This is a genomic window from Sporolactobacillus sp. Y61, assembly GCF_040529185.1.
Taxonomy (GTDB): Bacteria; Bacillota; Bacilli; order Bacillales; family Sporolactobacillaceae; genus Sporolactobacillus.
Genome location: NZ_CP159510.1, coordinates 403,701 through 461,371 on the forward strand (window position 1 = coordinate 403,701; position 57,671 = coordinate 461,371).

The following is a 57,671-nucleotide window of genomic DNA, read 5'->3' on the forward strand; positions in this document are numbered from 1 at the left end:
TGTAACAACCGGGATCATCCTTCTTTCTCCACTTCCGGCCAGTCCTTGCAGACGTCAACCCAGGCTTTCCCTTTCCATATGAATAAAGCTCATCTATAGTCAGTTCAATAGCAGAATTACTGCTTCCGCATGCCGGAAAAACGGTTTTAAACCTTTTGAGCGACTCATCCATATAGACCGGCCAGTCATGTTTTACAGCAAACGGGCAGACACCGCCAATGGCATGTCCGACAAGATCCAGCGTTTCATCCGCAGAAAGCATGTGCGCTTTAAAGCCAAAAGTTTTACGGAATTTTTTATTATCAATCCGCGCATCACCTGCCGTTACGACCAGCATGGCGCCTTCCTTATTTTCACCACGAAAGGCCAGTGTCTTCGCAATGCGTTCCGGCTCGACATGCAGATGTTCGGCAGCAAGGTCAACGGTTGCACTGGAGAGCTGGAGTTCTATAATATCCTTATCACGGTTGAATGGTCGGAAATAGGCTTTAACATCTTCTAATGACACAGAGATCCCTTCTTTTCGTCATGTTTATCATTCAGTTTACCAAAAGAGTCCATCATGTCAACGATAAGCCCGCTAATAGATGCAATTACTTTTACGCCCTGATCCTTCTTTCCTTTGCAATATGGCTCAATCTATATTAAATTAAAGTTACAATAGACAGGAATAGACGCCTCCGAATCCGCGACGTGGTGAATTTTAAAAGAAGGGGTTGCATATGACAGAGATCCTGAACGGGAAAGAAATCTGTAGTAAGTACAGTGATATTGAAAACGATTCATTTGGAACGGAAGATCATCAGTTTGCCCTGACCAGAGTAGATAAGAAAGATCTGTATGATGCCCCATGCTCTTTCAGCAGTAACGGAAAAAATCTGATGACGTACGAGGAATGGAAAAAGCACCCGGAAAATTATGATGGATATCACACGGATAATGTAAAACAAATGGTTGAATACATCCGTGAAGGCGGTCATCTTCCGCCGCTTATTGTCAATAAGGAGCTCGGGCTCTATGACGGTCAGCACCGTTTAACCGCATACAGCATGATTTCTGAGATTGAAAAAATCGATATTTATAAAGAAATCTGAATGTCTGTCACATGTTGCACATTCCCGTAATCAGAAAAGCTGCCTCCCGAATATACCGGGAGGCAGTTTTTTACACACTAAAAATTCTATGGAACATCGTGTTATTCTTTATCTGCATGCCGGATGCCACGGGAACTGCGGGCACCACCAGGGACGTGGCGGTCCCGGCGGACGCGGGGGACGGCCGGGCCACGGAACGCCGGGCGGAGGAGTCGGACCGAGATAAGTGAGACCGGACATATCCGTGTAGTGTTCCTGATGAGAAACCCAGCGACGCTGTCCCGGCAGAAAAACATTCATTTGAACCATACCAGTCGATGGATTAACGGACAGCAGCTGAATCGTCATCATGCGTCCATAGCTTTCCAGTCTCGTGCGATAAAAATGACCCCGTCGCCCTCTTCTTATTTCATTTTGAATGGCTTCCGGCGGCACAAGAAAAACCTGCGGCTGTTCACGTGCAACTTCCCCTTCAATCGGCCATACCGGAATTTCTTCTCCTGTGTGATGCTGTTGCGGAAATGCATTCATCTTTTTATAAACACCTGCCCAACTATTTTGTAATAGTCTATGCTGCAGGTTTGCATTCGGTTGGGCATCCGCCTGCGCGGATGAGCTGTGATCTGATGAAGATGATGAATCGTTTACTTGATTAAACCGCCCGCTTCACATTTCCCATGTCACGCAGATGTAAGAGGCCCATTGACCTGCTTCTTTTGTCAGATTTCGAGATAAATATATGAAAACTTTTACAATAGATTCATTGTTCATAAAAATATCAATCTTATACTTTTTTATGTAGCATAAATCATAGAAAAGGGGTAAATCATGAAAAAACTTGTCGCCTCAGTACTCAGTCTGGCTCTGCTGATTCCTGCTGCGGGCAGTGTCTATGCACAGCCCGGATATCACAAAAAAGTAAAGGATGTCGAATTTGTCGGAATGGCCGCGCCACAGACAGATGCGGAACGTAATGACCTGATGTACTCCGATGCCTCAATCAGGGTGACTGATCCGAACGGCCATCAGCGTACGGTTGATTTATCGTACAATCTTCTATTCAAACCCGGAGATGTGATTAACGGAAAGATAACCGGAACAACGGTGGATGCCGAGGGACACGTCATCACAGACGACTCAGGCAGACGCTTCATCTCCACAGCGCCTGACAGCAACTCACTGATGAAAGTCGCCGGTAAGCTTTACCTGATCAACCACTTTGAAAGTATTCCCAGTAACAGGGAAAAAGGACGTCTGCCCAACGCTGTCTATCTGAACCGGGTGGAACAGGACAAAAAAACCGGGAAATTGACCGTTACCGATATCACGCCGGTTGACTTTTCAGCCGATGGTGGTATCTGGACCCCCTGTGCCGGCATTCTGTCTCCGTGGAATACCCACCTCGGTGCGGAAGAATATGAACCGGATGCCCGGCTCATGAACGGAATCCGGACAACTCAGCGGTTACACAATTTGCCCGCAACTATTACAATGATCCGCAAAAAATCGGGAATCCTTATCTCTACGGCCATCTTCCTGAAATTACCGTGAATGCAAAGGGCGAAGCGACAGCAATCAAGCACTACAGCATGGGGCGGCTGTCGTTCGAGCGGACCACAGTAATGCCGGACAACCGCACCGTTTACATCGGTGATGACGGTGGCTACACGATGATGTTCATGTACATTGCTGATCAGGCCAAAGATCTCTCCGCCGGTACGCTTTATGCTGCAAAATGGATCCAGACCGATGCAAAGGATGGCGGCGCAGCAAACTTAAAATGGATTAAGCTGGGACATGCTGCTGATAAAGAAATCAAAGAACTCGCTCAGAGCCTTACATTCAGCGACATTTTTGAAACGAGCAGTGTTCCCGCCGATGGATTCACCCCCGTACGCACAAGCAGCAGCGGCGGTAAAACCGAATATCTGAAAGTCAGACCAGGCATGGAAAAAGCCGCCGCTTTTCTTGAATCCAGAAGATACGGCGCGATCAAAGGGGCAACTTCAGAATTTAATAAAATGGAAGCTGTTGAATATAACAAGACAGACAACAAAGTCTATATGGCGATGTCTTATATCGAAAAAGGAATGCTTCAGGGTAACACCGATCCGGTTGACGATATCCATGTAGATAAAATTTCCGCCGGAGGTGTTTATGAACTCAGTTTGACAAAAGGGCAGAAGGACAGCGAAAGCCATCAAATCGACAGCAATTACGTTGCCGGATCGATCGATGGACTGGTTATGGGAGAAGATCTTGCGGCTGCTGATGAAAACGGTAATACAGCAAACGTTGATAAAATTGCCAATCCGGACAATATCGTTTATTCGGGCAGCATGCGCACCCTTTTCATCGCTGAAGACAGTTCGATGCACAGCAACAACTTCGCCTGGGCTTACAACATCGATACGAAGAAATTGTCTCGAATCGTCTCTGTCCCCGGCGGAGGAGAAGCAACCGGTCTGCAGCTTCAGCAGAATCTTCATGGATATACGTATCTCATGGTCAGCTCACAGAATCCGGGGCACGTCGGATATCTGCAGCTGCCACAGCTTACCGGTCGATAAACAGATAACTGTCATTCTCTGAACCGGACCGGAACCCATGAGATCTCAGAAAAACTTGCCGACTGGCAAGTTTTTTTCACAGTCAGAGTGATCCCCGCTTCGTCTAAAAAGTGCATGACGAATAGGGTATGCGACAGTCAGAAAAGACAGATAATGGTAGTATATCTATATCACCAGGGGAAAATCCAGGGGGGACTGTTGATGAATGAGTATGAATTAAAAGCCTGGAAGGAAATTGAGGACTGGAAGCGACAGATTTTAAAGCGATCCGGATTGCTCAGCCGGGTGTCGAAAAAAGTGCAGACAAAAATGAACAGTTACATTCCGGAAAAAGTCCAGAATGCGATCACTGTCGCCATTAAAAATATGGTCCGGGCAACTCTGACCGGTTCCCACTTTACGACAAAGAAAAATCAGTCGTACGGACTGACTCTTGAAGAAAAAGACCAGCGCGTGAAGGAAAAAATGGAAACCTATCGGAAAACGGCCATCATCGAAGGTGCCGGAACAGGCGCCGGGGGCTCTTATTGGGTCTTGCTGACTTCCCGCTCCTTTTGTCGATTAAAATCAAATTCCTTTTTGACGCAGCTGCCGTTTACGGGTTTGACACCAGTAAATATGAAGAACGGATCTTCCTCCTGCAGATTTTCAGGCTGGCCTTTTCCAGCGATCACGTACGCCGCGAAACGATGAAAATCATTGAAACATGGGACAGCCGTAAAAATGAATTTCATGATATGGACTGGACAGAATTTCAAATGGAATACCGGGATTATATTGACTTTGCCAAAATGATGCAGCTCGTGCCCGGTATCGGTGCCGCTGTCGGAGCCTACGTCAACAACAACCTGCTCGACCAGCTTGGAAAAGCAGCGATGAATTGTTACCGGATAAGAATTTTGACTGCACCAGCCTATAGCTAACCGGATTCCGTCTTTTTTTCGTAAAAATTTCTCCTTCATGAAAATATAATAAAAAGCGAAGAGACGGTGATCTGTCTCTTCGCTCTTTTTCATTGCATATAAGCCTTATTTATACAGCAGGATTTTACCCACCGTTCCGTCATTGCTCTGTCCAATGACGCGTGCTTTCAGTCCGAAAGTCGGGATATTGCGCCCGGCGTCCGGAAGAACCGAACCTGTAAAGTCGGCACTATCGTCGAACAGTGGATCGCGTTTCGTAAAGTTATCCTTAAGCGTCGAGCCGTCAATTGCGGTGTAATCGAGGAACATCTTACTCGATTTTTCCAGGCTGAACGCGGCGTCATTCATCTGATAGCGTGTGCCGCCTAATGCGCCGTCGCTCCAGCGGTTTACACGCTGATCGGCATCAACCAGGCCCAGATAGCCCTCACCGGGATGAACGCCGGTCCAGTTTTCGCTGTAAGCATCATCGACATACCAGATCAAGAGACCCGGATCATAGCTCATCAGGCTGGCCCCGCGGCGAATGTGACCCAGTCCGGCATCGACACCACTGTGCGTGCGCCATTCAAGCAGATAATACTGATTCGAGTAGAATTTACCTTCATCCTTCTTGAATCCGTCAAGGGCAAAAGCCGGTTCTCCTTCCGCACCGTCGGTCACAACCGGGCTGCCGTCCGCAGTCACTGCAATATCATCCACATAGAAGCCGGGATAGGAAACCGCGACATCAGACCAGTAATTGAAGCTCAGTTCAATTTTCTGACCGGCGTAGGCTGAAAGGTCGAAGGTCGCATCGACCCATCCGCCGGAGGTCCCGGTTATGCCGTTCCCCGGATTCTGCTGATTGGGATCACTGGTCGTTGTGATGCTGCCCGGTATCGATTTCCCGTTTACTTTAACTGATGCGTAATCCCAGTCCGGTTCAATATCATACCAGGTTTTGAACGTCAGTTGCGCACTTGTTGCACCTGTCAGATCAACGGTCTTCGTCATTGAGTTATTGAGATTGTCTCCGCTGCCGCTGAAGTATTCATACTGGCCGCTCGCCGGAGTATTGACAATTGTTTCTTTATCCGGCAGGTCGACCCGAACGGCATCACTATTCGTCCCCTTAGTCGCTGCCTCATCCAGAAGGATTGCCGTTCCCTTGTCTGTGATATCACTGGCATTAACCGTTTTCCCGCTCAGCCAGTTGCCGCCGTGCAGGTTTTGCAGCATCTGTTTGGCATACGGGCTGAATCCGGTCGGCTCAGCACCGGGGATTTTGCCGGCCCAGCTTCCTGCCGACATGATCGACCAGTATTCAATCGGTTCGCCGGCTCCGGAGTAGATCGTATCATATTCATCAGGCAGGCCTAAATCGTGGCCGTATTCATGAGAGAATACACCGGCTGCACCATCTTCAGGCTCAACGGTATAGTCATAGGCGACCAGGTAGCCGCCGAACCGGTCACTGTCCGAATGTGCACCGGGGATCGGCAGAAGGTAGCCCTGGTCATTGACCAGTACCCAGCGATGCGACCAGATCGCGTCGGCACCGAGTTTTCCGCCGCCGGCTTCTTCACCCACGCCTGAGTGAATGACCATCAGATGGTCAATAATGCCATCCGGTTCTGCGTGCACGCCATCACCGTCATAATCGTCACGATCCCAGACATCATAATCACTGAGGTCAATGTTTGGATCCTGTGCCGCTTTAGTCAGTGCCTCGTAAATCAGTTCGCGCGGACGTGCATCGCTGCCCGTTGCCGGATCATTGCCACCATAGTAGGCCGCCGGATGATCGGCTGTATACCAGCCAGCTACCGTCCCTTTCACCGAATAGCTTCCGCCCGACTGCTGTTCATAGAACTGGCGCATCGAGACCAGCTTTTCACCGTTCGGTCCTGTATAGCCGTCTTTACCGAAGATCATATTCTGGAAATGGTCGAGAGGATATTCCGGATAATACATATCGGTTTCCGACGGATCAATCGTGCTCTTCGGGTTATCCGGATAGTCAATGGCCAGAACAAGGGCCTTATCGGTACGTACCGGTCCATCATAATTTTCCTTAGAGATCGGATCAACCTTATTTTTCTTTGCCTGACCCAGCTTGTTCCCCTTACCCGAGGTCAGCCCGTTATCTTTTACAGTCTCATTTGCATCATTAAAACTGATCCCTTTCGGCAGCTTGTCCTTTGTCTCCTTCTTTGCGCCTTCACCCCGTGCCTTCAGATATTTCTGCAGTGCTTTATCTGCATCCGCACGGCTTGCCTTTTTCGGGATCTTCCCTTCTTTCTTCAGCATATCGATAATCTTTTCATCATTGGCGATCCCGAGATCGAATGATGAACCCTGACGGTCGGATACATAACCTGTTTTTTCCGGTACATATGTATCCTCGGGCGGAGCTGTTGAAAAGCCCCACAGGGTAAAGGAACTCAGACCGATAACCGCCGCCATCGCGGCCGCCGTGAATGTCTTTCTCCTCATAGATGATTCCCCCCATAATATTTCTATAATTTTGAAAACCGCTTTCCCGTATGTATTCTTTATTTCTCTATATTTTCCTTCTTTTTCGACAAAAGTCCGTCATAAAGTCCTGCATATTTTTTATGCAATGCTCCTTTAGTCTTAATTTTCGACCGCATTTTTCTTCATTCAGGCAGAAAAAAACTGCCCCGGTGGAGGCAGAAAAACAGGAAAAAAGATTCAGGTTCAGATCATCATTACAGGATTTTACTCAGAAAGGCTTTCGTGCGTTCTTCCTTTGGATGACTGAACAGTTCATGTGGCTCATTTTCCTCCACAATATAACCGCCGTCCATAAACAGGACGCGGTCGCCGACTTCCCGGGCAAACCCCATTTCATGTGTCACGACGACCATCGTCATCCCATCCCGGGCCAGTTTCTTCATGACATCCAGTACTTCACCGACCATTTCCGGATCCAGTGCCGAAGTTGGCTCGTCGAACAGCATCATCTTCGGTTCCATGGCCAGCGCACGGGCAATCGCAATCCGCTGTTTCTGACCGCCGGAAAGTGAATCCGGATAGGCAGAGGCTTTGTCTTCGAGGCCAACTTTTTTCAATAATTCGATTGCTTTATCATGAGCCGCCTCTTTTGATACCTTCTTAACCTTAAGCGGGGCCAGCATAATATTTTGAAGCACGGTCATGTGCGGGAAAAGATTGAACTGCTGAAAGACCATGCCGACTTCAGCACGTATTTTGTTAATATCCGTTTTTTTATCGGTAATATCGACACCTTCTATGTAAATATGTCCGGACGTGATACTGTCCAGCAGATTAATGCACCTCAGAAAGGTGGATTTTCCGGCACCGGATGGACCAATGACAACAACGACTTCCTGTTTGTTAATTTCTACATTGATGTTCTTTAACACCTGATTATGACCAAATGTTTTTTTCAGATTTTCTACTTTGATCATCATTCTGTCGACATCTTCCTTTCCAGTTTGCTGACGAGCGCATTAAGTGAAAGGGTGAGAATCAGATAGATCAGTGAAATCGTCAGGTATGGTTCCCAGACTCTGAAATACTGAGCCCCCATCTGCTGCGCCCAGTAGGTCAGCTCCGGCGCAGCGACTACCGACACCAGCGATGAATCCTTTAGCAGTGCGATAAATTCGTTGCCAAGCGGAGGCAGAATTCGGCGTACCGCCTGAGGCAGAATCACGTAGCGCATCGCCTGATAATGTGTCATGCCGAGTGAACGGGCCGCTTCGGTCTGCCCTCTGTGAATTGACTGGATCCCTGATCTGAACACCTCGGCGATATAAGCAGCAACGTTCAGTGACAGGGCAACAACACCAGCAACAACACCGTTGGACTGCCCGAGAAACAGGGGAACCACCCCAAAATGAACAATCAGAATCTGCACAAAAAGCGGTGTCCCGCGAAAGAAGGCCACATAACAGATAAACGGCCAGGACAGCCATTTATTTCTCATCATTTTCCCGAGACAGATAATCAGGCCGAGCACCGTTCCAATAAGGATACCGGCGACAGAAAGCCCGATAGTAAGCAAAGTCCCGCTCCAGAAATACGGGGCATAATCCCCAATCAGGTCAAAACGGAAATCCAATCAAAACTCCTCCTTTAACTTAAAAATTGCGTAACACGTAGTCGCGTTACGCAATTTTTAACAGTCTGAACCTGTCAGCCCCTTACTGCTGAGCTTTCAACTGGTCAATGTCCGGCTCAACTTTGAACCATTTCTTATATATTTTGGCATATGTTCCGTTATCAAACAAGGCGTTGAGCGCCTTGTCAAATTCAGGCTTCAGTTTACTGTCCTTCGGATACATCATGCCATAGAATTCCGGTTCAAATGCATCTGCATCTTCAACAACCTTCAGATTTTTGTCTGCGTTGTTCTTTGCATACTGTTCAATCACCGTGTTATCCGCAACGACTGCGTCGGCACCACCGTTATTCAGTTCCATAATCGCCAGGTTAATGTTTTTATACTTCTTCACTTTCGGATTATTTTTGCCGACAATTTTTTCAACGGCTTCCTGACCGGTCGTTGCTGTCTGAACAGCAATCGTTTTACCCTTCAGATCGGCTCCGGACTTAATGTCGCTGTCTTTCGGAATCAGGATTTTGTTTGTTGAGAGAAAATAGGCGTTTGAAAAATCGTAGGACTGCTTCCGATCAGCATTGATCGTAATGGCCGAAATGCTCATATCGGCTGTTTTATTTTTCAGCTCAACGAACAACGGATCCCAGCCGACATTGACCAGCTTGTACTTATATCCGGCTTCTTTTGCCAGTGCCTTCATAATATCAACATCAAAACCAACCATCTTGCCCTTATCCATGTATTCGAATGGAGCATACTGTGCATCATTAACAATTCTCAGTGTTTTTTTCGCCGGTTTTTCCCGGAGTCACCGGAACTGCTGCCACCTGAAGCACAGGCCGAGAGAATCAGTACAAAGGCCATAAGCAATGAAAAAATCGATAATTTCCTGTTCATTATAGGTTGTCCCCCTGTTTATCTTTCCACATTAAATTACAATAATTATACTCTAATCTTTTCTTTAATTGCAAGATAGTTGTAGAATTTTCACACAATTTACCACTTTATAACGCCAGAAAAAAAACGGGGCACTGACTCCTGCCCCGTTCTGGTTTCTTTCATCCGGATTTATCAGCCTAGAATCCTGACCCGTTCACTGATCGGCTGGAATTCTTTTGGCCCTGCAGCTTCAGCAATATTACCAAACGGCATCTGTGCCCGCAGTTTCCAGGACGCCGGTACATCGAAGGTATCCCGCACGTCTTCGTCAATCAGCGGATTGTAGTGCTGCAGCGAAGCACCGACGTTAATATCAGCCAGTGCAGACCATACGGCAAACTGGGCTATGCCCGTGCTGTGTTCCGACCAGACCGGAAAGTTATCCGCATAAAGCGGGAACTGTTTCTGAAGTCCTTCAACAACTGATCTGTCTTCAAAGAACAATATAGTACCGACACCGGCATTAAATGAAGCCAGCTTCTTAGCTGTCGAGTCAAACGACTGGCCTTCCGGGAGGACTTTGCGGATCGCTTTTTCAACAATGCCGCCCTCTCCCCATAATTTTTCACTCTCTTTACCAAATAAAATGATTGCGCGTGCGGACTGAGAGTTAAAGGCTGACGGGGCAAGCTTGATCGCTTCCTGAATGGTTGCGGTGATCTCCTCTTTGCTTGCTTTTACATCCTTGTCAAGAGCATAAATCGAACGACGCTTTCTGATGGCGTCAAGAAACTCGTTTGATTTAATAAATGCTGAAACATCGCTGGTCATAGAACACGCTCCTATACTAATTATTTTTCATTTACTTACGTAAGTATAGTTGATGATAAGAAAAAAGTAAATCAATTCGTTCTGCGGTTTGATTCACCGGCAAACCATTTATCCGCCCAGTGGTGGACCTCATTCAGGATCGGCTGGATTTCCCTGCCCTTGTCCGTCAAAGTATAAGTGACCTGAACAGGATATCCTGTGTCGACGTGGCGCACGACGATGTCCATTTCCTCCAGTTCCCTGAGTCTCGCGGCCAACATTCGGTCACTCAGCTCGGGAATCGCACCTGAGATGTCACTGAAATGGTGCCTGCCGCTCAACAGTACTTCAATAATCAGTCCGTTCCATTTTTTTCCAATAATCTGGAAAGCCTGTTCAAATTTCGGACAAACCAGAAAATCCTTTTTCATCTCCGACCACTCCTGCTTATATTGTACTATAAGCCTCAGAATATACCCACCGGAAGCCTTTATTGTTTTTTCCGGCACGTCGCCGCGGTGACCCTTTTATTCTGGCGGATATGTTTTTTTCAGGAATGCCATGGACTGGGTAATCAGTTTTTTCAGTATATCCGTATTTATGTCCGAAAGCCTGTTGACGTAGACACAGGCTTTGCCCGCTTTATGCTTCCCAAGTTTCTCAAGGAGCGGGGCACGCTCAGCATCACCCGTTGCAAAATACAGGCTGATCTTCGCCTTTCGCGGTGAAAATCCGGCAAGTGGCGCGTCTCCCTCATGACCGGAGGCATATTTATAATGGTAAGAGCCGAAGCCGATAATACTTGGTCCCCACATTTTTGCAGGGTAGCCGGTCGTCTGTGTATAGATGTTCAGCAGTTTCCAGGCATCTTCACGTCGTCCGGGATTTTCAACCTGTTCAATAAACTCGGTCACACTGCGATCATTTTCTTTCGTCTTTTGCTCGTACACGGACAGCCCTCCTGTTTTTACTCCGTCTCTTCTATTAAACTACAGTTAACCATTCCTTTTCCAGTACAGGCCATTGAAAAAGGGCATCATATGGGCAGTGCTCTCTCGCGATTTCATTTCTTGCCTGCGAGAAGCCGGATGGATTTAAGTATAGCATCCCCTTCAAATCTTTTATTAACGGTTTTTTTCACCTCCGGCTCATCCCGCGTTTGTTAGAATGAAGGTGACACATTCAGGAAAGGAATAAACAACCATGGAAAAAACTGCTGTATTGCTTGTCAATCTGGGAACGCCGGACGCGCCGGATGCACCATCTGTCCGCAAATATCTGGCCGAGTTTCTCAGCGACCCGCGCGTGATCGATCTGCCGCGCTGGAAGTGGCTGCCGATCCTTCACGGAGTGATTCTGCGTGTGCGGCCGAAAAAGTCTGCCCGGCTCTATCAGGCGATCTGGTCAGAGCACGGTTCCCCGCTGCTTTATTACAGCAGGAAACAGCAGGCAGCCCTTGAAACCCGTTTTCGCCGTGACGGCGTCAGAATCTCTCTGGCCATGACTTACGGAAATCCTTCAATTGCCGGTGAGCTTTCGAAGCTGCATGCCTGGGGCGTCAGGAAACTGATCATTCTGCCCCTTTTTCCACAATACTCATCGACAACAACAGCTTCTGTCTGGGACAGCGTCCGGCGCGCCATGAGTCCATGGCGGGACGTACCGGAATTGATTTTCATCAGAGATTATCCCGATCATCCGCTTCTGATCGACGCATTGGAAGCCCGCATCCGGCAGTGTTTCTCAGAGCACGGCACCCCGGATACACTGGTCGTTTCCTATCATGGGATCCCTGTCCGCTATGCCCGCTCAGGTGACGACTATCCGTCGCGATGTATGAAAACAACGGAAGCACTGATCAGACGGTTTCCGGGTCTCGACGTCATCTCCGGCTATCAGTCCCGGTTCGGAAATGAGCCCTGGCTGACCCCGGCCACAGCAGATATACTGAAAAGCCTTCCCCGCGCAGGGAAAACCCGGGTCTGTGTGATTGCCCCGGATTTACCTCAGACTGTCTGGAAACCCTTCATGAACTGAAAATGGATTATGCCGGACTCTTCCGCGCGTCCGGCGGGGAAACGTTTCATTATATTCCGGCTCCGAATGACAGCAGTTTGTTCATCGACTGTCTTGAAAACATGATCCGTAACCACCTTCCTGTTCATCAGCCGAAAGCCCGCTGATTATTTTCGAACAGCTCTCTGGAATGATTTTCTAATCAATACTGTATAATAAGAGTCAGACCATGGCACACGAAGGAGGATATTTAGATGAAGCCCTATCAGTTAAATGAGATGTATCACGGATTCAGGTTTTTACATACAGAAAAGGTGGCAGAAATTAACTCAACCGCTTTTCTGTTTGAACATGTGAAGAGCGGCGCAAGACTTCTGTACCTTCAGAATGAGGATGAAAATAAGGTCTTTACCATCAGTTTTCGCACGCCGCCTGAAGACAGTACCGGTGTTTTTCATATTCTGGAACATTCTGTACTGTGCGGCTCAGATAAATATCCGGTCAAAGAACCGTTTGTCGAACTGCTGAAGGGATCAGTGAACACTTTTCTGAACGCCTTTACCTTCAGTGATAAAACGATGTATCCACTCGCCAGTACAAACGACAAAGATTTCCAGAACCTGATGGATGTCTACCTCGATGCAGTGTTCCATCCGAATATATACAAATATAAAGAAATTCTGCAGCAGGAAGGCTGGCACTACGAGCTCAATAACGCTGAGGACGAGCTTAATCTGAAAGGGGTCGTCTACAATGAAATGAAAGGGGCTTTCTCATCACCGGAAAGTCTTCTGATGCGCGCCAATCAGAATTCCCTTTATCCCGATACGACCTATCAATATGAATCGGGCGGGGATCCGGAGTCTATTCCCGATCTGACCTATCAGCATTTCATCGATTCGCATAAGAAATATTACAGCCCGGCAAACAGTTATATCTACCTTTACGGCAAAATGGACATCGATGAAAAACTGGCTTATCTCGATCAGGCGTATCTGAGTGCCTATGACCGGATCGATGTCGATTCGGAAATTGCTGTTCAGACGCCTGTCGGACATACAGAAATGGCTCGTACTTACCCGATTATGCCCGGTGAAGAGGATAAGGATAAGACTTACCTGAGTCTGAATTATTCGATTGCAAAAGCCACAGATCCGGAAACCTATCTGGCTTTTGATATTCTCGACTACCTGCTTCTGGACAGCCCGGCTGCGCCTCTGAAAAAGGCCATTCTGGATGCCGGTATCGGGCATGACGTGTTCGGATTGTATGACAACAGTATTCTTCAGCCTTACTTCTCAGTAAACGTTAAAAATGCGAATGAGAGCCAGAAAGAAGCCTTTAAAAAAGTGGTCAGAGAGACGCTGACCCGCCTTGTGCAAGACGGTATTGATAAAAAGCTGATCGAAGCCGCGATCAACGTCAAAGAATTTCAGCTGCGTGAGGCGGATTACGGGTCCATGCCGAAGGGGCTGATCTACAGCATCATCTCCATGGACAGCTGGCTGTATGACGGCGATCCGCTGACTCACCTGAAATTTGAAAAAACACTGGAGAAAATGAAACAGGCACTTACCGGTACCTATTTTGAATCTCTGATAGAAAAATATCTGCTCAATAGCAACCATCAGTCGCTGGTCATCATTCGTCCATCCCGGACGCTCGCCGAAGAAGAAGAGGCTTCGCTGAAGGAAAAGCTGACACAATTCAAACAAAGTCTCGATGCCGGCGACATCCGGCGAATCGTTGAAAGCACAAAGAAGCTCCAGGAGCGCCAGACCAGTAAAGATCGCCCGGAGGATTTAAAGAAGATTCCGCTTCTGTCGCTGGACGATATCGATAAAAAGTCAGAAATCCTGCCACTTTCCGAATTGGACCTGGACGGCATAAAAACACTGTATCATGAACTGCCGACCAACAAGATTGCTTATCTCAGCCTCTATTTTGACGCATCAGCCATTACAGAAGAGGAAATTCCCTGGCTGTCCCTGCTTAAAGAACTGCCGGGCAAGATCGACACCGAAAAATACAGCTATGAAGAACTGGTTAACGAGGTCAATATTCAGACCGGGGATATTCATTTTGAAACGAACGTCATTTCTGATAAGGATCAGGAGGATGTCTATCAGGCGAAATTCACCGGCAGGGCGAAAATGCTTCAGGATAAAGTGCCGGAAGCCTTTGATCTGATCCATGAGATTCTTTATAACAGCAGGTTTGATAACAAGGACCGGCTCCGTTCAATGATTAAAGAAATAAAATCTCGCATAGAAATCGCATTTAATCAGAACGGGCAGTCCGTCGCGCTCCGCCGCGCCTCCTCCTATTTTTCCAAATCAGCAGCCTATAAGGAGCGGCTCAGAGGTCTGACTTTTTATCACTTTATCCGTGATCTGGATAAAGATTATGACCGCCGTTACGAAGAAATTGCCGATAAGCTGCGCGCGCTGATGAGCCGGCTGATCAGTAAAGACGGGCTGGTCATCGGTCTCACCTGCGACCGCACAATCCTGGAGCGTGTCAAGGGCCATGTCGGCCGTCTCGGGCTCACAGGCGGCCGGAACAGGCAGAACGCTGCTCCGTCTGTTACCCTTCCTGACGCACGTAACGAAGGTCTGATGTCCTCGAGTAAAGTACAATATGCCGTCAAAGGGGCGAATTTCAGGAAACTCGGATTTGACTACTCCGGACAATTGCTTGTATTAAAAAGGATTCTCACCCTCGATTATCTGTGGAACCAGATTCGCGTCATGGGCGGAGCATACGGATGCGGTGTATCGATCGAATCATCCGGCAACCTGGTCTTCTGGTCGTACCGCGACCCCAATTTGCGTGAAACACTGAATGTTTATGACAAAGCTGCCGAGTATGCCGCTCATTTCAGTGCCGACACCTTCGCTATGACGAAATACATTATCGGCACCATCTCCGGTCTTGATTCGCCGCTCACTCCGGGCACAAAAGGAGAACTGTCCGATGAGCGTTATTTCGCTCACGTCAGTGATGAAGATGTGCAGCGGATCCGTGAAGAAGTCCTTTCAACCAGACCGGAAGACATCCGGCAATGCGCCGGACTCCTGAAAGCCGTCACAAAGGAGAACCATATCTGCGTGTTTGGCGGAGCATCGAAGATTAAAGAAAACAAAGAACTGTTCAATACCTGCCTCGACGCATTTGAATCCTGACATGTTCTTCTGTTTCGGCTCATCAATCATTCAGTAACCGGAATGAAGACGCGCCTTTGATTAGGTAAAATAGTAAAATTTTTGGATGCCGCTCTTTCTGCGGCTCTTTTTTTTTCACTGATATATTATCGCGTCAGCGCAGCATAGATCGGCCGGCGCCGGTAACCTGGTTTCTCAAGGCTTTATTCGTCCCTATAAAGTCGTTGACGCTTTACAGGATGAGCCTTAACATAGATGGGAAACGTTATCTAGTTTAGAGGAGTGAATTGAATTGGCATCATCGCATATACAGCAGGTCCATCCGGAACATCCAAACCGGCTCAGCGTCCGCAATCTGGCAACGATCGGGATTTTCAGCATCCTGATCACGGTCATCGCGATTGTCATTGCGATCGCGGCCTCGCCGGTGCTGTACTTTTCACTGTTTGTCAGCAGTCCGCTGATCGCTTTTATCACCGCACCCATTTATATGTTTATGGTACTTAAGGTGCACAAGCGGGGAACTGTCTTCCTTTACTGCTTTATTCTCGCCCTCATCTATCTGATCAGCGGGACGCCTTATCTTGCACCCTGGCTTTTGATTGCCGGCTTTCTCGGCGAATTCGTCATGGCCGGCAGGGGCGCCTATACGAATTTATTCCGGATTTCCATCAGCTGGATCATCTGCACCCTTTTCCGTGCTTCAAATGGCATGATTGATCTCTGGTTCTTTTCAAAGCAGTATCTGGCATCCGGGGTCAGCAGGGAACATTACGACCAGGTCACCCGTTTTTACTTCTCAGCCCCATGGGTTCTGCTGATTCTGCTGATTGCTGCAGTCGGGGCCATTGCCGGCTGCTGGATCGGCGCTGAAATGCTGAAGAAACATTTTCAGAAAAGCGGATTGCTCCAATGACCGACCGCAGCATACATGTTGATTTTCGGGCGAAACTGATTCTTTTCGGTCTCGCCTTCATTTTGTCTGCATCCATGACACATGACCTTCCGATTATTCTTGCCCTGTTTTTTCTTCTGATCTATCTGGTTGTTCAGGGGTTTGCCAGAGCCGGGATCATCGGGTTTTGTGCCGGTGTGATTTTTGCTTTGATCCGTTTTGCAACCGGTGAAGGCGGACTCACGCTGTTTCTTCCCGATGTGATGACCTTTGCCACACTGCGGATTCTGGTGGTGGTCATGGCAGCTTATGCCATGGTGCGGATGCCGCCGGGAGAGGTGTCCGCGGCTTTCTATAACATGCACTTCCCCCATGTTCTCAGTCTGCCGGTCACCTTCATGCTTCGATTCGTTCCGACGATCCACAGTGAATTTCGGGCCGTTTTTGCTGCGATGCGTCTTCGCCACATTCTGTCCCTGTCGCACCCTCTGCGTACATTTGAATATGTTCTGATTCCCATGATGATCAGAAGTTCAGACGTATCCGACAGGCTCGCCGCGTCTGCTGAGCTGAGGGGAATTGAGAACCCGGGGCCACACACATGCCTCCGCGTGATCCGCCTGAGACGGACAGATGTCATTCTGTCTCTCCTTGGGCTTGTAGTGACACTGCTTTGCCTGACACTCGATAAGCTGGTGATGAATTGATTTATTTTGACCACGTGCAGTTTACTTATCCGAATAGTGACACGGCTTCCCTGTCAAATCTCTCTCTCAACGTCCGAAAAGGGGAATGCATCGTGGTCACCGGAAGAAGCGGATGCGGGAAAACCACCATGACACGGCTAATTAATGGCCTGGCGACACATTTTTACGGAGGCCGCCTTTACGGGACATTGTGCCTTAATGGAGAACTTCAGGCACGCATCCCCTTCTGGGCGATTGGCCGTCGGGCTGGATCGATTCTGCAGGATCCAAGCAGTCAGTTTTTCGCTGAAAAAGTGCGGGATGAACTGGCATTTGGCTGTGAAAATTATGGCCTCCCAAGGAATGAAATGATCAGGCGCATCGCCGCAGCTGCTGAAAAAACCGGGATAGATGATTTACTGGATCAGAGCCTGTTTCAACTCTCCAGCGGTTTGCAGCAAAGGGTCGCTATCGCCTCCATCCGGGCGATTGACCCGGATATTTATGTATTCGATGAACCCTCGGCAAATCTCGATACCGGGTCCATTGATCGCCTTGCAGAATTGATGCTGGAACTGAAACGGGAAGGAAAAACACTGTTTATCGCAGAACACCGTCTGTATTATTTACGGAGTCTTGCAGACAGATTTCTTTATATGGAGGACGGACAACTGATCCGCCAGATGTCGGTTTCGGAAATAAGCGGTTTCTCTCAGTCGGACATCCGCCGGCTCGGTCTGCGCTCTCTTCGCCTCCCGGATATAAAATACAGACTGACTCCCCATAAAGAGAAAAAGAGCGGTCACCCGGCCCTTGATATCCGCGATCTCAATTTTTCATTCAAAAAAACGCCTGTCCTCAGCCACATAAACCTGACGGCCGGCCGCGGCGACATCATCGCCGTGACCGGGCCGAACGGTGCCGGAAAGACCACACTGGCCAAAGCCATATGCGGGCTGATCAAAGAAAAATCGGGAACTGTTTTGTTTGATGGGCATCGCGAACGGCGAAGAGCCCGAAAGCGTAAAGCTTTCTTTGTCATGCAGCATCCGGACAGCCAGCTGTTTTCCGAGAGTGTCCTTGATGAACTGAATCTGAACGCAGCAAGCAGCCGGCAGGCCGAAAAGCTCCTCAGCGCTTATCATCTGCTGCCATTCAGCAAGAAGCATCCATCCACCCTTTCAGGTGGTCAGAAACAGCGGCTGACCCTTGCCGTTGCGGAAGCTGTCAATCCTGAGATTCTGCTTCTCGATGAACCGACCAGCGGGCTTGACGGACAAAACATGCGACTGATCGCCGGGAGGCTCAGAATGATGGCCTCCTCCGGGAAAACCATTATCGTGATTACACACGATCTGGAATTCATCAGTATCGCCTGTACCCGCGTGATCCGGCTGGAAAACGGAAAAAAGGTCCGGGACGACGAACTGTCGCCTCCGAACCTGTAGCATCAATCCTGTTCCAGTTACATCGCACGGAGCCGCTCAATCCGGCTTTCAATCGGCGGATGCGTGGCAAACCAGCCGGAAGTTTTCTTCTTCTTTCTGCCGAAGGGGCTGGCGATATACATAGAGGCAGTGGCCTGCTGCGCGTGTTTCAGTCCTTCAGGATCAGTGCTGATCTTCACCAGGGCGTTGATCAGCCCCTCCGGATCACGTGTCAGTTCTACTGCCGAGGCATCGGCCAGATACTCCCGGTTTCGCGAAACCGCAAGCTGGACAAACTGCGCCGCCAGCGGTGCGGCAATAATCAAGACGAGGGCAATGATTAAAAGCAGCGGATTCGCCTTCTGATTCCGTTTGTTACCACGACCGCCCCAGAAGAACATTCGCTGCCCCATCTCGGCGATCATGACAATCACACCGACCAGTGCAATGCACAGAGTCATCAGTCTGATATCATAATTGCGAATATGGGAAAACTCATGCGCCGCAACGCCTGCTATCTCTTCACGATTCAGACGTTCAAGCAGTCCCCGTGTAAAAGCAATGACGCTTTTTTTCGGACTCATGCCCGTCGCAAAAGCATTCGGTGACGGGTCGTCGACAAGATACACTTTCGGCATGGGCACACCTGCGGCAACCGAAAGTTCCTCGACCACGTTAAAGACCATCGGATTGTCGCTTTTCTGTATCTCCCGCGCGCCCGCCATCCGCAGAACCTGCGCCTTTGCACTGGCAAAGGTCATCGGCACATAGAAGATCAAAATGACCGCAGCAATGATAACTCCTGAAAGGGAATCTCCACCGGTAAAATAACCGACCGCCCATCCGATTCCAAGGACAAGCAGACAGAAGACAGCAAGCAGCAGGACCGTCTTCCGTTTGTTTTGTTCAATCTGCTGATAAAGCATCTTCGTCCCCGTCCCCCATTAGAAGCTGACTTTCGGTACCTCGCGTTCAGTCTCCGGAATGGTCAGGAGTTCCTCACGTCTGAAACCGAACAGACCCGCAATCAGATTTGTCGGAAACGACTCTCGCTTAATGTTGTAGTCTTTTACCGTCTTGTTGTACAGCTGGCGTGAATAAGCTACTTTATTTTCAGTCGTCGACAGCTCTTCCTGAAGGCTGAGAAAATTCTGGTTCGCCTTCAGATCCGGATAGGATTCGGCGAGGGCGAAAATCGACCGCAAAGCCCCTTCAAGCTGATTATCCGCATCGATCCGTTCCTGAGGGGTCCCGCTGACCAGTTTATTACGGGCCGCAATGACCTGTGTCAGTGTCTCTTTTTCATGTCTGGCATACCCTTTCACCGTCTCGACCAGATTCGGGATCAGGTCATGGCGCCGCTTCAGCTGTACGTCAATCTGACTGAATGACTCCTGCACCCAGTTCCGGTATTTAATCAGACTGTTGTAGGAGATGATGCCAAACAGCAGGATAAGGACAATGACTGCAATAACAATGATCAGTGCCATGGAAAAGTACACCCCTTCTTCAGTTCATCATTTCATATTCTACAGTATAGCATGCCACTTCCGGATTCAGTGCAATCCGACAAATCTTTTTCCGGAAAATGACAAATGATCAGAACAGATCGGTCGAAAAAGGGTGACGCGTCTCGCAAACTCGTTTACTATGAATATAACTGCATGTACCGGAATCATAGAAACGGAGTTTTGGATGATGAAAAAAACAATACTGACTTTCCTTCTATTGCCTCTTTTTCTGATCGCCGTATTTTCTTCGATACAGGTGGATCAGCTGACACAGCTGGCTGATCCGGAAAAAGCCGACGCCGAGCAGCTGACGCCCTCGAAAGCTGAAAAACAGCCGGCTTCTGTCGAGGATCCGATCCGCTCTGAAAGAACAGCTCCCTCAGCCCGAACTCTTACCATCGGGGCCATCGGCGACATTCTGATCCACAGCCCGGTCTATCAGTCCGCTCAAACTGTGAGCGGATACAATTTCAGGCCGATGCTTGAAGCCGTAAAACCTTATTTACAGCAGCCCGACATTCTGACTGCCAACCAGGAATCGCTCTGGGGCGGAAAAAAGCTGGGCCTGTCCGGCTATCCGATGTTCAACAGTCCTCAGGAAATCGGTGAGGCTGTCAAGGATGCCGGCGTGGATATCGTTTCGACCGCAAATAACCATTCCCTTGACCGGCATGAAGCCGGACAGACTGCCGCATTAACGTATATGGACCGAATCGGCATGAAACATGCCGGAACCTATCTGAATGCAGAGGACGCGGCAAAAACCGAAATCACAACTATCCGGGGCATCCGTATTGCCTGGTTGTCCTATACCTATGGAACAAACGGGGTTCCGATCCCTGAGAACAAAGGATATCTGGTCAACCTGATCGACCGGGATAAGATGAGCCGGGATATCCGCCGGGCAAAGGAAGAAGCGGATCTGGTTGTCGTCAGCATCCACTGGGGCACGGAATACCAGCTCCTTCCCAATGGAGAGCAGAAATCGATCGCACAATTTGCCGTCAATGAAGGGGCGGATATTCTCTTCGGAGCGCATCCTCACGTCCTTCAGCCAATGGAGTGGCTAACGTCTGAGGACGGGCACCGCGCACTGGTTATCTATTCGCTCGGCAATTTTCTTTCCGGACAGATCGGTGAAAAAAGACAGATCGGCGGGGTAGCAACCGTTCAGGTCACGAAAAGAACACGGAATGGACGTTCATCCATTGCCCTGTCAGAACCGTCATTTCTGCCCACTTACGTTGCCCGTAATCATGACTTTAAAGTCGTCCCGCTGAAGGAGGCCGGAGCATACGGACTTCCCGGCGCCGAAAACAAATATCAGGAAATCATGAGCCATGTCCTCAGCCCGGTTCGGAGGGCCCGATAATCCGAAGATATGACGGGTCGAAAACACAATAGGAAGCCACCCACGAACAGAATTGGTAAACTGTGTTTCACGCAGACCTATCGATAAGTAAACGGATGCTGCTTATCCTTACTGTTACATTGCTTAATGACTTCCCTTATCACATTTGCCGGGCAGGGTAAAATGCTGATTTGCGGACCCAAACTGTGTTCAGGCAGACATTTTTCATATCTGAAGTTATAAAGTTCCGTTCATCGAAGACAGATTCACTAAAAAAATACCCTTTTCAAACATTGCTCTCCGAGAACATCCGGACCCCTCTGATCAAAGGATTTTCTATTCCTTTACGCATCAGATTACCAAAAACCTTTCGATCGACCCGCGCGGGCAGTCCGGATAGCAATGGAGAAGGACGTTGCCTTCAATACCCGGGCAGTCAGGTAAGCACACCCGTTTGTCCGGACCATTTTCTCAGGGATTTTTCTACTATGAATCCGTATGTAAGAAAAAAATGCCGATGATTTTTATTTCATCAGCATCCCGACTCTTTACTTGACTATGATTGACTTGTTTTACCCTGCCTGAATTTTGAAAAGCCGCGCCAGACGCTTCTCCATGCAGCCGATGATGCGTGCATCAGCCGGCTGCTCATCGCGACTCTGCCCGATCGACCATTCTGTGCTCAATCGCTTTTCTCTCTGAATGCCACCATAAAGGTCTGTCGGCGGATTGAACGTTCTGTGCTTCCTGTTTCGTTTCAACCGCAGGCGCCGATCCTCGAAGCGGCTTACCGGCCGTTTCTTTCACAAAAAAGGTGACAAACACGATCCCGATCAGACAGGAGAGAATCATGTAATAAGCAGGGACCAGCTTATTACCAGTGACTTGAATGAGCTGAGCCACAACCAGCGGGGTGGTCCCGCCAAACAGCGATGTGGACACGTTATAGGTGATCGACAACGCACCGTACCTCACCGACGTAAAATACAGGGAAGGTAAAAGCGACGGCATCGTCCCCTGAAAAGACGCCAGAAAAGCGGCGAGGATCAGTAAGCCCAAGAAAACAGCAGCCGACTGACCGCTTCCGATCAACCAGAAGGCAGGCAGTGTCAGGACGATGAGGCCGATCAATCCGCCCTGAACGACCCGCCTTGCGCCTATCCGATCACTGATATGCCCCATGAACAAAACAATTGGAATCATGACAATCATGACAATAAGCAGCCAGAGCAGACCCGATGTCTGATTATAGCCAAGCATCGCGCTCAAATGGGCGGGCATATACGTTAACACTGTATAATTGACGACGTTGTAGAAGAAAACAAGAAATAGTCCGATAAGCAGGGCCCGCCAGTGATACGTCAGAATATATCGGAGCGAAGCCGGCCGGCGTTCCTTTGCCTCACGTGCCCGTTTCACTGCTTTAAACGCCGGCGTCTCCTCCATGTGCTCGCGAAGATAAAGTCCGATAATCCCGATCGGTGTCGCGATCAGGAAAGGGATGCGCCAGCCCCAGGCCAGCATCGCCTCCTCACCAAGCAGAAAGGAGAGCAGTGTGACAATGCCGGAACCGAAGATATACCCGACCAGAGTGCCTGCTTCCAGCCCACTGGAAAAAACGCCTCTTTTTCTGTCAGGCGTGGATTCGGCGATGAATGTCATCGCACCGGAATATTCACCGCCTGTAGAAAATCCCTGAACGAGACGGGCAATGAGCAGCAGAATCGGCGCGGCGATCCCAATTGATGCATAACCCGGGATCAAGCCGATGCTGAGCGTCGCCATTGCCATCATGATTAACGTAATCGCCAGAATCCTCTTTCGGCCCAGTCGGTCGCCGAGCATTCCGAAAAACAGTCCGCCGATCGGACGAACAAGAAAAGCGATGCCAAAGGTCGCGAACGAAAAAACGAGCTGAGCCGGGCCGCTCACCTGAGGGAAAAAGACTTGACCAATCGTTACGGCCAAATAGGAATAAATGCCAAAATCAAACCATTCCATCGCATTTCCGACCGAAGTGGCAACGACCGCTTTTCTGGCCGTGCCCGCATTCACAATCGTCACTTTTTTCTCCCGAGATTTTCTCTCAGATCTGTTTTTGTTAAACTGCATTTCAGATGACTGTTGTACTTTCTTATCTGTCAAACAAATTATTCCGTCGCTGAAAGCGGTAACGAAATCCCCTGGGCAACCGATGAGAGCTGCAGCCGTTTCATGTGATTTCCGCTCCTGTATCGTCGCTCCCGCTGCCTTATTCAGCGACAGACTTCCTCCTCTTCTTCGCACTAAGACAGTGCCCGTCTTTTATGAAAGATCAATTATGACCAGCCTTTTTATTTGATCAAAGTCCGGTCGATAAACCAGAATCTATCCGGATGTTTACGTTCTGATTGTTCCCTGTTTTCAGACATGCATTCCATGCCGGCCGGTGAAGTTCCGCATTCCCATCATACAATAAATTAAATTTAATAGAAAGTTTATATACTTTATATATAATATATTTTGTACCAATCGGCCGATTGCTCAGCCTTTCTGAAAAAGGAAAAAGATGACGGTGGCCACGTCAGCGGATAATTTGCCCATGCAAGCGAAAAGCTGGTCGTTAAGTGATGAAAGCACCAAGTAATGGGCAGGTAGCCCTGGTGGTTTGTATTTTGGTATTCGGGGTTTTGCGGACACTTAATGTTTATGACATCGATAGAGCATTCTTTATTTTTACAGGTGCGTTTGTACTATTTGAATATTTTTTAGGAATGATCATCTTTAATTACATGAGCAAAAAGCTATAAAGATGGAATAAGAAGATCGGATCTACCTGCGTAGCATCCGTCCTCAGATTGAATCATGAGTTGACTGCGTGAGTAATCAACTTTTTCTATCACTTGAATAAATCAAGCGTTTAACTGGCAATATTTCATCTTTCTTCCAGGATCTAAAAGGCTTTGTAAATTAGCCGGAGATATTCCGCTTAATTAGTAAATGAGGATAAAAGGAAGCTTCAATAAACAGAGATATTCCGCCTATTGACTCAAAAAATATGAAAATGGGGGGGAGTTTCATGGCATAATCGGAAAACTTCCGCTTATGATACTCTGAAACCCGTTCTGTTCTGCATTTAAGCCGAAAATTTCCGCTTATTAAGGAAAACGATTATCGTCTGGCAGCTGAATGGGCGAGACGGCTGTTACGCGAGCGGGGAGAGTGCAGCTGCAGCCGACCGACGCGAGTCGTGAGCTGGCGTGGATAGGGTACCGTTGCGACTGTGTACGCTTTCCCCCTGATGCTGTCCTTTGCTGTATTCCAGCACCTGAAATGCGGTGGCCAATCAGTTAACCAGATCTTTCTGAAAGCCTTCGGGATGCCAGGCTTCCCACTCTTCACGCAGCACGCCGTATCCGATTGAATCGTAGTATTTTCCGTTAACGATGCGTGCCTTGCGAAAGCAGGCTTCTTTGGTGTAACCGAGCTTCTCTGCCAACTTCATCATACCGAAATTTCCGGACCAGGTGCGCAGATCGACACGGACGATCTCCGGCATCGCTTGAAATAGGTAATCGGTCCATAAACCAAAGGCTTCATATCCGCGACCGGAACCCCATTGTTTCGGGTCGTAAATAGCGATCCCGGCACACAGCCAATTGGTTTCCCTGCTCTCCCAGTACCAGCCGACATTGCCGATCAACTTGTCCGTCTTCTTATCAGAAATAGCCAGCCCTTTCCCTGGCGCATCCAGCGTGCCCTTTTCCAGCTTCTGATAATAGGTTTCGACCTGCTGAACGATTTCTTCTTTTGATTTTCGCGGATAATACGGTCCATCGAATTTCTGCCAGTACCGGCCCGGTGACATCCAGTAGATCCAGTCGTCCCTATCTGCCGGTGTCCAGTTACGGATCACGATTTGTTTGCCTTCATAACGAATCATCATTATCATCCTTGTGGCTTAAAATTTAATTTTAAGTTTTTGTTCTTTGTCAGGATATATTCTTAACTTTAAACCCTTTAATACCATTGTTGTTTCACCTCTTTTCTTTAACTATAATATATCATGATGTTATTATCTTGTAAATATTATGAATAAATGTTATTATAGTCATGAGGTGACAATGATATGAGTACGATAGCGAGTAACAAAACAAGAACACTATTGACCATTGAGAAAGACTTAAAGAAAGAGTTGGAACAAATAGCCAAAGAACAAAACAGATCATTTAACAATTTAGTGATTACAGTATTGAAAAGATACGCCGAGAACACTCATGACTGAAGTCACGAGTGTTCTCGGCTAATAATAAATAGATGCTTTCCTGTTTGTGCGCAGCGCAACAATGCGTTTTGTGTTCGTTCCGATATCTCTTTTCGAGAGTTAAGCAGTGTCCCGTCCAGGTCAAAAACAAACGCACAAATCCGTTGATCAGGATTCATGACGATACCGCCTTTTTTCATTTTATTATAGCATTGATACATCTGAAAAAAGGGAAAACCTGACTTAAAAATGAGACAGGACCGATTCAGCAGAAATAAATTATTTGAACAGCACCACATCGTGTTGAAGATTGTTCGGCCAAATGATAGGAACCTGAAACAACACGGTATCAATAGAAAGAAACAAGCACTCCTTCCTGCGGAGGACCTGACTGGTTCTGATTCATCATTTTTTAATAATCAGGAAATAGATATCGCATACTTTTCCCGTATCAGACATGCAGCGATCATCGTAAAGTTCAAAATCTACACAATCCAGTGCATACTCATATCCCGATTGCGGAAACCATTCACTGAAAATATAGTTTCAGGTCCCCTGAATTGCGGATGCAAAGCTTTCAGCATAACATGGCGGAGTCGAGAATACGGCATAGGAAGCGAGTGGTATTTCGCACATATGATAGCCATCCGGTACCGTCAGCCAATCCGCGCACTCGTTTTTGGCAGAATACGGCATGAAACGGATCTATAATTAACCGCGCATAGTGACTTTCGGCGTTTTCCTTGTATGAAGATGACAGGCTGCAAAATGACCGTTTTCCACCTCAACAAACTCCGGACGTTTTTCCGCACACACATCCATGACATACGGACAACGGGTTCGGAAAATACAGCCGGTCGGCGGATTAATCGGGCTTGGAATTTCTCCCTTTAAAAGAATTCGCTCTCTTTTTTCTTCAATATCAGGATCAGGGATCGGAATGGCAGAAAGCAGCGCTTTCGTATATGGATGCAGCGGTTTTTCGTACAGTTCATGGCTTGTCGTCAATTCAACAAGATGCCCGAGATACATGACACCGATTCGGTTACTGATATACTTCACCATTGAGAGGTCATGGGCAATGAACATCATCGTTAATCCTTTTTCCTTCTGAAGTCTTTTCAAAAGGTAGACCACCTGTGCCTGAACAGACACATCCAGGGCTGAAATCGGTTCATCAGCAATGATCAATTCCGGATCAAGTGCCAGTGCACGGGCAATACCGATACGCTGCCGCTGTCCCCCGCTGAATTCATGCGGATACCGATTCAGAAAGCTCCCATTTAAACCAACTTCTTCAAGCAGTCCTTCGACTTTCGCTCTGCGTTCTTTCTGATTTTTATACGTTTTATGAATATCCATTGGTTCAGCAACCAGCTCCAGCACCGTTGATCGCGGGTTCAAAGAGGCATAGGGATCCTGAAAAATCATTTGCATACTGCGGTGCAGACGAAACCGTTCTGAAGGATTCATTTGATCGACATTCCGGCCACGAAACGTAATGCGGCCCGCTGTTTTTTCGTAGAGCCCCATAATGGTGCGGCCGAGTGTTGACTTACCACAGCCGGATTCGCCGACAATGCCGAGCGTCTCACCGGCATCTATTGAGAGATCGATACCGTCAACAGCTTTCAGCGTCTGGTTTCGACCCATGTCAAAATACTTTTTCAAATGCTCTGTTTTTAGAAGGGGGGTCCTTCCCATCAGCTATCATTCCTTCCCGCAGTCCCTGATGACACCACTTATCCTGTACGTTTAATCTATGAAAAGCCGTTTTCCATGAGCGGGAAACGGCTTTTTGGTTGATTGACTTTCCTTGCGTTAACGCATCGTCAGTTTGATTTGGTTGCCCATTTCAATTCCATGTAGCCTACCGGATGACGAACAATTCCTTTCACCTTGCTATTCTGCAGTTCACCCTGGTTGTAGAAATAAACCGGGAAGAGCGGCATCTCGTTCATTAACAGTTTTTCAGCCTGATACATCAGGGCATATCGCTTCGCATCGTCTTTCTCAGTCTTCGCCTGTTTAATCAGCTGATCGTATTCCTTGTTGCTCCACTGCATGCTGTTCATCGGCATGCCGGTGATGAAGTTTTCCAGGAAGTTGATCGGATCGCCGTAATCCGCCAGGAAAGAGCCGCGGGAGAACTGGAATTTGCCCTTCTTCTGATCCACCCCATAAACATTCCATTCCATGTTGGCCAGTTTCACCGATACGCCGAGATTTTTCTTATACATTTCCTGAACCGCTTCGGCAACTGCCTTATTGATATCGGTTGTGTTGTACGTCAGCGTGACCGGCGGCAGCGTCTTGTAGCCTTCTTCTTTCATCCCTTCTGCCAGCAGTTTTTTCGCTTCTGAAGGGTCATATTTATAGAGATTGCCATTAGACTTGCGGAAATCCTCTCCGCCCGGGTCCTTAAATCCGGGAGAAACAAAACCGTATGCCGGATCATTCTTTTGCTTCACGACATAATCGACAATTTGCTTATTGTCAACGGCAAGCGCAAACGCTTTTCTGATTTTGGCATTATCAAAGGGCTTCATCTTCACATTCATGCTGAAGAAATAAGTTCCGGCCTGTGGTTCTACTTTGACTTTTCCTTCTTTAAACAACTGATCGGCCAGATCCGGCGGTACGCTTGCCGAATCGAGTTCTCCGGTTTGGTACATCTGATACTCAGTGTTGGTATCGTTAACCATTGCCCAGTCGACTTCGTCCAGTTTGACACTTTTCTTGTCCCAGTATGTCGTGCTCTTTTTAAAGACCATGTTTGAATCATGTTTCCAGGAAGCGAGCTTAAATGGGCCATTTCCTGTAAATGTCTTTGCTTCCGCGTACCATTTGGGATTTTTTTCAGCAACGTTTTGATTCACCGGGAAGAACGCCGGGTTCGAAATCATATTCAGAAAATAAGACTGCGGTGCGGTCAGCGTAACCTTTAACGTCTTGTCATCAACGGCTGTTACTTGTACATCATCAGCGGAGCCTTTTTTCAAATTATAGGCTTCGCCGCCTTCAATGAGGTAGCCGAGAAAGGCGGCCGGTGAGCCGGTTTCCGGATTTAAGAGTCGTTTCCATGCGTATTCAAAATCTCCGGCCGTCAGGTCATCACCGTTATCCCACTTTGCGTCTTTGCGAATATGGAAGGTATAGGTTTTGCCATCCGGAGAAACATCCCACTTTTCAGCAGATGCCGGATGCGGTTCGTGATCCTTACCGAGACGTGTCAGCCCTTCCATCAGGTTGTTCAGCGCATTCCACGATTGTGCATCGAAGCCGATTGGTGGATTAAACGATGTCGGCTCTGCGCCATTGTTCAATTTCAAAACCTGCTTGCCATCTGATTTTTCATTTGACGCATTGGGTTTGGCTGTACACGCGCCGAGCACAAACACGAGTAATAAAGCCAGCGCCAGCATCAGGCTGTTCTTAAACCCCTTTTTCAAATCAATCCCTCCCGCATTTTAACCGGTTTCAACCTTTTGCCGAATGGCACCGGCTCTTTTATCTAAAAGCCAGCAATCCGCAGTATGATGATCATTTACTGCAGTCACAGGCGGTTGAACATGACGGCAAACTTCCATGGCATAAGGACATCTGTCGCAAAATGAACACCCTTGCGGCGGCGCAAATAAATCCGGCGGCGCCCCTTCAATCGGCTTTAATGTGTCCGAAGGCAGGTCGAGACGGACAATCGTATTGAGTAATGCCTGCGTGTAGGGATGCCGGGCGTGATAGAAAATATCGCGTTTGTTGCCCATCTCGACAATTTTTCCTGCATACATCACCGCCACGCGATCTGCGGTTTTGGCAACGACCCCTAAATCATGCGTGATCATGATCATGGAGACGTTTGTCTCTTCCTGAATTTGATCGAACAACTCCAGGATTTGCGCTTGAATCGTGACATCAAGTGCTGTGGTCGGTTCATCGGCAATAATGAGACTCGGCTTACAGATCAGGGCCATGGCAATGACAATGCGCTGCCTCATCCCGCCGCTGAATTGATGCGGGTATTGTTTCATGCGCTGCTCTGCATTTGCTATGCCGACCCGTTCAAGCATCTCAGTGGCTTTTTGCCAGGCGGCCTGATGTGCTATTTTCTTTTGGTAGATGATCCCTTCAGTCAGCTGAGAACCAATCGTTAAGGTTGGATTCAGCGCGGTCATCGGGTCTTGAAAGATCATCGAAATATCCGCGCCCTGAATACGGCGCATCTTCTTTGCTGATAACGTCGTCAGCTCCGTACCTCTGAATCGAATCGATCCGGTAATCATCTCCCCATGCGATTTTGGGATCAGACCCATTATCGCAAGTGACGTAACGCTCTTACCGCATCCTGATTCGCCAACGATCGCCAGCGTCTCTCCCCGGGCTATATCAAAATGAACACCGCGAACCGCATGGACTTTTCCGCCATGAATTTGAAAAGAAACATGCAGGTCCCTCACTTCCAGCAGCTTATCCGATGATTTTTTCAAAGGGGGTCATCTCCTTAACTTCGGATCGAGTGCGTCCTGCAGGCCGTCACCAAGAATATTAAATGCAAACATCGTTAATGAAATAAAGAGGGCCGGGAAAAACAGGCGCCACCAATAACCGGCAAGCAGTGCCGACAATCCGTCATTTGCCATGACGCCCCAGCTTGCAAAGGGCGCCTGGACGCCTAATCCGAGAAAACTTAAAAAGGCTTCGGAAAAAATGGCCGATGGAACGGTTAACGTCATTTGAACAATAATCGGACCCATGGTATTGGGAATCAGATTTTTTTGAACAATGCGCCAGGGCCTGCTTCCAAATGATCTGGATGCCGTGACAAATTCATAATTTTTTAATTGAAGCACCTGGCCTCTGACAATGCGTGCCATGCCCGTCCAGCCTGTAACCGTCAGTGCGACGATAATCGTTAATAAGCTTGGGCCCATGACAACCATCAGTAATATGACGACCAGAAGATAAGGCAGCCCGTAAAGGATCTCAATGATTCGCATCATAACAAGATCTGTTTTCCCGCCGATATAGCCGGAGATTCCGCCATAGGCCACACCGATCAGGAGATCAACCAGAGCGGCAACAATGCCGACGAACAGTGAAATTCGCGCCCCGTACCAGGTCCGGGTAAATACATCGCGTCCAAGTTCATCGGTACCGAACCAGTGATCGGCCGAGGGGGACAGATTCTGCAAAGTCAGATGCTGTGCCGTCACAGAGTATGGGGAGACAACTGGTCCAAAAAGGGCAGCAATCATGAGAAAAATCAGGAAACCCAGGCCCAGCATCGCTAATTTATTTTTTGTAAGCTGAATCCAGGCATCACGCCAATAGGAAGTACCTGGCCGCACAAGCGACTGCTGTACCGTTTTTTTGCGATCAAGACGGCGAAACCATGCTTCCGGAACATTTTGCGCCGTGATCTTTTCCTGCAGATCATTTGCACGAATCATTGGCTCCCCTCCTTGCTCTGCTTAATTCGCGGATCAAGCCAGCCGTAGGCGAGATCGACGAGAAAGAGCATAAAGATCAAAAGGGCGCTGTAGAACATCGTCGTTCCCATAATGACGGGGTAGTCTCTGGAATTGATGCTGTCAACAAAGTATTTGCCCATACCGGGGATAGCAAAAATTTTCTCAATGACAAATGTGCCGGTCAAAATGCTTGCCGCCAGGGTGCCAAGCACCGTTACCGCGGGTAGCAGCGCATTTTTCAACGCATGCTTCGTTACGATAATAAACGGCGGCAGCCCTTTAGCACGGGCGGTCCGAATATAATCCTGAGTCAGCACTTCAAGCATGCTGGACCGGATCAGCCGCGCAATGATTGCCATCGGACCGGTCGCAAGCGCGATAATCGGCATAATCATGTACGAGAACCCCTGCCATGTGCCGGCCGGAAGCAAATGAAGATTCACGGCAAATTCCTGGATCAGCAGTGTGGCCAGAACAAAATTTGGAATTGAAATGCCCAGAACAGCCAGGGTCATGGCCAGATAATCAATCAGGCCATTATGCTTTAATGCGGCAAAAATACCGAGAATAACCCCTGATATCACGGCGACGGCAAGCGACCACATGCCCAGCTCAAATGAAACCGGAAACCCTCGTCCAAGCAAATCATTCACGGTTTGCGCAGGCTGTTTGATCGACGGACCATATGTAAATGTTGCAATGGACTTAAGATAGATGAGATACTGAACCGGGAGCGGCTGATCAATATGATAATGCGCTTCAAGATTTTTTACTGCAGCATCACTCAATACCTTTCCGTTTATGTTATTAAAGGGTGACCCCGGGATCGCATGCATGAGCAGAAAGGTCAATGTCGCAATGACCCATAAAGTTAAGAGCATGGCAAAAAATCTTTTCAAGACAAAGCGCAGCATAAGAACCATCCCTTATTTTCTACTCGAATGAATGTTGAAGAAAAGCATTTTCAGGCGTTCGTTATGTACAAAACCCAGCTCAGTAAAAGGAGCTGGATTGAATACAGGATATCAGATCAATACGAATGACTTCAGGGGCCTGCTACAAGCTGGCGGGGAAATATGAAATCGCTAACATATTAAGTATAAAACTATTATATCCATAATAAATATACTTGTCAATAATTAAAAAATTTTATTAATTTTCTGTTTAATACACCAAAGCTGAAAAAAAGCAATCCGCCGATTCAGAGCAGATTGCTTTATTCCTTCAATAATGTAATCAGGGCATGGCATCCAGTTTTTTCAACAGCTGATCATAATGCGCCAGAGTTTCTGTGTCTTTAACCTCTACACCGGACTTGAAGTAGGTGATCCTGCCGCTTCCTCCGCCAATCTGATGCAGTCTTTCCAGCGTATGCTTCAGATTCAGTGCAGTTCCGAGCCCACCGTCAATCACATGTGTTTCTTTGGGGAATTGCTGCTGAATGATGTCTTTAAAAATGGGAAAATGGGTGCAGCCAAGCACCACCGTACCGTACTGGTTCAAATCAAACGGTTGCAGTTGTTTCTGTAAATAAGGAACAATATCCTCCGGTTTAAAATCGAATGCTTCCGCAAATTCAACCAGTTTCGGCATCGGCAGCGGGTCAACAATATCATGCTTATCAATCCGTTCGACCAGACGGTGATATTTTTCTTCCTTCAGCGTCAGCCGCGTCGCCATCACCAGAACTTTTTTCATCTCCGACTGGCTTTCAATCACTGCCGGTTTGACAGCCGGTTCAATGCCGATAATCGGAATTGAATAATTTTGGCGCAAGTCTTCGATCGCTGCACTCGTTGCCGTATTACAGGCCACCACCAGTGCCTTAATGTCACGGGCAACCAGGAAGTCAGCAGCTTCAAAAATATACTTTTTCAATTCATTTTTCGGCTTTTCTCCATACGGAAGATGCGCCGTATCCGCATAATAGAGAAAATTTTCGTTCGGCATCAGTTTTCTGATCTGATGCAGGACGGTCATGCCGCCAATGCCGGAATCAAATACAGCTATGTTCATGATCAATCACTTTTCTTCATAATTTTTGTCCCTGACATTGCTTCATTGTATCACCTTTTTATGGTCCGGGAAACTGAATGGGATCTGAGTCTAAGGTCACCCGGCAAACATCGTTTTAATCTCCTCAGCCAGTTCATTCGGACGCTCAAGCATCACCATATGGGATGTATTTTTCATCATGACGCAGCGTCCTTGTTTCGCATGTGCGAGAAATTGATCCATCGCATGTTTCTTATAGGCATCGACCTGTTCATCACTTTCTGCGGCGGATTTTGCAATAACAAGTGTGACGGGAATCGTTAATTGCGCGACAACATCATGAGGATGAAATGTCCACAAAGCCTGTGCGCATGCCTGTTTTGTCTCTACCGGACAGTTGAAAGCCACGCGTCCATCCTTCGTTTCATGGACAATATCCCGAACCGCGTTTTCAACGTCAGCATTCCAATAGGGTGTATCCTGCTTTTGATCATTGATGAACCTCTCCATATTGCGCAGCAATGCCTCAGGAAAAGAAAAGTTCGAAAAGTCTTCCCATGTCATCCCCGGCCACTCCTGGTAATTGAGGTATCCGGCGTCGACAAGCATTAAGCTGCGCACGCGTTTCGAATCATGTGTAGCGAAATACATGGCCAGATTGGCGCCCCACGAGTGTCCGACGAGCCAAACACGCCGCACATGAAGCTGATCGAGCAAATCGGACAATTGATCCGATAACAAGTCAAATGAATAGCTCGAGCTCGGCTCACTGACTCCGTTTCCCGGCATGTCCGGGGCAATGATGCGTACGCCGCGCAAACGCTTTTCAATCAATGTCCAGACTTCGCCGGTCCACGCAAGTCCATGAATCAGCACCAAAACATCCGTTGATGAGGCATCTCCTGCTTCTCTAAGTTTATACCTTATTTCCTCTTCACCAGCCGTAACATAGCGTACATGCCACATCATATTCACCCCGGCGTGTTGTTTCGTTAATTATAATCGAAAAATGCAGGTTTGTGGGAAAAAGGATAAGTCTGGTGCAACGAAAAGGGTCAGACAGACGCCATTTCAAAGCTCCTGCCCACCTGCGTCATCACCCCCACAGTTCCGGTGGATTCATCTCATAAATACTGTTCTTTCGATACATAAACTGATAGACAATCAGTTCGCGGCGCAGTGTGGCATAATCCGCATAAAACTTCCTGAGATAAGTGCTGATTTCCTTTTCAGAATAGGCCTTTCCATATTTCAGCCCTTTGACAAGCTGCGCCATCACCACCATTCGTTTTTTTCGTTGCGCAGGAATGGTCTTTAACGAGCCATCGGCATTAAAAAAGGCGTCCAGTATTTTTACACGTTCCTCTTCAGTGACTTCCGGCAGCATTGACGGTTTCCCCTTTCCAAATGATAATAGTGCTTTCGCCTGACCTTCCAGAACTTTTTTCTCTAAAGAAAAATAAATGGTATTTTTGACCCGACTTTCCCTGATGAGACCCGCCTCACGTAATTTATCGATGTGGTGGGTAATGGTCGGCGGCTTCAAACCCAGCTTGCCGGCAATCGCCTGGCCATGAAGCTTTTGATCGCGCAGGAGGGCAACAATCCGCAGCCGCGTGGGATCACCCATTGCTTTGTAAAAAGTAATCATTCGATTAAACTGCATCGAATCACCTCTAATTAGTTATACATCTAATTAGATATTAATAAAAATTCTTCACCTTTGCAAGATGACATTTGACTAAAGTTGATTTTTATCTTATGAGACAATCGGAAATCTGGTGCGATGTGGTCGACATTGCAGGGGGATCGAAATTTTCATCGAGCGGCGCCATCGTTAACTGCCTTATTATTTAATAAACTGTCTGATGTAGCCGTTTAGTTCTGACGCTGCTTTTGTCGGAATCTGGTGTTTGACGTTTTGAATCCATTTCAGTTCGTTATGCGGCAGTTGTTCATGCAGTACTTTCGCGTAACGAAAAAAGCCGCGATCTTTAAGTCCGAAGACCAGTAATATCGGCAGTTGAATCTGATCCAATTGACGGGTGCAGGTGTAGGACAGACTGTAGTAATAGTACTCGGCCACGTTTTTGCCTGATCCCTGTCGTTCTTCCCGCAGCATTTTCCAAAACGAAGAGAGTGTATTCATATTCGTTCCGGCAATATAAAAGCCTAATAAAGAAAGTGCTCTTATCCGCGCAAGCGTCCCTGCCAGAACCAGTTTGCTTTTTAATGACCAGTTGCTGACTTCAGACAGGCCGCTGACCAGGATGCCGCCCATTGCCCGGTTCTGGTACTTCAGGAAAAACTCCAGCGCAATTGATCCCCCGGTTGAATAACCGCAGATATAGGCTTTACGAATGTTCAGATGATCGAGCAAATGCAGCATATCATCCGCGATGAGCGGGTAAGTCAGGGTCTCGTCCGTTGCTGAACTTCTTCCATGACCGCGTATGTCAAAAGTAATGATTTGATAATCCCTGGATAGTTCCTTCATTTGATTTAAAAAGTTGAAATGGGTCAGCAACGGAGGATGAACAAAAAGAATCGGGATCCCCTGGCCCTGAACAGTGTAGTAGAGTTGGCAGTCATCTGCCTGGAAATAGGGCATCGCCCGGTCACCTCAGAGAAATGAATTGCCCCTATTTTCCCCAAACGTTACGCTTCTATCCAGATATTTTGTGACAACCGGGAATGATTCAGCGTGGACACGGCAGACTAAGTGCGTGAGGAAGTGATTAAATGAAGCAACCCTTGTGTATCGTTATCCATGGGTTCGCCGGAAACCCGTGGGAAGTGGAACCGCTGGCCCGCGCACTTGAACACTCCGGGTTTGACGTCATCACGCCGCTTTTGCCCGGGCATGATCGAGAAAAAAAGCGTATGGAAAGGAGCACTGCGCCGGACTGGCTGCAGGCGATTGAAAAAATTGTTACACGGGCAGAAGACGACAAGAGAGAGATTCATCTGATTGGCTTTTCCATGGGTGCGATGATCGCCTCGATTACGGCCTCCAGGTATCCGATCTCTTCTCTGGTCCTGCTTTCTCCAGCTGTTTATGTGCTGACCCCTCACGTTTTCAAAATGAGGTGGGAAAGATTTCATCAACGGAAAAAAGGGAAACCGGAAGAATATGATTCACCATTCACTCAAAAGGTCCCGCTTGCCAATGTCTTTCAGTTTCACAAAGTTGTCAGGCAGGCCAAACGGATTTTTCACAATCTTCATGTCCCACTGTGTATCATTCACGGTGAACGGGATGAAACGATCGATCCGAAAAGCGCTAAACTGATTTTTCACGCGGCTGCTTCGGAAGAAAAAGAACTACACTATCTGCCGCACGCGCGGCATCATATTTGTCAGGGCGACGATCGTGACAAGGTTATCCGATTTGTGACGCTGTTTCTAAACAAGCATCGAACCTTATAATCCACAGGTATTTTGTTTATTAGAAAAACCGGGATGCGTCCGGTCTTTACTTCCGCCGGATTAGGTTGCATCAGCACTGGCAGGAGACTCCCTTGGCCAGCACTCCCGCAGGTGCCAATACATTTCGCCCTACGGTTCAGCGTCACACCTCTAAATGAGGGGCTTCTGTATTTTTTGAGATCATCTCACTTCTTTTTCAAGAAGCATTCTGATTTTTATTTAAGCAATAAGCGGGAATTTTCCGGTTACCATGGAGAATGGAGCGCGTTCCGGGGAACCATAAGGGGAAATTTTCCCATTAAGAGAAATTTTTCCGTCTATTGATCAGATCGGGCACTTAACCTGATCTCCCGACCAATTGTCACTTGGGTAACCGGAAATGATTCATGACAGCTCGGCAATCGGCATACTATTTTGCCAGATCTCTGACCGTTTGCCGCTCAATGATCTGATGTCCCATAATTCGCCCTTCGACATGTTCTTTGCCTTCAATAATGTCAATCAGCATCCCGCCGCCGACACGGCCGATTTGAAAAAGCGGCTGTTCCACTGTCGTTAATGGGGGTATCGACATCTTCGCAATTTCCAGATTATCATAACCGATAATGGATAAATCATCAGGAACGCGCAGACCTGAGGAATAAGCAGCGGACAGTGCCCCGACAGCCATAAAATCGCTCGCCGCCAATACGGCCGTTAACCCACTGTTTTTTCTGAGCAATTCAGGCAAGAGTCTTTGTCCATCATCAAAATAAAAATTAGGGCCATAGACAATCTGATTCTCATTAAAGGGCAGGTTGTGATCCTTCAATGCCTGGATAAATCCGTCGATCCTCGGCTGCCCGGCAATGCGATCCTCCTTATTCCCGCTGATCATCCCAATTCTTGTATGACCCTTTCCGATCAGATAACTGGCTGCATGATAGGTTGCCATCCGGTCATCCACTTTCACGTAGGGAATGGAATATTTCAGGGACTGCGTCGCCAGCAATACAAGCGGAATGCCCATCCTTCTAATCTCATCGTAATATGCGTCCCTTAGAACTTCACTGGTAAAAAGCAGACCGTCCACCCGTTTTTCTTTCAAAACATGCAGGTAATCCATTGTCCGCACACCACTGTTTGCCGTATGACAGATGATCACACTGTAACCTCTGGTATAAGCAGCATCCTCAACCCCCTTTAGAAGTGAAGAGGAAAACATACTCGATACATTTGGAACGAGAATCCCGAGCGTTCTCGTTTTTTTATTGATCAATCCTCTGGCAACAGCATTTGGCTGATAGTTCAGGTCCTTGATCACTTTGAGCACGCGTTGTTTTGTTTTCAAACTGTAACCGGGCTGATTATTCAAGATTCGTGAGACGGTCGCAATGGAAACATTTGCGGCACGTGCAACGTCTTTAATCGTCGCATTCATGGGATCACCTTTTTTGAAAACGTTTACTCAACGGTTAAAATACAGACTTTTTCCCGCTTTGTCAAGCTTTTTTGAAAGAAAGCGCATTGTTTTATATGTTTTCCAGATTAGATTGGCGTCAAACATGACCAGACATTAAGGAATGTTCCCTTATAACAACTTAAATTATCTATGTAAACGTTTAATGCAGGTGTTTACTTTTGTTTTTAAGACGCTTCATCGAGTCATTCATAATAACCTGGGAGGGTGAATCATGAAAAATGTTATTTCATGGAAAGAACGCATAACGGCAAGGCCTGCTTATTTAATTGGGCGGGCTGTGATTAACAAAACGCTCATACTGGAGCCCGATGATGGGGCTACCCGGTATGAGCGTATGCCTGAAGATGATGGAACTGCCGTATACAGATCCGTACGTACGGTGGTATGATTTTCCTCCTGCCCGATCTATGTGATTTATTCAGGCCATTTCGGAGGCGGTATTCATTATTCAATCAATTTAGCAATCAGATCAGACAACTGATTTAGTTCCTGATCATTAAGTTTATGGAAAACTTTACGCATGTAGTCCTCACGAACAGACCTCAACTGGTAATAAAGTGCAACGCCGTCCTCAGTTACTGTCAACAGGACTTTTCTCCGATCCCTTTTAGATCGCTGGCGGATCACGTAGCCGCATCGAATCAGTTTGTCGATGACGGTCGTTGCATAACTGGGAGAGACATCGAATGCCTTCGCAATATGCGATGAGGTTTCCTGACCATGTCTATGGAGATGAGACAGGAACGAGAATTCGTGAGCAGTCAGCTCGCTGCTCTGAAGTTCATTCATTGACCGCCGATAACGTCGGATAAAAATAGCAAACTGGCTTTCAATTGTATGAATTCTGGATTCTCTGTCCGTGAGAGACACCTGCTTCCCTTATTTTCTGGTCATAGTCGGACTGATCTCAGCTCTTTGCCGCGAATTTGCTCGTTTAATAAAGAATGCGAGCACCCAGGCAATGACCGTCAGCATGGTAGCGACAATAAAGGCATCATTAATACCCTGAATCGTTGCCAGCTGCTGAACCTTCATTTCAAGCAGCTGCAGTACGGTATGCTGCCCCTGTACCGCAGAAACGTGATCCGTTGCAGACAGCACAAGGCTGGAATTCTGAAGCTGCTGCATAAACGGATGATTACTTGAAGCAACCTGATTTGCATAGTCGCCGATATGCAATGTCGTTCGATTCGTCATGACGGTAACCAGGAAAGCCGTACCAAGCGAACCGGCAACCTGCCGCATCGTATTGGACATAGCCGTTCCATGACTGTTCAACGCTCGAGGCAGATCATTCAGCCCTTCTGTCATGATCGGCATCATCAAAAGCGACATACCGAACATTCGCCCCGTATAGAGAAACATAATCCAGCCGTACGTCGTCGTATCGCTTAAATGTCCAAACGCCCAGGTTGTAATAATAGTCACCGCAAGACCGATTACAGCGAGCGGTCGCGATCCGATCCGATCAAATAGTATCCCGGTAATTGGCGACATGACGCCCATGAGCAATGCGCCGGGTAGCAGAAGCAGTCCGGATTGAAGTGGTGTAAATCCGCGGATGTTCTGCAGATAGATCGGAAGCAGAATCATTGCGGCAAACATCGCCATCGTCACTAGTATATTAACGATTGTCGTGAAAGTAAATATTTTGTATTGAAAAACGCGCATATTAAGCAGTGGCGTATCCATAAACAGTTCATGCCAGACAAACAGAATCAGTGCGATGACACCGACGATAAGGGTTACTAATACGACGCTATCTTCCCAGCCTTTGTTTCCTGCTTCACTGAACGCATACAGGATGCCGCCGAAACCAATCGTTGACAGAACAACACCCGGAAGGTCAAGCTTTGGAAATGAGCGGCGTCCGACGTTTTTCAGATAGGTGAGGGCAAACAGGACATCAACAATGCCAAACGGGAGCACGATCCAGAATAAGACCCGCCATGTAAAATGTTCCACAATATACCCGGAAAGTGTTGGCCCAATTGCAGGCGCGAAGATCATGGCGACACCCATCAGACCCATTGCTCCGCCACGTTTTTCAGGCGGGAAAATGGTCAGGAAAACATTGGTCATCAGCGGCATGATAATTCCGGCACCAATCGCCTGAATCACGCGCCCACACATCAAAATGATGAAGTCAGGCGACAGAGCACAGACAAGCGTTCCCAGCGAGAACAGAGTCATCGCTGAGATAAAGAGCTTCCGAGTTGTAAAAGTTTCCATTAAATAGGCGGTAATCGGGATCAGAACCCCATTGACCAGCATATACCCGGTGGTGATCCATTGCGCCGTGCTGGTCGAAATATTCAAATCGACCATCATCTTAGGCAGAGCCACATTCATGAGCGTCTGGTTCAGCAGCGCAACAAAAGCGCCCAGAATCAGGACCAGAATAATCGAAGCGTGATGACCTGACGCCCCCTGTGCGCTTAAGGCAGGGTTTCCCGGACGCTCTGCACAGTCCACTTTAGCAGAGTTCTGCACGATTCGCCTTCTCGAAGCATGTGACCCGCTGTCATGCTTTTCGCCAGACACGTGCAGGGAAGCTTCTCCCGTGCCCGGTTCAGTCAGACGGTCAGCAGTCGTCATCAGTTTGTTTTTCCGGCGACGATGCAAAATAAAATTAAAAAACACAAGAAAAATGAGTGCACACCCGATGTACACAGAAAGGAATGATGTCATCAAATCCCTCCTCTCAAATTAGATATGAATCTTTACCGTAACATTCATGCCGGGAAGAAGATCATTACCTTTGTAGTCGTCAATTGAAATTCTCACAGGAATGACTTGCGCAACTTTTGTGTAGTTGCCATTACTATTCGATCCCGGAATCAGTGAGAAGGTTGCGGCGGTTGCTGTTCCAATCTTCTCCACTTTACCGGTAAATACCGTATCCGGGAACGCGTCAATTTTCAGATCAACCTTTTGTCCCTTTTTTACCTTTTCAATTGCGTTTTCATCGACATTGGCTGTCACGTACAGTTCATTCAGATTATAGGCTTGGGCAAGCTGCGTTCCGGCGGCTGCGAATGCATTTTTGGTTGTATTGCTTAACGCAATCGTCGCCTTTTGCGGCATTTTTACTGCAGCTTCAACTTTTTTCCCATCGGCTCCCATTGTTTCCACATCGCCGATTGTTTCATTGGCATCAAAAGTCCTGCCTTCTGCAGCACTCCAGTTAACCAGTTTTCCGGAAGCAGGCGAAGCAACAGAGATAACCTGGCCGCTTACTGCGGCATTATCCGTTTTGACATAATGGGTTGCCTGATCATAATAGTAGTAACCGGCTGCTCCGCCACCAATCAGAATGACGATCACAATGATGTTAATAATCAGCAATCGAGTAAAATTTTTCATAGCTGGATCTCCCTTCATTTTGACATAAAATTAATATAGTTAATTATTAACCTTATTAACTATTTAAGTGCAGTAGTAATTTAACATATTAGGTTTAAACGTGCAACAAAAATGAAATTTTTTTCTTTTTTTATGCAGACCTGGAAAATTACCTGGAAACATGAGAAGGATCAAAAAGCGCGGGATTTATTGGGGCTGAACGGTCTCACCTGTCCCTGTAAAGTTGATGCTCAGGGAGGCAAGCAGTCCAAACCCAAATAAGATACTCAGGAGCACATGAAAGAGCAGAAATAAAGCAGCCATTTATTAGATCGTATCAATACAGACTCTTCGTTTGTTTCGTATTCTCCTATCTGTGTTGCCCGTCCGGTTCATCTGATTTTTTTAGAAACTCGATAACATCCTGTTCATAACCCTTTCGCTGATTCATTTCTTTTAAAAATGCTTTGTCATGCGTATGTGTTTTACCGGTTTCCAATTGCTCTTTATACAGACTGAGATAGGGAAGCCCCTGCCGCTTTGCCCGGTCTGTTTCTTTATCTCGGCTGTAGCTGACCTTTTTGAAACTTACTTGCGGAATGCCCTTTTCATCAATTTCAAGAATGGCATACTGAGCACGTAAATCAGCACGAAGCTTCGTCCGTTTGAAATAGGGCTGCCCCACGGAACCCGGGTTGATGATCAGTTGATCCTCACTGCTGTAGCGCAACATCTGATGATGCACATGGCCGTAAACGGCAACATCACTATTTTTTGAAGTAAAAAGGCGGTCAAAATTTTGTTGCGTTTGATCCGGTGTCAGATCACCGCCATAATTTTTACCCGGCAGGTTATGGGTCAGACTAATATTCAGTCCATTAATTGTCCTGGTCGTATGTATCGGCAGCTGCTTCAGCAACTCGATTTCGGCGCTTGTTAAGCTTTGACATTGGTACTGAACAAGTTTAGCAATATAAATATCTGATGGATCATTGAGGTCAACTTCTCCTTCCAGTACTTCGAGAAGGCAGTCTTCCCAGTTCCCCTTTACATAAACGGCGGTATTGATTTTTTTTAACAGAGCAAATAAATCAGCTGATCCGGGGCCGGGCATGATGAGATCGCCCAAAAACCAATAGTCAGTGATTTTTTCGCGGATAGAGTCTTCAATAACTGCTTCCAATGCGGTTGTATTTCCATGTACATCAGAGAGCAATGCGATTTTATGGTTCATGCGCGCTTCACGCTCCCAGCTGGCTAAATTTGCTTATCCGCTCATTGTTATTCAAGAACAACACTGTTTGGGGTATTAACCATAAGTTTCAACACAGATCGTAATCATACATCTTAGACGAACAATATTCAACTTATTGTGAGGTCTCCCCTCACCCACCGGCACCAGGCCTGTCATACGTCTTTTTAACCCACTGCTCTAATTCAGCCCGGAAGTTCTCTTTTTGTTCATCGTTTTGAAACACTTTTTCTAAACGTTATAGGCTGATCCTTCTTGATTTCCAAAAGTTTCAAAGTTGGACGAATCGACATCGAGAACCATCCTGGCGCTGGGACGAAGGACATGAAGCCGATCCAGATAAGCCTAGTTGACCGCTTCCAGCGACTGAACCGTTTCCTCATCCACGCATTGGTTGGACCGGGAAGGAGATCGGCTGAGAGCCCCCACCTGAGAAGCCAGCTTTGATTTTTTTGTTAAACTGAAGCAACTTTTTTTACGCTGTTCATACGAGGAAGTCCCCCTTACCTTGTATGTTTGGTTCTCGCAAATTAATCATACCAAAGAGGGGCTCCTTTATTGAGCATAAAAATGTTCATTCCAAATAAAATTCAGAAAATATTTGACATATCTCTGATTGAGTTGTATATTAATTCACAATTAAAAGTAAAAGAGTGAACATAAATGTTAGCAACCCGTGCAGCTATTATTCGAATTATTATTATCAGCGCCATTATTATTTAATAATGCGGGCTGCATGTTGTTGTCCGCAAAAAAGCGGACAGGGCTAGCAGGGCTAGGAACTGTCAAAGGTTCCTGGCCCTTTTCTTTTTATCTTTTATTAATCATGGTAAAAGGGGGCAGGGAAAATATTTTTTTAGTTCGGTGTTAAATCAGAATTTTACTTAGGGGGATTTTTTAATGAATAGTGTTGTTGATGCATCATTTGGCGGTGAAACATTAAAACGAGATTCAGTTAAAACCGTTATCTTTGCTTCAATGATCGGAACAGCCATCGAATTTTTTGATTTCTACGCTTACGGAACCGCTGCTGCTGCTTATTTTCCGCAGGTCTTCTTTCCTGAAGTTACACCGACAATTGCTACTATTTTGAGCTTGCTTACCTTTGGTGTTGCTTTTGTTGCCAGGCCATTAGGAGCATTCGTTTTTGGTCACTTTGGCGATAAGATGGGTAGGAAAAATACTTTAGTTGTTTCTCTCCTGTTAATGGGCGTTTCAACCGTCTTAATTGGGGTCTTGCCAAGTTATAACACTTTAGGACTAACAGCTGTCTTACTGTTATGCACATGTCGTTTTGTTCAAGGAATTGGTTTAGGAGGAGAGTGGTCAGGTGCTGCTTTGGTTGCAACTGAAAACGCTCCTGCTGACAAACGTGCTTTATATGGTGCTTTTCCAGAATTAGGTGCTCCATTAGGTTTCTTTTTAAGCAATGGTTTATTCTTTGTTCTTGAAAGTATTTTAACACCGGAACAAATGATCACTTTTGGTTGGCGTGTTCCATTTTTGACTTCTGCTTTATTAGTTATCGTTGGCTTATGGGTAAGAGCAAGAATGCAAGAGACGCCTTTATTCCGATTATCACAAAAGAAAAATAAGGTTACCCGCTCGCCTTTATTAACCGTTTTGAAAACGGGTTGGCGCCAGTTTATCCAGGGTACATTTATTGTATCTGTTACTTATACCCTTTTTTATACGCTGGCAACCTGGTCATTAGCATATGCAACGACCAATTTAGGATTTACCAACCGTGAATATTTATTCTTACTGATGGGGGCTGTTTTCGTATTTGCAGCATTTATTGTGATTTCCTCGTTAAATGCCGATAGATTAGGCCGGCGGAAAGTTTTAATTTCTTCATCTGTAGCTTTAATCGTCTTTTCTGTTGTCTTTCCATACTTACTTCAAGGTCACCAGAATTTCTTCGGCGCTGCTGCTTTCTTAGTCATTGGATTTGCTTTGATGGGGATTGCTTTTGGGCCAATCGGTGCCATTTTGCCAGAATTATTCAAAACTGAAGTCCGTTATTCAGGTTCCGGAATTGCTTATAATCTGGCGGCAATTGTAGGTGCTGCTTTCACACCAACAATTGCAACCTGGCTAGCTGCCACCTGGGGAATCCAGTCTGTTGGACTTTACCTCGGAATCATGGCTGTCGCTTGTTTCGTTTCTTTAATCACTATCAAGGAAACTAAAAATGTCGATTTTACGAAATAATCATTTAACTGATGAGGATGATCAACATGTCTTTCAAAAATAAAAAGCATCGGTTGCCGCCGATACTTTTGCATAGTAAATTCACTCTGTCAAATTTTTATATCGCTATGCAAAATTAATTATAACATCATTTTTTTAGTTGCTTGTTGTTTCGGGCTTGCCCTTTATCAGTTAAATTTTTAAAAACAAGGTTCTATACTATCTGGTACTGATAGAAGAATTCATCTATCAGTACCCATTTTTTGTTTATGCTAAAAAGGAAATGAAGCTGCAACTTCATCACAAAATAAATTAGCCTTCAGACGATAATTTAAGCTTCTTCGCTGATTAAAATTAATGAACCTGGAATTACTGGAAACTACCTAATTAAAAATGACAGGTGGTTTTCAAATGTTAGTAGAGTTCAATGACCTGGATAACTTATTCCATATTACAGAGCCCTGGTATGTTCATGACTGTATCTTTAACGAAAGCCAAAAAAAGATGGATGTTTATTTAAAAGTATACAAAGAAGCCTTTTTAACGTGCCCAAGCCCGTCTGGCCCCCATGGTGGAACTCTCAAAGACACTGAAAAAGCATTATGCGGCGTGGTCAGGTGATTCCAATCCCAACTCAACAACAGGATATTGGAAGGCATCAACAGCCTATTCCAGGCACTGAAACGGAGAGCAGGAGGCTACCACTCCGATAAGAATATCATCGCCATGGTCTACCTGCTTGCCGGAAAATTAGATTTCTCACCCAAATAAAAGAACAGGCATCAGTACGAACCACGTATCGCTCACAACTGAACCCGTTTCCTTGTCCGATTTTCATGGATTATTTGGAAATCACTTTACCAAACTATGTCCCATTTACGGATTTTAGCGAAGAGCCATATAGTTTGGCATTTCAGGTAAAGTGCTTAATCCAATGCACCTCCGAAAGCAGAGACAACATCTTCACCATTCAGGTTGATAACTTTTTTACCCATAGCATTACTAATTAAATTTATTAACGATTTAGCTCTCTTTAAAAAATATTTATCAAAGTCATCTACTTTAAGATCATCAATATCAATTAGATGAGATCTAACATTGCTTTCTAACTGAGATTCCGCTACATGACCGTTATCTTTGATCCTCTTCATATAAACACTAGGGGCGTTCCCACCAATTATCCTGTTTGTCCGAGCAAACAATGGCGTTTTATTAACAATAGAATTCCATTTCTTTTTATCTATCTTTCTTTTGATACAATAATCGCGCGGAAATATATGGTGAATATCCGTCCTTTCATCGAGGAACACTATAAAATCCATCTGTCTGCCACTAATAAAATCGCAACAGTGATTCTTTAAAATTAATGCCATAATTCCTTTATAAGCGGCACTTTGCCGTGTTTGAAGGGACAGAAGTCTTGTAGGTTCAAAATATGCTCTCTGTACCGTATCAGGTTCTTTTCCATCATGTATCCATCCTAAAACGCCACTAACATCACTTGCATACCTTGTTTCATTTGCTCCACCATACATTTCACCGAAAACACCACACCAATACCATCGCGAAATCTTTTCTTTAATCGTACCATCCTGAGCCATGGGACCAAGAACAGCAAATATAACCGACATTGGAATTAACTGAGTACTATATGGCAGATCACGTGATGAGAAAATTCTCTGTTCTTTAAGAAAGCTAGCACTCTGAAGAAAGCCTTCAGTTAATTGATCTGCATATTTTTTGTAATCATTAAGTTTTAACTTAAGTACATCTTTTTTCTTACAACTTATTGCTTCGCCACCATTTTGCCTCAAATAATATCTGGACAGTAGTGTTATCGATGTTAAAAAATCTGTAGATGAAACATCAGACAATAAGGCGTCTGCTTTATTTGAAATAGATAAAGCAGACTTCTGAATGAACTTTTCTTTTCGCATTTCCCAGTCTTTCCGCAATTCAAAGTTATCCGCAGCAAATGTAGCCGTAATTAACTCAAAAACAGTTAATGAGACACCTCCAGTATTTACATTTTCAAATACCTGACAAACTGCTTCTTTCGGCGTCTCCTTACTTAATGTAATTACCGGAACCTTGTAAGCCTGAATTTGTGCTAATATTTTTGCGTTAAAATTCATGTATCGATCGAGAATCTGTGGCGCATAATTATGAAATTTTTGATACTCGTTTTGCCATTGTGTGCAGGCAATCATGTCATAGACAATATTTAGTGGAAACATATGATTCTTAAATTCATTTTCTTTTGTAGAAAGATCAAGATCTATATTCCGCCCAAAATTTGATCTAATCTTTTTATCCTCTGGAACCGAGATTACTGCATCAACTCTATCAATTGTACTGTTCAAACATTTTTCAATATCCAAATAATAGTAGCGATTAATTTGTTTATTCTTATTTGTCTTCGTAAGCATAGGGCCTCTAAAATACATAGCACCAAAAATTGAAGTTAACCTCTGCTGTCCATCAAGAACAAGAATCTCTGGTTTGTTCTTACTACTTGATCCACTAAATGGTTTATACTTAAATCGTATCGAATCACCACCATATTCCAAGAACATTAGTGCACCGACTGGATAAGAATTCGATATGCTGGCGATTAATGCCCTAATGCGATCATCATCCCATACCCAGCCACGTTGGAAATCCGGCAATTGATTTAATCCCTTATTTATAGCTACCAGGATTTCTGACATTGGAATATCGTTTGATCTAAAAATATTTGCCATCTTTATCATCACCTATCTTCTGCAAATTAGTTCCAGTTTGGTTGTAGTATAGGACCTCTATGACGATATTAAATGGATTAAGTCAGTGAACTATCGAGATATTTAATCCTGAATTATTCATAGAGCACTGTTCCCCCATCATTTAGGCGGTGATTCATAATTAAACAAGCGCACTATTGAAACCTTGTCCCCACATGATTATTACCTCTCAGCTGTGGTTAATATTATTCATCAAACCCAAAGTTATCAATTTTTAATGTTCGACAATTTTCGCTGACCGTTCGGATGGTTTCTGGTGGAATTCCTTTTGTTACATTGGCATCGACATCAAGCTTAATATCGACATCACTCCCATCGAGTGATGTAACATGATTAATGATCTCATCAACAAGGCGGCTCACATCACGATTGATTCTTGTGTTGTCCAATTTGGCAGACATATGAAAGTGAATAACTTGTGCTGCTTTTTCTTGCTTGTCCCCATTATCTTTATTTGGATTTGGATCGACTTCAACAGCCGCTCCTCCATCATGATTTTCACTGCCACCTGGATTGATTTCAGAAGGAGCAGGTTCTTTGATGGTCTGTTCTTTGGTCAATTGTTTTAATGCAATGACAAGTTTAACCAGGTAACTATTTGGATTAACCTCAGTTATAGGCCGATTATATGTCAAGCCTATATATCGCTCTTCGCTCTTTGCTTCTGCAAGGGCAAAATATTCTGTTGAATGAATCCCCTCACAAATTGCCCTTTCCAACACTTCATAAGATGCCAGGCGAGGTAAATAGCAATACGAGCAAAGCTGCTCCCACAACTGTTTAATGGAGATGTCATCCCTGTTTTTCCACAGAACATTATCCAGTTCCAGTAGCAATAGAGCAGGTGCCCATTGCGTGATTAAAGCATCCTTTTGTTCCATGTCTCGCACTGCCCTTGCCACAATGCTGTCATCACTGCCGCCAATATTTGAACTGTCCCATATAATTGCTTTCAAGTCTATTTCCCGGTCAATCCGTGGCACAAGCAGCCATTGATACGCATTTTTAATCCGAGATCTTGCAGTCTCATCACTACGATCAATATTAACTTTAGTTTCTTTGACCTGAGTTGCATCTAGATTCAGCGACTCTTTGTCTCGTAAAATGGATTGCCACGCCAGATAAAGGCGAATAGTTATTTTCAACGATGGAATTTGATTCACATCCGATGCTACAAAAGCGAGCATGTTTCGATAGAGCCTCGCTGTATTGCCACGATTATCCAATATATTTTGAGCTGCGGAAATGGCTCGACTATTTTTTGATCTTGAATCATAGGTATCGGTTGGTTTGAGGATCACCAACCGAGCAAATTGGTCATCCGGAACATCTAACGACGACGAAGGACAAATGTGGAGGCCGCCAAAAGGTTTTTCCTTCCGTTCTTTCCGCAGACGACGTTCAATTTCGTTGAGCACGTCTGACTCCGAGAACAGTGTGATTGCCCTGTCTTCGGCTGTTTTTCTCAATGTGGGATGTGTATCAAACCAGAAACGATTATTTGATGAATCAGCGTATAGATAACTAAGTTTATTCTGTAATTTGCCAAGTGCATCATTGAAAACGGATATCTGTTCCCCCGGTTGGGCAATCCCTAAACGTATACTTGATGATTCTATTCCCCTGACAGACTGTTTCTTGTTCGTTGGTGCACTCCCAAATAGTATCGTACGGGCAACTCGTCTGCATGCTAAGTACTGACCAAAGCGCCTATTCTGTTGATCTTCTATATACGGAATCGAATTTTTCCCATCGACTTCATGGTCGATAATCGCATTCCAGCTTTCAGGAAGATAACGTGTCAGTTCATCACGTATGAGGGGATTGTCCAGAGAAATTGATGATGGCATGATCATTAGACCTGCATCGTTATTCATCCACAGATCGTGAACGACGGCAGCCATCAACCGCAGGACGCCACGCGTCCTCTGAAAATTTTCCAGTGTTGCCCAATCATCATAAAGCCGATGGAAAACTTCCGGGTGAATTGGGTAACAGGCGATCAGTTCCCTTTTGTATGCTAATTCCTTGGCCTGAATTGGAAAATCGGAACTATTGTTTTGATACATCTTACTAAATTGACTGCATACCTGCTCACGTCCTGCCGGATCTTTGCAGTCAAGGAAGAGTCGTCTTCGAACCACTTCAAAACCTTCGTCCGCAGCTACCGGTTTCCATACCGACTCCATTCGGCCAAATGTATGCTCAATAGTTGCCAACACTTGCCTGCCGGCTTCCCCACCAATTTCAAGATTCGATTCTGGTATTGAAGCAACAACAAGACTGTTTTTACTGGCTCGGGCAGCTTCTGTGATTTCCTGAATAAACGAAATAATATTTTCAAAACTCCCGGCAGGTAAACCACTCACCCCATAAATTTTACGTGCATAAGCGACCAGCTCATCAATCAGGACTACGCATGGTCCGCACGCATTGAAGAGATTTTTTAAAGCTTCTGAGCCAGGTGAAATGCCTTTTCGATCCGCTTCTTTTACATAACTGTAAAGTTGTGGGTTTCCTTCTGATGCAGCCAGTTGAGCAGCCATTTCCCCCCAAAGTGTATTGATCGTAATACCTGGGAAATTATTCGGCCTCTTGCTTTTTGACGGATTTAGGGCCGTTCCAACAAGTACTGAAATATTCGCCTTTGGTAAAGATTTAAGGCCTGCTTTTTCAAGTACAGATTTGGCATTAGGGATCTTATCAATAGACACTTTTCCGCCAAGCAAATGATAAAGTGCTAACATGCTGTGTGTTTTCCCGCCGCCAAAAGCTGTCTTCAATTGAATCACCGGTTCGCCGCCACTGCCTGTTACTCGTTCGAGTGCCTGAACGAGCAGATTCGACATGCCTTCGGTAACATACGTCCGGGCAAAAAACTCGACTGGATCCTGATATTCATAACTCGCATCGCCATGTGCGACTTGAGCAAGATCGGCGGCAAACTCTGCATTCTTATAGCGACCTGCTGCTACATCCGGATGTGGTTCAATGACATCGCGCCAGCTGGGCAGTCCATTGAGTGGTACTTCCCGCATAATGCCGCGGTTTTTTGCTGTTCTAGCATCTCCCGTCCGATTATTCTGAACAACGGCTGTTGATCCCTTTTCCGATCCATAGCGGAATTTTCGCATCAGCGATCGGATGTTCTCAGCGCTCTCTGCATCAATTTGCTCGCAAAGGCGCGACATTGTATCCAGCGCCCGCCACGTATAATCGTCATCGAAATCTTCACTCCCAGCATGAGCCCACTTGTTTCGTACACCCTTTAATTCCTTGGTCCAGGTGCGATGATCGATCGACAGCTTTTTACGAAATACCTGATTCCACTGAAAATCAATCAGGTTTAAACATGCAGCAATATCCAGTGAATCAACCAACTTGCCCCACGAACCGGTTAACGGAAGATTCCGTTTTTGTTCATCCCGAAGTACATCAAGTACACCGCTCAACCACCAATTATCTTTATACTCAATCTGCAATTCCCGTGCAATATAAGGAGCAAGAGCTTTTAACAAATATTCGAATCCCCTATTAACTAACTCGTGATTGCTCATTGATCTCCCCCCTGAAAGAAATTCAGTTGCTGCGTATCTTGCCGGCGAAGCTCAGCTGCTTTATTTTGAATATCCGGCCAGGCTGTTACCAGTGAATTGAAGGCAAATGCTTCCTTTGTCCATTTTTTCCGTTCAGCAATGGTGAAAAGCCGATAAACAAGTGCCCGTGCATCTTCCGCATTAGTACCGGCAACTTGGGCAACGATCCTGGCGGCCTCCTGATTGCCTTTGCCAGTTTCCATTGCCCTTGTCAGTTGCTGTGCCAGAAGCCAAATCAGCGATCCGTCTTTTTTAACATCTTCAGGCAATTCTTCGCGGGTAAGTAATCTCACTACGCCGTTATCCGCCTGCAGTATTTTTTCCCGTTCGATTTGATTAATCGAGACGTTTTTGGCATTAGCCAGTACCTCTGCTTCCCCATATTTAATTGTGTTATAGGCATACTGTTCATATAAATCCACACAAAAACGACTGTATTGATCCAAATGTCCGCTTTGTTCGGATAAATACATATCCAATTCCTGATTGATGATTTGCAATGCCGACCGAACACTCATTGGCGTTCCATCTGCTTCTAATACTTTCGTATATTTCGAGAACACAGCCATCCCAGGACCGATCGCAGATTGTGCCAAGTCAACGGGTGCAATATTCGATTGCTGCAGCTTAAACAGTGCCGGTCGTAATTCACGTTTCAGACCATTGATAAATTGACGCCGCGTCCCTATTGACGCATCTGCATGACGTTTACGACAGACAAGAACGATGGAAGAAGTTAATGAGTTAGTGCCAATACTTAGAGATCTACCTTTTTTTTCCGTGCTAAACGGCCATGTTCCTGTTATTGAAAATCCCTCATGGATAATTGCTGAGAGAATCGTTTCCCACCCTTTAGAAATTGTTTTGTTATTGTCACTACTGGTTTCTTTTTGTTTAAAAGCATAGTAGATTGTAACAGGTATGTCATTACAGCTATGTAAATATATTTCTTTGAAGGCTTCCTTCATACCTTTTTCAAAGTTCATTTTTGCTTTTTCCTGGTTCCCACCATATCTATAAGGAGTTGCAACCAACTCTTCCTTTTTGGGAACTAACATCGTGCTAAAAATATTAGGGTATGCATGAATGAGACAACGTCTTAACCAAATATAGAAAAAGTCAGACAAATCAGCATATCCGATATTATCATAATAAGGCGGATCAGTAGAAACCATTGTGTTAGTTATTTTTAATTGATTTACTGCACTTTGTTGATATGCCTCTCCATTTATTTTCCCCTTACATAATGAAGTAAATGCCTCGCACAACCTTTTGAATAAACTATCAAAACTTCCTGATGAATGACTAAAAATATTGCATTCAGCAAAATCCCATACCATAGGTATCGCTTGGCGGGCAAAGGTATTTCTCATTTGCGCATTTGTATTATTCCAACTACAGATCGAGGAAGAATGATTTGCAATTTGATCGACCAAAAATGCCAAATATACGCCAACTGCTTCGCCATACGCTTTTGCCCCGACACCGCCCTTTGCAAGTTGAATGCCATCATTAGCCATTCCGGCGGCAACTGCATCTGCTTCCACTTTTTTCTGCGCCTCTCTAACCAAATCACTGAATGTTGTTAAAGCAGTTAACTGCCGATTGGTGAAAAGATCAGCAAAATTTCTTAATCCATAATTAGGCGTTTTAAAATCTCGAGGATTATGAGTAATCGTCGCATCTGGATAATCACTTGGCTTCCCAACTACAGCTGTTTGCTTTTGAAAATCATCTGCTGAGAGATAAATTCTCCCCTTGTTGCCTTCCGCAACAACAGCAATCAACTGTGTCCCCATTCGTCCAGCTTTCCCCTCTTCACGTATATAAGGAAATCCGACAGGGGCTCCACAACAAATGCAATGGGCGCCGCGCCGATTCACTGTACCTACAGCATCTTTTTCCCCATATTTCACTTCATATGTAATTGATTTCCCAGCAATTATTGGCTCAACATAAGCCTCTTTACCCTTCTTCTTCGATAAAATAAAGGAGCGTGCCAGGGGCATTTCACAGCCACAGGCTGGATTCGGACATTTTACCGTCCGAGCCCATAGCCAGGCGATCACTGTTGCTTTTCCGCCACCCATTTTTTTGGGTAGGTCAACCTTCGGATAGAGATTGCCAATTCGCTTGAATGCTTCCTTTTTCATCCACTCGCCATAGTACCGAACATCTTCAGCCAGTCCTTCAGCACCTGACCAAGTATTGTCCATCGTTTCGGTCCGTGATTTAGGATTAACTGCCGGATGATCGGCAAATTTCGGTGGGATTTCGATCATTGCTTTGTTGATCATGACAGCTACCGGATTGAGATCGCCGGCGTGTGCTTCAAGTCCCAGGCGTTGTGCCTCAAGTGGAATCGATCCGCCACCCGCAAACGGATCGAGCAGCGGCGGCGGATTACCGTTTGTTGATTTGCTGATTTCCGCTTTTGCCTGATTCAGGATCTCTTTATTATTCGAATTCTCCCATTTTACCAGTTTTTCAAGGAGTGAAAAAAGGCGGTTTCGTTCTTCTAACTGTGCTTCTTCCGTTGGAAATTGTTCCGGATGAGACGATGGATCATCAACTAATGAGGCAAAGATAACTGCTCGCGCGGCAGCAAGCGGACGCCTCGCCCACCATAAATGCAGCGTCGACGGATGACCGTGCCGGATTGATTTTTCTCGTGCTGAAGCCTGATTAATTGCTTTAAGCGGCAATGCTACTTCAATTAATTTTTTCCGAGTCAATGTCATTTCCTCATTTCTCTAAGAGCACTATTGAGTGATGTACTAATTTCATTATATCGTAGTTTACACTGGTAGCACCAAAGTCCGGGGCCTTTATAAATGGTTTTTTCAAATAAATGGTGTGCGTTTTCACTCCATCGACTTTCACGAGTGCCAAAATGAACTCATCTGGTTTATTCAGAGCAGTCAGGATTTCATTCTTACTGAGTGTCACTGTTGTGGCATCGCGTGTTCGCCCTTTTACTTCAATAAAGCGGAGACAACTCCCGCCGTGCCTTTGAGCTTCGGGAATTATCGATTCAATATCATAGCCACATTTTTTTATACTGACATCCTCAGGCACAAAGCCAAGCTCCCGTTCAATCATCATAACAGCTCGCATGCCGGCCAGCTCGATTATCCGCCGGTCTTTTCCAAACAATCCTGCAGTCGAGGGTTTTCCAAATAGCTTCGTCAGTAATCCCAGAGGAACAACAAGCGAACCCCCAACGACTTTTGGCGGTATGGGTGATAGATGTTTCGCCTGCTCCAGTTCAGCCAGTCTTTTTCTCATCCTGCCTTCCAGTTCCTCGGCACGTCGAGTCGCCAGTTTGGAATTAAGCTTAGCATTGGTTTTGCCTGTTGCTTCTTTTTCTTTCAAATCTGCCGCCTGATAGTCCCAATATTGAATCTCAGCCGTTAACCGTTCCTTCACCGCTTTCATTGTTTTCTCGATTAATTTTACTTTGTGACTTTTCACAGTTTGAAAATGATCAGGAATAATCTGTTCGATCGCATAGCGTTTTGCACGTTCTTCCACATTGTGCATCAGCCATGACTGGTTTTTGATATACCCCTTGATACGTTTTCTTTCTTCTTCATTTGCCGGCCTATAATCAAGATATGGTGCATAACCAGCGTTCATCGACGTACCGTTTTCTTTCAATTCAACAAAATGAACATGTTTGGAGATAACCCTGCGTGTTCCGTTATCAAGAATTTTTCCGTCCTGAATCGCATCTTCTATGTAGAAAAGCAGCCTTGGATCGATATTTTCATCATTTTCATCTACATAGATCGTACCACGTTTCAGTACATCCCCGTAACGTTCCAGAATCAAACCAATTGTAGCGTCCAACAAAGGTTGCCCGGGGCAAAGAAGAACAGCCGTTGCCTTTCCATGAAGATGGCAGGATGTTTTATCAAAGCAGACACGCTCATACTTTCTAAGAATTGGTTCATCAAGCGTACTTTCATTGAAGTGTCGGATGGTGTATGGAACAGAGGTGATTTCATATCTCCCCTGTTCTCTGGGTTTAATTGATCCCCCTAATTTTGTGAATGCTTCTTTAAAGAACGCTTCGATAAAATGTGGTTGTAATTTATGGGCTTCCGCACGTTCCATATCTTCACGAATTTCCGATACCTGATGGATATCCATCGTATCTTCCGTCAATGCCCGCTCTTTAAGCAGATTTTTCAATGCCTTTTGATCCAGCGAATGATCAACCACCTGATCCAATCTGGCTTTAACCTCCGGACGATTACCATAACGAACTGCTTCAATAAGCAGCTGACGTAAAGATTTATTTTCAAACTTCACTTTCCCCAGGATATCGAATACTTTGCCGCCTAGTGCTTTACGCTCGTTATTCAATTTGGCCAATAATTTTTGATAAACCTGGCCTTCACGCGTTTTATTAGAAACAAGATTCCAGAAATGACACACCTCTGTCTGTCCGATACGATGGATGCGTCCGAAGCGCTGTTCCAGTCGATTCGGGTTCCATGGAAGATCATAATTGATCATCAGATGCGCTCGCTGCAGGTTGATCCCTTCACCGGCAGCATCTGTCGCAATAAGGATACGAACTTCTTTATCCTGTTTAAACAGTTCTTCAACATGATGGCGATCTCTCCGCTGCATGCCACCATGAATGGTTACAACGGCATGGTCATTGCCTAGTAAAGAACATATTTTATTTGTCAAATAATAAAGTGTATCCTTATGTTCCGTAAAAATAATCAGTTTTTCCCTCTGACCATCAGGACTGAACATATTCTTATCTTCTTGAAGAAGTTTCGAAAGTTCTTCCCACTTCCGATCATCACCGGTTGCTCTCACTTCCGTAGCTGCTTGTTCCAGGTGTTTCAATGTTTCGATCTCTGCTTCCATTTCTTTGATAGTTGATGACGCGGATGCTTGATCCGCGATACGATCTTCAACCGATTCAAACTCTTCACCAGGCATCTCATCAAGGTCATAAAAATCATCATCATTTTTTAAAGCAAGCGAATCTTGAGAAACATGACGCTGCATCTTTTCCTCAGTTACCCGTTGCTCTAAGCGTTCCCGCCTACGCCTTAGTGATTGATAAATGGCTTCTGGTGAAGATGCAAGCCTGCGTTGTAGAATAGTTAACGCGAAACCGACTGTATTCCTTCGTTCAGTGTTCAGCTTATCTGCGCGATTAAACTCTTCCTGAACATATTCAGTGACTGCTTCATAAAGTTGTGCTTCCTTAGGAGATAAATCATAATTAACGGTATAAGCAATTCGTTCCGGGAAAAGTGGCGTCCCGTCAAATTTGAGCAGCTCCTCTTTCACCAAACGTCGCATGACATCGGACACGTCAATTGATTGCTGACTGGAGCGTAACTTTCCTTCAAAGCGATCGGGATCGATCAGCGACATGAACAGTTGAAAATCTTCTTCTTTTCCATTATGCGGTGTCGCTGTAAGTAATAGAAAATGGCGTGTAATCGTTGACAGTAGCTGACCGAGTCTGAAACGCTTCGTATATTTCACTTCGCCACCAAATACAGTGGCTGACATCTTATGTGCTTCATCGCAGACAATAATGTCCCAGTCAATCGCTTTCAGTTTTTTCTGAAGGCCATCATTTCGCGCCAATTTATCAAGACGGGCAATGCAGAAGGGCATTTCTTCAAAGACATTCCCTGTTACAGCTGAGTCTATATTATCATTATTAAGTATCTTAAACCGAAGATGGAATTTACGATAAAGTTCGTCCTGCCATTGTTCTGACAGATTGCCAGGTGTGACAATCAAGCACCTTTTCACATCGCCGCGAATAATCAGTTCCTTTAACAACAGACCTGTCATAATTGTTTTTCCGGAACCAGGATCATCAGCCAGTACATATCGCAGTGGCATTCTTGGCAGCATCTCTTTATAAACAGCAGAGATCTGATGTGGTAAGGGTTCGATCTCGGATGTATGGACAGCCAAATAGGGGTCAAATAAATGGGCAAGATGAATGCGATACGCTTCCGAGACCAGGCGCATCAAACCACCGTCCGCGTCAAAACTCCATGGGAGACTGTCTTTAATGATCTTCAGGTCAGGTTCGCTATCACGATAGAGCAATTCGCTGCCAAGCTGGCCTTTATCTGTTTTATAGGTGACTTCCAGAACGGCATTACCATACCATGATGCCGCTACAATAGTTACCGGATCATCACCAACGATGCCTTTCACGACGGTATCTGCAGTTAAATCTTCTAAACGAGCCAAAACGAATCCCCCTGATGATTCATAAAAATTCATTTCCAGGCAATATCATGTTTTTTACTTTTTAATAGACTTGATGACAGCACACTGGAACACTCTTTAATATATACCTTTCATTTGATTATATCAGATTATTTATCAGTTATTGGTTAGACTTGAAGGATGAAAAGCGCCCATAAAGAACTTAATGAATACCTCTTTATCTTATCTTGGGAAAAACCCTCCTTCAAAGAT

At 45.9% G+C, this 57,671-nt stretch carries 43 protein-coding genes and 5 pseudogenes; 15 read left to right on the top strand and 33 right to left on the bottom strand.

All coding sequences use genetic code 11. The annotated features are described in order from the left end of the window. Positions 1-14 precede the first annotated feature (14 nt). A pseudogene (locus ABNN70_RS02020) lies at positions 15-508 on the bottom strand (YbaK/EbsC family protein). Between the two features lie 214 nt (positions 509-722). On the opposite strand from ABNN70_RS02020, the gene ABNN70_RS02025 reads away from it, so the two are divergent. Next, complete coding sequence (locus ABNN70_RS02025) at positions 723-1,094, top strand: ParB N-terminal domain-containing protein (RefSeq protein ID WP_129929357.1); 372 nt, start codon at positions 723-725, stop codon at positions 1,092-1,094. Between the two features lie 108 nt (positions 1,095-1,202). On the opposite strand, the gene ABNN70_RS02030 is transcribed toward ABNN70_RS02025, so the two are convergent. Then, positions 1,203-1,625, bottom strand: a complete 423-nt coding sequence (locus ABNN70_RS02030; protein ID WP_129929356.1) for a hypothetical protein — start codon at positions 1,623-1,625, stop codon at positions 1,203-1,205. Between the two features lie 297 nt (positions 1,626-1,922). Here ABNN70_RS02030 and ABNN70_RS02035 point away from each other — a divergent pair, with 297 nt between their 5' ends. From ABNN70_RS02035 to ABNN70_RS02045, 3 genes and pseudogenes are all read left to right on the top strand, one after another. Next, a complete protein-coding gene (locus ABNN70_RS02035) occupies positions 1,923-2,645 on the top strand; it encodes a hypothetical protein (RefSeq protein ID WP_353948590.1) in 723 nt (240 codons plus the stop codon). Further along, positions 2,642-3,664, top strand: a complete 1,023-nt coding sequence (locus ABNN70_RS02040) for an alkaline phosphatase PhoX (RefSeq protein ID WP_353948591.1) — start codon at positions 2,642-2,644, stop codon at positions 3,662-3,664. Before ABNN70_RS02035 ends, ABNN70_RS02040 begins: the two co-directional genes overlap by 4 nt. A 201-nt stretch (positions 3,665-3,865) precedes the next feature. Beyond that, positions 3,866-4,587: pseudogene (locus ABNN70_RS02045) on the top strand (EcsC family protein). A gap of 105 nt (positions 4,588-4,692) precedes the next feature. On the opposite strand, the gene ABNN70_RS02050 reads toward ABNN70_RS02045, so the two are convergent. The 7 genes and pseudogenes from ABNN70_RS02050 to ABNN70_RS02080 all read right to left on the bottom strand — a co-directional run bounded on the left by ABNN70_RS02050 (position 4,693) and on the right by ABNN70_RS02080 (position 11,319). Further along, positions 4,693-7,065, bottom strand: a complete 2,373-nt coding sequence (locus ABNN70_RS02050) for an immune inhibitor A domain-containing protein (protein ID WP_353948592.1) — start codon at positions 7,063-7,065, stop codon at positions 4,693-4,695. 236 nt (positions 7,066-7,301) lie between these two features. Beyond that, positions 7,302-8,024, bottom strand: coding sequence for an amino acid ABC transporter ATP-binding protein (locus ABNN70_RS02055; RefSeq protein WP_129929415.1), 723 nt, complete (start codon positions 8,022-8,024; stop codon positions 7,302-7,304). Continuing rightward, positions 8,024-8,680, bottom strand: a complete 657-nt coding sequence (locus ABNN70_RS02060; protein WP_129929352.1) for an amino acid ABC transporter permease — start codon at positions 8,678-8,680, stop codon at positions 8,024-8,026. Before ABNN70_RS02060 ends, ABNN70_RS02055 begins: the two co-directional genes overlap by 1 nt. A gap of 82 nt (positions 8,681-8,762) precedes the next feature. Next, positions 8,763-9,577 (bottom strand): annotated as a pseudogene (locus ABNN70_RS02065) (basic amino acid ABC transporter substrate-binding protein). A 174-nt stretch (positions 9,578-9,751) separates the two neighbouring features. Continuing rightward, positions 9,752-10,390 (bottom strand): nitroreductase family protein, encoded by a 639-nt coding sequence (locus tag ABNN70_RS02070; RefSeq protein WP_353948593.1) that lies wholly within the window; start codon positions 10,388-10,390, stop codon positions 9,752-9,754. A gap of 71 nt (positions 10,391-10,461) precedes the next feature. Then, complete coding sequence (locus tag ABNN70_RS02075) at positions 10,462-10,800, bottom strand: helix-turn-helix domain-containing protein (RefSeq protein WP_353948594.1); 339 nt, start codon at positions 10,798-10,800, stop codon at positions 10,462-10,464. Between the two features lie 96 nt (positions 10,801-10,896). Beyond that, positions 10,897-11,319, bottom strand: a complete 423-nt coding sequence (locus ABNN70_RS02080; protein WP_129929348.1) for a DUF1801 domain-containing protein — start codon at positions 11,317-11,319, stop codon at positions 10,897-10,899. Positions 11,320-11,572: 253 nt separating this feature from the next. Between ABNN70_RS02080 and hemH the strand changes: the two are divergent. The 5 genes and pseudogenes from hemH to ABNN70_RS02105 all read left to right on the top strand — a co-directional run bounded on the left by hemH (position 11,573) and on the right by ABNN70_RS02105 (position 18,578). Further along, positions 11,573-12,552: pseudogene (gene hemH, locus ABNN70_RS02085) on the top strand (ferrochelatase). Positions 12,553-12,639: 87 nt separating this feature from the next. Next, on the top strand, positions 12,640-15,570 hold the full coding sequence (locus ABNN70_RS02090) for an insulinase family protein (protein WP_353948595.1): 2,931 nt from the start codon (positions 12,640-12,642) through the stop codon (positions 15,568-15,570). A gap of 271 nt (positions 15,571-15,841) precedes the next feature. Next, positions 15,842-16,465, top strand: coding sequence for an MptD family putative ECF transporter S component (locus tag ABNN70_RS02095; protein WP_353948596.1), 624 nt, complete (start codon positions 15,842-15,844; stop codon positions 16,463-16,465). Next, on the top strand, positions 16,462-17,151 hold the full coding sequence (locus ABNN70_RS02100) for an energy-coupling factor transporter transmembrane component T (RefSeq protein ID WP_353948597.1): 690 nt from the start codon (positions 16,462-16,464) through the stop codon (positions 17,149-17,151). The genes ABNN70_RS02095 and ABNN70_RS02100 overlap by 4 nt, the downstream gene beginning before the upstream one ends. Beyond that, a complete protein-coding gene (locus tag ABNN70_RS02105) occupies positions 17,148-18,578 on the top strand; it encodes an ABC transporter ATP-binding protein (RefSeq protein WP_353948598.1) in 1,431 nt (476 codons plus the stop codon). The genes ABNN70_RS02100 and ABNN70_RS02105 overlap by 4 nt, the downstream gene beginning before the upstream one ends. Positions 18,579-18,595: 17 nt before the next feature. Here the strand turns inward: ABNN70_RS02105 and htpX are convergent, their stop codons facing one another. Next, the gene (htpX, locus tag ABNN70_RS02110; protein ID WP_353948599.1) at positions 18,596-19,483 is read right to left on the bottom strand and encodes a zinc metalloprotease HtpX; all 888 of its coding nucleotides are present in this window, start codon (positions 19,481-19,483) and stop codon (positions 18,596-18,598) included. An 18-nt stretch (positions 19,484-19,501) separates the two neighbouring features. Beyond that, on the bottom strand, positions 19,502-20,047 hold the full coding sequence (locus tag ABNN70_RS02115) for a LemA family protein (RefSeq protein ID WP_129929341.1): 546 nt from the start codon (positions 20,045-20,047) through the stop codon (positions 19,502-19,504). Positions 20,048-20,255: 208 nt separating this feature from the next. On the opposite strand from ABNN70_RS02115, the gene ABNN70_RS02120 reads away from it, so the two are divergent. Then, entirely contained in the window at positions 20,256-21,440 is a 1,185-nt protein-coding gene (locus tag ABNN70_RS02120) for a CapA family protein (protein WP_129929340.1), read from the top strand. Positions 21,441-22,067: 627 nt separating this feature from the next. On the opposite strand, the gene ABNN70_RS02125 is transcribed toward ABNN70_RS02120, so the two are convergent. The 13 genes from ABNN70_RS02125 to ABNN70_RS02185 form a co-directional block, all read right to left on the bottom strand. Then, complete coding sequence (locus ABNN70_RS02125) at positions 22,068-23,531, bottom strand: MFS transporter (protein ID WP_353948600.1); 1,464 nt, start codon at positions 23,529-23,531, stop codon at positions 22,068-22,070. Positions 23,532-24,744: 1,213 nt separating this feature from the next. Further along, on the bottom strand, positions 24,745-25,341 hold the full coding sequence (locus tag ABNN70_RS02130; protein WP_353948601.1) for a GNAT family protein: 597 nt from the start codon (positions 25,339-25,341) through the stop codon (positions 24,745-24,747). A gap of 18 nt (positions 25,342-25,359) precedes the next feature. Continuing rightward, positions 25,360-25,428, bottom strand: a complete 69-nt coding sequence (locus ABNN70_RS02135) for a helix-turn-helix domain-containing protein (protein ID WP_353949358.1) — start codon at positions 25,426-25,428, stop codon at positions 25,360-25,362. 257 nt (positions 25,429-25,685) lie between these two features. Continuing rightward, entirely contained in the window at positions 25,686-25,961 is a 276-nt protein-coding gene (locus ABNN70_RS02140; RefSeq protein ID WP_353948602.1) for an HAD hydrolase family protein, read from the bottom strand. A 412-nt stretch (positions 25,962-26,373) separates the two neighbouring features. Then, positions 26,374-27,366 carry an oligopeptide/dipeptide ABC transporter ATP-binding protein gene (locus ABNN70_RS02145; protein WP_129929334.1) on the bottom strand — a complete coding sequence of 331 codons (993 nt, stop codon included), beginning with the start codon at positions 27,364-27,366 and terminating at the stop codon, positions 26,374-26,376. Between the two features lie 128 nt (positions 27,367-27,494). Next, entirely contained in the window at positions 27,495-29,087 is a 1,593-nt protein-coding gene (locus ABNN70_RS02150) for a peptide ABC transporter substrate-binding protein (protein ID WP_353949359.1), read from the bottom strand. A gap of 45 nt (positions 29,088-29,132) precedes the next feature. Then, positions 29,133-30,149, bottom strand: a complete 1,017-nt coding sequence (locus ABNN70_RS02155; RefSeq protein WP_353948603.1) for an ABC transporter ATP-binding protein — start codon at positions 30,147-30,149, stop codon at positions 29,133-29,135. A 6-nt stretch (positions 30,150-30,155) separates the two neighbouring features. Next, on the bottom strand, positions 30,156-31,112 hold the full coding sequence (locus ABNN70_RS02160) for an ABC transporter permease (protein WP_129929332.1): 957 nt from the start codon (positions 31,110-31,112) through the stop codon (positions 30,156-30,158). Next, positions 31,109-32,047: an ABC transporter permease gene (locus tag ABNN70_RS02165; RefSeq protein WP_129929331.1), complete on the bottom strand. Its 939-nt coding sequence runs from the start codon at positions 32,045-32,047 to the stop codon at positions 31,109-31,111. The genes ABNN70_RS02160 and ABNN70_RS02165 overlap by 4 nt, the downstream gene beginning before the upstream one ends. Before the next feature lie 322 nt (positions 32,048-32,369). Continuing rightward, positions 32,370-33,149 carry a glutamate racemase gene (gene murI / locus ABNN70_RS02170; RefSeq protein ID WP_353948604.1) on the bottom strand — a complete coding sequence of 260 codons (780 nt, stop codon included), beginning with the start codon at positions 33,147-33,149 and terminating at the stop codon, positions 32,370-32,372. A gap of 96 nt (positions 33,150-33,245) precedes the next feature. Continuing rightward, positions 33,246-34,094, bottom strand: coding sequence for an alpha/beta hydrolase (locus ABNN70_RS02175; protein ID WP_353948605.1), 849 nt, complete (start codon positions 34,092-34,094; stop codon positions 33,246-33,248). Between the two features lie 130 nt (positions 34,095-34,224). Beyond that, positions 34,225-34,794, bottom strand: coding sequence for a metalloregulator ArsR/SmtB family transcription factor (locus tag ABNN70_RS02180; RefSeq protein WP_353948606.1), 570 nt, complete (start codon positions 34,792-34,794; stop codon positions 34,225-34,227). A 183-nt stretch (positions 34,795-34,977) separates the two neighbouring features. Beyond that, positions 34,978-35,739 carry an alpha/beta hydrolase gene (locus ABNN70_RS02185; RefSeq protein ID WP_353948607.1) on the bottom strand — a complete coding sequence of 254 codons (762 nt, stop codon included), beginning with the start codon at positions 35,737-35,739 and terminating at the stop codon, positions 34,978-34,980. 131 nt (positions 35,740-35,870) lie between these two features. On the opposite strand from ABNN70_RS02185, the gene ABNN70_RS02190 reads away from it, so the two are divergent. Beyond that, positions 35,871-36,557 (top strand): alpha/beta fold hydrolase, encoded by a 687-nt coding sequence (locus ABNN70_RS02190; protein WP_353948608.1) that lies wholly within the window; start codon positions 35,871-35,873, stop codon positions 36,555-36,557. Between the two features lie 409 nt (positions 36,558-36,966). On the opposite strand, the gene ABNN70_RS02195 is transcribed toward ABNN70_RS02190, so the two are convergent. Beyond that, positions 36,967-37,977, bottom strand: coding sequence for a substrate-binding domain-containing protein (locus tag ABNN70_RS02195; protein ID WP_353948609.1), 1,011 nt, complete (start codon positions 37,975-37,977; stop codon positions 36,967-36,969). Positions 37,978-38,230: 253 nt separating this feature from the next. Here ABNN70_RS02195 and ABNN70_RS02200 point away from each other — a divergent pair, with 253 nt between their 5' ends. Beyond that, a complete protein-coding gene (locus ABNN70_RS02200) occupies positions 38,231-38,407 on the top strand; it encodes a hypothetical protein (protein ID WP_353948610.1) in 177 nt (58 codons plus the stop codon). Positions 38,408-38,463: 56 nt separating this feature from the next. Here ABNN70_RS02200 and ABNN70_RS02205 read toward each other — a convergent pair whose 3' ends face one another. The 4 genes from ABNN70_RS02205 to ABNN70_RS02220 form a co-directional block, all read right to left on the bottom strand. Beyond that, positions 38,464-38,889, bottom strand: a complete 426-nt coding sequence (locus ABNN70_RS02205; protein WP_353948611.1) for a MarR family transcriptional regulator — start codon at positions 38,887-38,889, stop codon at positions 38,464-38,466. 9 nt (positions 38,890-38,898) lie between these two features. Beyond that, complete coding sequence (locus ABNN70_RS02210; protein ID WP_353948612.1) at positions 38,899-40,710, bottom strand: DHA2 family efflux MFS transporter permease subunit; 1,812 nt, start codon at positions 40,708-40,710, stop codon at positions 38,899-38,901. An 18-nt stretch (positions 40,711-40,728) separates the two neighbouring features. Continuing rightward, on the bottom strand, positions 40,729-41,385 hold the full coding sequence (locus ABNN70_RS02215) for an HlyD family efflux transporter periplasmic adaptor subunit (protein WP_353948613.1): 657 nt from the start codon (positions 41,383-41,385) through the stop codon (positions 40,729-40,731). Positions 41,386-41,734: 349 nt separating this feature from the next. Further along, the gene (locus tag ABNN70_RS02220; protein WP_129929322.1) at positions 41,735-42,598 is read right to left on the bottom strand and encodes a metallophosphoesterase family protein; all 864 of its coding nucleotides are present in this window, start codon (positions 42,596-42,598) and stop codon (positions 41,735-41,737) included. Positions 42,599-43,516: 918 nt separating this feature from the next. Here ABNN70_RS02220 and ABNN70_RS02225 point away from each other — a divergent pair. The 3 genes and pseudogenes from ABNN70_RS02225 to ABNN70_RS02235 all read left to right on the top strand — a co-directional run. Next, positions 43,517-44,830 carry an MFS transporter gene (locus ABNN70_RS02225; protein ID WP_353948614.1) on the top strand — a complete coding sequence of 438 codons (1,314 nt, stop codon included), beginning with the start codon at positions 43,517-43,519 and terminating at the stop codon, positions 44,828-44,830. A gap of 390 nt (positions 44,831-45,220) precedes the next feature. Next, complete coding sequence (locus ABNN70_RS02230) at positions 45,221-45,430, top strand: hypothetical protein (protein ID WP_353949473.1); 210 nt, start codon at positions 45,221-45,223, stop codon at positions 45,428-45,430. Next, positions 45,416-45,580, top strand: a pseudogene (locus ABNN70_RS02235) (transposase); the annotation flags it as partial. The gene ABNN70_RS02230 and the pseudogene ABNN70_RS02235, both read left to right, overlap by 15 nt. Before the next feature lie 155 nt (positions 45,581-45,735). Here ABNN70_RS02235 and ABNN70_RS02240 read toward each other — a convergent pair. The 4 genes from ABNN70_RS02240 to ABNN70_RS02255 form a co-directional block, all read right to left on the bottom strand. Then, the gene (locus tag ABNN70_RS02240) at positions 45,736-47,553 is read right to left on the bottom strand and encodes a DUF262 domain-containing protein (protein ID WP_353948615.1); all 1,818 of its coding nucleotides are present in this window, start codon (positions 47,551-47,553) and stop codon (positions 45,736-45,738) included. 224 nt (positions 47,554-47,777) lie between these two features. Further along, on the bottom strand, positions 47,778-51,149 hold the full coding sequence (locus ABNN70_RS02245) for a DUF499 domain-containing protein (protein ID WP_353948616.1): 3,372 nt from the start codon (positions 51,147-51,149) through the stop codon (positions 47,778-47,780). After that, positions 51,146-53,923 (bottom strand): DUF1156 domain-containing protein, encoded by a 2,778-nt coding sequence (locus ABNN70_RS02250; protein ID WP_353948617.1) that lies wholly within the window; start codon positions 53,921-53,923, stop codon positions 51,146-51,148. Before ABNN70_RS02250 ends, ABNN70_RS02245 begins: the two co-directional genes overlap by 4 nt. 10 nt (positions 53,924-53,933) lie before the next feature. Then, complete coding sequence (locus tag ABNN70_RS02255; protein WP_353948618.1) at positions 53,934-57,440, bottom strand: helicase-related protein; 3,507 nt, start codon at positions 57,438-57,440, stop codon at positions 53,934-53,936. Positions 57,441-57,671: the final 231 nt, after the last annotated feature.

What these genes read in the sequence shown, in the direction of transcription:
- ABNN70_RS02215 (WP_353948613.1), bottom strand. Translation starts at nt 41,385, where the DNA reads ATGAAAAATTTTACTCGATTGCTGATTATTAACATCATTGTGATCGTC.
- ABNN70_RS02070 (WP_353948593.1), bottom strand. Translation starts at nt 10,390, where the DNA reads ATGACCAGCGATGTTTCAGCATTTATTAAATCAAACGAGTTTCTTGAC.
- ABNN70_RS02125 (WP_353948600.1), bottom strand. Translation starts at nt 23,531, where the DNA reads ATGCAGTTTAACAAAAACAGATCTGAGAGAAAATCTCGGGAGAAAAAA.
- ABNN70_RS02190 (WP_353948608.1), top strand. Translation starts at nt 35,871, where the DNA reads ATGAAGCAACCCTTGTGTATCGTTATCCATGGGTTCGCCGGAAACCCG.
- ABNN70_RS02185 (WP_353948607.1), bottom strand. Translation starts at nt 35,739, where the DNA reads ATGCCCTATTTCCAGGCAGATGACTGCCAACTCTACTACACTGTTCAG.
- ABNN70_RS02115 (WP_129929341.1), bottom strand. Translation starts at nt 20,047, where the DNA reads ATGGCACTGATCATTGTTATTGCAGTCATTGTCCTTATCCTGCTGTTT.
- ABNN70_RS02035 (WP_353948590.1), top strand. Translation starts at nt 1,923, where the DNA reads ATGAAAAAACTTGTCGCCTCAGTACTCAGTCTGGCTCTGCTGATTCCT.
- ABNN70_RS02130 (WP_353948601.1), bottom strand. Translation starts at nt 25,341, where the DNA reads ATGATTCGTTATGAAGGCAAACAAATCGTGATCCGTAACTGGACACCG.
- ABNN70_RS02025 (WP_129929357.1), top strand. Translation starts at nt 723, where the DNA reads ATGACAGAGATCCTGAACGGGAAAGAAATCTGTAGTAAGTACAGTGAT.
- ABNN70_RS02160 (WP_129929332.1), bottom strand. Translation starts at nt 31,112, where the DNA reads ATGATTCGTGCAAATGATCTGCAGGAAAAGATCACGGCGCAAAATGTT.
- ABNN70_RS02175 (WP_353948605.1), bottom strand. Translation starts at nt 34,094, where the DNA reads ATGTGGCATGTACGCTATGTTACGGCTGGTGAAGAGGAAATAAGGTAT.
- murI (WP_353948604.1), bottom strand. Translation starts at nt 33,149, where the DNA reads ATGAACATAGCTGTATTTGATTCCGGCATTGGCGGCATGACCGTCCTG.
- ABNN70_RS02150 (WP_353949359.1), bottom strand. Translation starts at nt 29,087, where the DNA reads ATGCTGGCGCTGGCTTTATTACTCGTGTTTGTGCTCGGCGCGTGTACA.
- ABNN70_RS02240 (WP_353948615.1), bottom strand. Translation starts at nt 47,553, where the DNA reads ATGGCAAATATTTTTAGATCAAACGATATTCCAATGTCAGAAATCCTG.
- ABNN70_RS02210 (WP_353948612.1), bottom strand. Translation starts at nt 40,710, where the DNA reads ATGACATCATTCCTTTCTGTGTACATCGGGTGTGCACTCATTTTTCTT.
- ABNN70_RS02100 (WP_353948597.1), top strand. Translation starts at nt 16,462, where the DNA reads ATGACCGACCGCAGCATACATGTTGATTTTCGGGCGAAACTGATTCTT.
- ABNN70_RS02030 (WP_129929356.1), bottom strand. Translation starts at nt 1,625, where the DNA reads ATGAATGCATTTCCGCAACAGCATCACACAGGAGAAGAAATTCCGGTA.
- ABNN70_RS02075 (WP_353948594.1), bottom strand. Translation starts at nt 10,800, where the DNA reads ATGAAAAAGGATTTTCTGGTTTGTCCGAAATTTGAACAGGCTTTCCAG.
- ABNN70_RS02145 (WP_129929334.1), bottom strand. Translation starts at nt 27,366, where the DNA reads ATGGGAAGGACCCCCCTTCTAAAAACAGAGCATTTGAAAAAGTATTTT.
- ABNN70_RS02165 (WP_129929331.1), bottom strand. Translation starts at nt 32,047, where the DNA reads ATGCTGCGCTTTGTCTTGAAAAGATTTTTTGCCATGCTCTTAACTTTA.
- ABNN70_RS02195 (WP_353948609.1), bottom strand. Translation starts at nt 37,977, where the DNA reads ATGAATGCGACGATTAAAGACGTTGCACGTGCCGCAAATGTTTCCATT.
- ABNN70_RS02200 (WP_353948610.1), top strand. Translation starts at nt 38,231, where the DNA reads ATGAAAAATGTTATTTCATGGAAAGAACGCATAACGGCAAGGCCTGCT.
- ABNN70_RS02140 (WP_353948602.1), bottom strand. Translation starts at nt 25,961, where the DNA reads ATGTGGTGCTGTTCAAATAATTTATTTCTGCTGAATCGGTCCTGTCTC.
- ABNN70_RS02220 (WP_129929322.1), bottom strand. Translation starts at nt 42,598, where the DNA reads ATGAACCATAAAATCGCATTGCTCTCTGATGTACATGGAAATACAACC.
- ABNN70_RS02055 (WP_129929415.1), bottom strand. Translation starts at nt 8,024, where the DNA reads ATGATCAAAGTAGAAAATCTGAAAAAAACATTTGGTCATAATCAGGTG.
- ABNN70_RS02245 (WP_353948616.1), bottom strand. Translation starts at nt 51,149, where the DNA reads ATGAGCAATCACGAGTTAGTTAATAGGGGATTCGAATATTTGTTAAAA.
- htpX (WP_353948599.1), bottom strand. Translation starts at nt 19,483, where the DNA reads ATGCTTTATCAGCAGATTGAACAAAACAAACGGAAGACGGTCCTGCTG.
- ABNN70_RS02090 (WP_353948595.1), top strand. Translation starts at nt 12,640, where the DNA reads ATGAAGCCCTATCAGTTAAATGAGATGTATCACGGATTCAGGTTTTTA.
- ABNN70_RS02050 (WP_353948592.1), bottom strand. Translation starts at nt 7,065, where the DNA reads ATGAGGAGAAAGACATTCACGGCGGCCGCGATGGCGGCGGTTATCGGT.
- ABNN70_RS02120 (WP_129929340.1), top strand. Translation starts at nt 20,256, where the DNA reads ATGAAAAAAACAATACTGACTTTCCTTCTATTGCCTCTTTTTCTGATC.
- ABNN70_RS02230 (WP_353949473.1), top strand. Translation starts at nt 45,221, where the DNA reads ATGTTAGTAGAGTTCAATGACCTGGATAACTTATTCCATATTACAGAG.
- ABNN70_RS02225 (WP_353948614.1), top strand. Translation starts at nt 43,517, where the DNA reads ATGAATAGTGTTGTTGATGCATCATTTGGCGGTGAAACATTAAAACGA.
- ABNN70_RS02180 (WP_353948606.1), bottom strand. Translation starts at nt 34,794, where the DNA reads ATGCAGTTTAATCGAATGATTACTTTTTACAAAGCAATGGGTGATCCC.